This is a genomic window from Candidatus Acidiferrales bacterium, assembly GCA_035934015.1.
Classification (GTDB): Bacteria; Acidobacteriota; Terriglobia; order Acidiferrales; family UBA7541; genus DAHUXN01.
In genome coordinates this window covers 57,672-115,342 of record DASYYH010000008.1, presented here as the reverse complement: position 1 = coordinate 115,342, position 57,671 = coordinate 57,672, and the positions used below count along the sequence as shown (strand labels likewise).

Sequence of the window (57,671 nt, the reverse complement as noted above, 5' to 3'; positions counted from 1 at the left end):
CAACCTGCGCGAGCATTTCGCGGAGGGGAGCCTGCGCTGGATGAATTTCCAGCGCGCGCCTGGATGCAAATTGCGGCACGACGCTTGCAGCAAGGCGCGGGAAAGCTGCTGGGAGATATCGATCCGCGCGGCTACCGGCCGTTGCGCGAAGCAATCGCCAGCTATGCGGGAACGGCGCGCGGCGTGCGATGCACGGCGGAGCAAATCGTCATTATATCGGGAACGCAACAGGCATTGAGCCTGACGGCACAGGTGACGCTCGATGAGGGCGACGCTGTGCTGGTGGAAGACCCGTGCTATTTCGGCGCGAGATTTTTGCTCCGGGCCGCCGGAACGAAAATTATTCCCGTGCCCGTTGACGCGCACGGGATTTGCATTGAGGAAGGACAGCGCGACTACGAACAGGCGAAGCTAGCCTATGTGACACCGGCGCATCAGTTTCCTCTAGGCTCAACGATGTCGCTCGAACGACGGCTTGCGCTGCTCAACTGGGCACGACGGACGAGAGGATTGATTTTCGAAGACGATTACGACAGCGAATATCGTTATTCGGGACGGCCGATCCCGGCGCTGCAAGGATTGGACCAAACAGGCTCGGTGGTGTTCGCGGGCAGCTTCAGCAAAGTGCTCTTTCCCGGGCTGCGGCTGGGCTATTTGATCGTGCCAGAGACGCTGATTGAAAAATTCGCCGCCGCGAAATTCATTGCGGACTTTTCTTCCGCGACGATCGAGCAGGCGACGCTTTGCGACTTCATGACGGAGGGTCATTTCGCACGACACATCCGATCCATGCGCGAGCTTTATGCGGAACGGCTCGCGGTGCTGCAAGAAGCGGCACAGCAAAAACTGGCGGGAGTGCTGCGCATCCAGGAGATCGAAGCGGGCATGACGACGGTGGGATGGCTCGAATCGGAGATATCAGCAAAAAGTGCGGCGGCAGCGGCAGCAGCGTTAGGCATTGAAGTCATGACCATAGGACAATTCGCGATCAAGCATCGAGTGGGCGAAGGACTGTTGCTGGGATTTGCGGCGGTCGACGCAAGAGAGTTGCGGCGGGGAGTCGAGCGGCTGGCAGTGGCTCTCGAAAGCGCGCGGAGAAACCGAACGCACAGCGCGCCAGCACAGAACTGAAGCGACAGAGGCTGACGCTCGCCGGCCTGAGAGCGCGTGGCCAGGCGAGCGCCGAACGATGATTCACTGCTCGAGTTTGTGGCTCGGAGTGGCTTGCTCCTTGCGCTGGAGCTCGAGGACGTCGGGTCCAGTTTCCGACGAGCCGAGGAGCCAGCGGCAGAAATAATTCGCGCGCATCCAGAAAACATATTCGGCTACGGGCATGTAGCTGTGACGCATGCCGGGCAGGACAAACATGTCGAAACGCTTATTGGCTTTGATGAGCGCGTTGGCAAGACGCATGGTGTTGGCCATGTGGACGTTGTTGTCCATGTCGCCGGTGGTGAGCATGAGATGGCCCTTGAGATTTCTGGCGAGTTCGGAATTTTTGTCGATGTGATAGAGGAACTTCACGGTGCCGTCTTTTTCGTCGGTTTCCTTGATGCCGTGATATTTCTCGCTCCAGAATTTGTTGTAGACGTTGTTTTCGTGATTGCCTGATTCCGACCAGCCGACCTTGAAGAAATCGGGATACTGAAGCATGGCCGCGGCAGTCATGAAGCCGCCGCCGGAATGGCCCCAGATGCCGACGCGGTCGATGTCGATATACGGATGAATGGCGGCAAGCTCTTCGGCAGCGGCCTTTTTATCGGCAAGGCCGTAATCGCGGAGGTTGCCGTAGCCGTACGTGTCGTACCACTTGTCGCGCTGCGGGCTGCCGCCGCGATTGCCGACTTCGATGACGATGAATCCGAGCTGCGCGAGCGCGACATCCTGATTTTTGGGCGAAAAGGATTTCGTGACGCTTTCGGTCTGCGGACCGGGATAGACGTATTCGATGATGGGATATTTACGCGACGGATCGAAATCGAAAGGCTTGTACATCACGCCATAGAGATCGGTGATGCCGTCGGCGGCCTTGACGTGGAATGTTTCGGGATATTTGAAGCCGGCCTGAAGCAGGCGACTGACGTCGGTGGTTTCGAGATCGAGGAGTTTCAAACCCTGATCGTCATCAAGGACGGAGATGGGAGCGGTATCGACGCGCGAATACGTGTCGATGAAATATTTGCCGGAATCCGAGGCACTGAAGGCGTTGTTGAAATTGCCGGGGTCGAGAAGCTTCAGGCCGGAGCCATCGAGATTAATTCTGTAGAGATGGACGTAATAGGGATCTTCGCCGGACTCGTGGCCGGTGGCGGTGAAGTACATTTCGCGCGTTTTGGAATCGATGTCGAGGATCTGGTCGGCCATATATTCGCCGGAGTCGATTTGGTTTTTCAGGTGGCCCTCGGAGTCGTAAAGATAATAGTGCGCCCAGCCGTCGCGTTCGGACCACCAGATGAGCTCCTGGCCATTATTGATGAGGCGCAAGGGGCGATCGTCCATGTAGGCATTGGAGCGTTCTTGAATGAGAACTTTCGACGCGCCCGTGGAGGTGTCCGCGACGCAGACGTCGATGCGATGGAGATCGCGGCTGCTGCGGACGAAATAGAGCTTGTCGGAAGTGTCGGAGACCCATGGGCCGACCATCGGCGCGCCGAAACCGCCGAAATTGCGCTGCTCGCCTTCGGTCTGCTGCAATTCGTGTTCGCGATCGCGCGCGAGGATGCGATCGGTGGAAATGGAGACGGTCTGATCCTTAAAGCCGGCGGTTTGAATCACGAGATACTGCCTGGTGGCCACGTCGAAAACTTGCATTTTGTATTGCGGGACGTTGACGTCGCCGGCCATGGCGTAGGGATATGTTTCGAGCGTGGGACGCGGATTGGCGAGCGTGTGGATGACCCAGAGGTCGGCAACTTTTCTATTGTCGGAGCGAACGACGGCGAATTTTTTGGAGTCCTTGGACCAAGAAATTGAAATGGGAACGGTGCGCGGGCCAACAGGATTTGCATCGCCCTTCTGATATTTCTTGAGCGCTTCTTTTTCCTCGTCGACGAGGAGGCGGGCGTAGCTGAAGCGGTCGACACCGTCAGTGGCGAGCTGCGTTTCGACGATGGATTTATCGCCGGGATTTTTCTGGGCTTTTTTGTAATTGTCGGCGTCCATCATATAGAGATTGAAACCGCGGGCGAAAACGATGGTTTTGCCATCGGGAGAAACGGAGGCCCACATGGGCTTCTTGAGCGGCGCTTCCATGCCGTCAAGGCGAGTGACTTTGCCGGTGGCGAGATCAAGTTCGAAATAAATGGTGCGCGTGGCGGGCGGCTTGGCTTCTTGGCCTTCCTGGCCTTCGCCATTCTGCTGATTTTGCTGGCCCATTTGCTGATGCTCTTTGTCTTCTTGAATTGTTTCTTCTTCGTTGGTTTGGGCTTTCCTGGTTTCGTTGGGAATGACGGCGTCCTTCGAGACCTCGACTTCGAATTGAAGAGCCGTGTCGCTCTTGACGAGCTTCAAATTCTTGATGGGCAAGTGTTGCGCGTCGTAGGCGTAGGCGGTGAGCGTGGACAACTGCGCGGCGAGCTTGGCGTTGTTGAAGAGAGGAGTCTTGGTGCGCTTGAGCGGATCAACGACCCAGTAGCTCGTGCCCTCGGGAGTTTCATAGCTGTACCAGAAGCGATCGGAAAGTTCGAACCAATGCGGCGTAACGCTCATATCAAAAACGAGCTTCTCGACCGCGGAAGGAACGAAGCGCTCGGCGAGAGTAAAATTGGGACGGGCGGGATACGAAGAGTCGCTGCGCGATCCTCGCGCGCCAGCATCGTCTTGCATCGACTGCGAAGGGTCATTTTGGGCAAGAACGCCCACAGTAAGAACGCTCGCGAGAAAAAGAAAAGTAATCAGACTGATCCAGAAAACAGATTTTTCCGCAGACGAATGTGCACACTTCATTTGGAATTCTCCTCCCCAGTTGGAGATCGCCCGGCGTGCAATACGATGCGGCCGGAAGCGCGAATCATAAACGAAAAAGAGCGATTTGCCAGCATTTCCCTGTGGAAATGACGGAAGGTCCGGGGAGTCAGGCTAGATGGCGGCGAGCTGGCGCGAGCGATGGGCGATGGCGGAGGTCACGTCTTCGATCATGCGAAGCGTATTTTCGCGAAGACCGCGGACAAATTCGTCGCGCGAGATACCGGCGTGGCGATAGGAGTACGTGATTCCCCGCGCGGAATTGACGATGGCGCCGAGGCCATCGGAATTGAAGCAAACAGCGGCTTCATTGCCGCGAGCGCCCTGCGCACCATAGCCGGTGACGAGGAAGAGCGCGTGAGGCATCAGAGCACGCAGGTTTCTGGCGGCTTCGGTGAACGTGGCGCCGACAACAGCACCGACAGAACTATAAGATGATTCGCCGATGAGATCGCCGCCGACACTCACGATGGCCGAGGCGACGGACTCATAGAGCGGGCGTCCGGTGGAGCGAAGGATTTGATCCTGAAATTCGCGCGAGCCATGATTGGAGGTTTTCAAGACGACGAAGATGCCTTTGGAATGCCTGGCGCAGGCCTGCACGAAAGGAAGCAGAGTATCGCGGCCGAGATATGGTGTTACGGTCATGGCGTCGGCGTCGAAGGTGGTTTGCCGCTCGCCGAGGACGTTCACGCCACCAAGATAAGCGGAGGCGTAAGCTTCGGCAGTGGAGGAGATATCGTTGCGCTTGGCGTCGGCGATGACGAGAAAGCCGCGAGCTTTCGCGGCGCGAACCGTGCCTTCGAACGCTTCGATGCCGGCGGAGCCGTATTGCTCAAAGAAAGCGAGTTGGGGCTTCACGGCGGGGACGAGGCCGGAGACGACGTCGAGGACGAGTTCGTGGAAATCGGAGATGATCGAACAGACAACTTCTCTCGTGGGACGGCCGCGGCCGGACTTGACGAATGCAGGCATTAGATCGATGCGCGGATCGAGGCCGACGACGCAGGGATTGCCGACTTCACACACACGCGCGATGAGCCGATCGGAGAATGGTTTCATAGGGCGAGTTCGGCGGCGGATTCTATCACGAGGCCAAGGAAGCGTGAACTGCGACCTGAAGGCTGAGCGGTAAGGAGCGGCGGGGCGGGCAACAACGCGTTACCTGCGCCGGCGACCCGGGGGCGAAGTGGATTTATTTCGTGAGGGCCTCGACTTGACCACTGCTGAAGACAATGAGAATTTTTTTGAAGATGGCGGGCGTGCGCAGATGGGAATAGATGTAGCGGCAGGCCTCCAAGCATGAAATTGTGCGGGGGCTGAGCACAACGAGCCAGCGATCGTCCGTCCGCGGCGTCGCGCGGCTGATGGCCGGCGAGACCGAGCAATTCCTGAGACAGATTCAAAAGCAAAAGCGGATCGGAATCGGGATTGTGGACGAAACCGATCATTTTTGGCGATGACGCGGACGGCCCGCGCAGAATCCGGATGTGGATGCGATTTTTGTGGATCGTGTCTTTGACGTCGCGGCACGGCGATTTGCGCTGGAGAAGAGCATGGATTTTGGCTTCGAGCGCGGCGGCGGTTTTGGACGCCAAACGGATAGGAGCGGTGACAGTCAGCAAGACTGTTGTGCCGTCTGGCGCGGTTTTGGCAATCGTTGCTTGCAGGCAGTCCATGAGCCTGATGACAACTTTGTCGAAGCGCAAATGAGGCCTGGCGACGTTCGTTTGGCGAGCGCCGCACGGTTTGAGAGTCGCGATGTCGAGGGTGACGCGTTTCCCCTCAACGATGATGCGGGCGTGCGCGGGATCGCGGCTCTTTTCGAGCGTCGCGGAAAAACGCCTGGCGACGGCTGCGATGGCGAATTGTTCCTGCTTGTTTAAGCCGCTCATGGGCGTTGTTCGTGAGTCTGGCGCGTTCGGTTGCGATTGATCACGGCAGTCGAGAATAACGGCGACGCTCGCGCCACTACGTCGATTTCGCCTGAACTTTGGGGCCGCTGGCGACGGCGTCTCGGGTCATTTGGCCATCGATGAGGCGCCAGATGCCGAGCGGATTGTTATTCTTCAATTCGTCAGGCAGCGCAGCATCGGGAAAATTCTGGTAGCAGACCAAGCGCGCGAAACGATGAATGGCCTGCGTGCCAACGGAAGTTGTGCGGCCGTCGGACGTGGCGGGATACGGGCCGCCGTGGACGGTGGCGTGGCCGACTTCGAGGCCGGTGGGATAGCCATTAAAAATCAGGCGGCCGACTTTGGATTCGAGAAGAGCGACAAGATCAGCGTATTCGCGCAAATCCTCTTCGGTGCCGTGAATCGTGGCGGTGAGATGGCCTTCGAGATTGCGGGCGATTTCGAAGAGTTGTTCGCGCGAAGAATGGCGAACAAGAAGAGTTGAAGGGCCAAAAATTTCGTCCTGCAGGCTGGAGTCGCCGAGAAAGTTCGATGCTTCGATTTCAAAAAGCGAAGTACCGACGCGGAAGCCGGCGGCATTTTCCGCAGGCGAATTCTGCGCGAGAAAACTGATGCCTTGCTTGCCGCCGCGGGCGCGAACGCCTTCGAAATAAGCGGAATGGATGCGCTCGGTGAGAAGCATGAAATCGGCGGGCGCCTTCATTAATTCGCCAAAGCTGGAGACGAATTCGCGCACAGGCGCGGAATTTTCGAGGTCGCTGGCGGGAATAATGACGCCGGGTTTGGTGCAAAACTGGCCGGCGCCGACGGTGACGGAAGTGTGCAGACCTTTGGCGATTTCGGCGCCGCGTTCCTTCATCGCGCCGGGGAGAATGAAAAACGGATTCACGCTGCTCATCTCGGCGTAAACAGGAATCGGCACCGGGCGCGCGGCGGCGGCGTTCATCAAGGCGCGGCCGCCCGGGCGCGAACCAGTGAAGCCGACGGCCCTGATTTCGGGATGATTGACGAGAGCGATGCCGACTTCGATGCCGGCGTCGAAGACGATGGAAAAAACTCCTTCGGGCAAGCCGCAGTCACGAACGGCATCGCGGACCGCCTGGCCGACCATTTCGGCAGTGCCCGGATGAGCGTTGTGGCCCTTAACGACGACGGGATTGCCTGCAGCGAGCGCGGAGGCCGTGTCGCCGCCAGCGACGGAATAGGCGAGAGGAAAATTCGAAGCACAGAAAACGGCTACAGGGCCGAGCGGGCGTTCGAGCGAACGCATGTCGGGCTTGGGAATCGGAGCGCGGTTGGGATCGGGGCGGTCAATGCGCGCGGAAACCCAAGAGCCTTCTTCGACGAGCTGCGCGAAGATGCGAAGCTGAAAACAGGTGCGGCCGATTTCCGTCTTGATGCGCGCCGGAGGCAGGGCAGTCTCCACGACGGCGCGATTGACGAGATCGTCGCCGAGAGCTTCGATTTTTTCGGCGATTTCGCGAAGGAATGCCGCTTTGGCTTTGCCTGTGGCGCGACTATAAACGGGGAATGCGCGCGCAGCAGCGGCAGCAGCTAGATTCACATCGGCATCGGAGGCAGAATAATACGCAGGCTCAAGCGTTTCTCCGGTGGCAGGATTGACGGCGCGAAAAAGTTTTCCGCGAGGCTCAGCGAGTTGCGAGCCGATGATTGATCTTCCTGTCAGTGTCATGGGGCCTCCCTTTTTGCTCTTTTAAGCGCGCGATGAAAATTACGAGCGAGCCGCTTCGTGAGCAGCGCGCGAATGCGGACGCGTTTCCATTGCACGACGGATGATGGCCTTTGCTTCGGCGAGCTCTTCGCCGGTAAGTTCCAAACGCGGAGCGCGGACGCGCGCATTGCCCATGCCGACTTCTTGCTGTGCGAGCTTGATGAGCTGCACAAATTTCGGAACGGTGTCCATGCGCAAGAGCGGCAGGAACCACTTATAGATGCCGAAAGCTTTGTCGAAGTCGCCGGCGGCGGCAAAGTTGAACAGATCCACGGACTCCTGCGGAAAGGCGTTGACGAGACCAGCGATCCATCCGACGGCGCCGACGCGGATGCCTTCCACGATGGCGTCGTCCACGCCGACGAGAATCGCGAGGCGATCGCCGAGCAGAGCGCGAATGGCGGTGACGCGGCGGACGTCAGTGCTGGATTCCTTTACGGATGCAAGATTGGCGTGTTCGCGAGCGAGTTCGGCAATCTGCTCGGGGAAAAAATCCGTGCCGTAGGAGACAGGATTGTTATAGAGCATGCAAGGAAGGTTCGTAGCGCGAAGGACAGCGGCGACGTGGGACTTCATCTCGCGCCAATCGCCACGATACACGTAAGGAGGAAGAATCATCAGACCGGAGCAGCCCTTGTCAGCGGCGGCTTTGGCGAGATCCACCGCTTCGGCGGTGCGCAGCGAAGCAATCGCGGCAGCGACAGGAACTTGCGAGCCGACGGCGCGAACGCAAGTCTCGATGACGGCGAGTTTTTCCGCGTACTCGAGCGTCGAGCCTTCGCCGAGCGAGCCGAGAGGGACGATGCCCGTGCAAGCGCTTTCGACCAGCCAGCGGCAATGCCTGGCCATAAAGCTGTGATCGATTTTGTAGTTCTGGTCGAAGCACGTGGTGATCGCGGGAATTACGCCTGTCCAATTCATCGAAGCTCCTCTTGAAGTGAAGATTGTGATTCGATTGAGATATTTTTCGCAAGGCTGGCGACGGAAACGGGATAAATCGGCGGACGGACGGATTCCGGCTTCCAGCCAAGCAGGAATTCGACCGCCGGACCGCAGATTCGCCCCTGGCACGGGCCCATGCCGCAGCGCGTCTGCAGTTTGGCGGCGCGCCAGGAAGAATGTTTCCGCAAGCGCGCGAGCGTAACATCCTCGCAACGGCAGATGAAAGTTGCGGCGACGGGGAGGGAGCGTAACTCGCCGCGCAAAGAAAAGGCGCGCTGAAGCGCGGCGGCGAAGCCGCGCGCACGATGACGCTCGGCAAAAAGCTTGCGAGCGGCTTCACGATTGCCCGCGGCGGCGTGGCCGGCGATCCGACCTTCAACGAGCGAAAGCTCAAGGCCGCCGATGCCGGTCGGTTCGCCGGCGCAATAGACTTCGGAGACCGTGGTCTGCTGAAAGTCATCGACGCGGACGAAGCCGACGCGAAGTTCGCAGCCGAGAAGCGAGGGAAGCTCGACATTGGGCACGAGGAAAAAACCGCAGGCGAGATAGTCGCACGCTTCACTCCACGTTTTATTTCCGCGGCGCAGAGTAACGCTTTCGACGCGGCCATTGCCTTCGGCGGCGACGGGCCAGCAGCCGGCTTTATAAGGAATGCCGGAGAGCTGGCGCTTCAATTGAAACGATTGCGCGAGTTTTTCTTTTTGAAACGCGAGCGCGAAACCGAAACGAATCAGGCGCGGCCAGGAAGATTGCTCGGCGATCAGGCGCACATCGCCGCCATGCTCGCGAAGATACGCGGCGACAGCGAGAAGAAGCGGGCCGCTGCCGGCGACGATGATTTTCTTGCCTGCGACGGAGAAACCGGATTTGACAAGCGCTTGCAGGCCGCCTGCGCCGATGACGTTGGGAAGCGTCCAACCTGGAAACGGGAGGAAGTGTTCGCGCGCGCCAGTGCAGAGAATCAATCTCGCGTAAGAGAGTTCGCAAACTCCACTGGGAGATGCGGCGAGGAGTACGCCGGGCGCGGGGTGGTCATAAATTTCCGTGCTGGAGAGAAACTCCGCGCGCGAGGCGGCGAGTTTTTCATACCAGGAAACGGCTTCGGGAACAGCAGAGTCCTGCGAGGCGGCGCGCCAGATTTGACCGCCGGGATGCGAATTATTGTCGACGATGCCGACGCGAAGACCGCTTTCGGCAGCGCAGCATGCGGCGGCAATGCCCGCGGGACCAGCGCCGACGATTAGGATGTCGAATCTGCGGCTCGCGCTAGTCATCGGTGCGAATGTCCATTCCTGGCGCGCAAAGAATGAGGCATGTGCGGCTGTGATGCTGACCATTGATCGTGGCGCGGCATTCGAAACAAACGCCCATGGCGCAGAGAGGGCCGCGCGGCTCGCCCGTGACGGAGCGGCGAACGAATGGAACGGAAGATGAGGCGCGGCTCATGAGAATCGCGGCGAGAGCGGTGGTGTTTGGCGGCACGTGAACGGCCGTTCCGTTGACGGTGATGGAGATAGCGTCAGGCATGGACATTCTCGCGAGCGCGCGACGGGAGATACGGCGCGACGGGGATTTGGGATGGCCGGTCGAGCAACTGATCGACAAGAAGCGCGGCGGTGCCGAGCGACGTGGTGATGCCAAGACCCTCGTGGCCAGTGGCCAAGAACAAATTATCGGCGCCGCCTTCGCGCGCGGAGTAAGGGCCAATCAAAGGCAGTTTATCGGGCGTGGCGGCGCGAAAACCGGTCCAACTGCGAATGGCGGAGAGCCTGGCTATGCCAGGAAGAAAATCTTCTGCGCGCGCGAGCATGCGGGCAAGCATGGCGGAATTGATTTCCTTACCTTCGACGCCGAATTGGCGCGAGGAACCGATGAGCATCTGGCCCGTGAGACGCGGTTGAACATTGAAAGCCACGGATTCCGCGGTGAAGGAATGGGCGCTTTTCAGATAGCCAAGCTCGACCAACTGATGCTTCACGTAGCCGGGATAACGATCGGTGATGAGCAAGTGGCCTTTGCGCTTTTTGACTTCGATTCCCGGCGTGAGCGAAGACGACCAACTGCCGGCGGCGTTGACAACCCAGCGAGCGGAGAGCGCTGAGCCATTGTTGAGACAGACGGCGTCCGCGGTGATCTCCGTAACCACGGCGGGAAGGTACAACTGCGCGCCGCGCGACTGGGCTTGCTCGACGAGGAAACGCGCGGCGCAAGGCGCATAAATTACGGCGTCGCTGGGAACGAGAAGGCCACCGGGAAGACCCTCACGCAAATTCGGCTCGGCTTCGCGCAGGGATTTTGCATCGAGAATCTCGGCATGCACGCCGCGCGATTCGTAGAAGTTTTTTTTCTGTTTCGCAGCGGCCATTTCTTCTTCGTCTGCAGCGACCCAAATCGTGCCGCAGGATTCGAATTCGACATCGGCCGGAAGCTCGGGTGCGAGTTTTTGCCAGAGAAGCTGGGAATAATGCGTGAGAGCGAATTGTGCTTCGGAGTCGTCCATCACGACGAGATGGCCCATGCCGGCGGCCGTGGCCCCGCCGCCGACGGTTTCCGCTTCGACGATGGCGACGCGCAACCCTTCGCGGGCGCAGGCCAAGGCGCATGCAGCGCCGACAATGCCCGCGCCGATGACTACGACATCGCAGGAAGCACGGCTCATTTTGTGATGCCGAAGCAAAAGGGATCGCGGCGGTCGAGAATCAATTCGCTTTCCGCGTTTACGTAGGCGCGTCCCTTGATTGTCGGGTGAAGCTCGCCATTGCGAATCGAAATGCTGCCTTCAAACATGCTGCCGACGATACTCTCCTGCCGCCAGACTTGGCCTTCCTTTAATTTGCCTTCGGCGTAGAGGCAGGCCATCTTCGCGCTGGTTCCGGTTCCGCAGGGCGAACGGTCGTAACTTTTCCCCGGGCACAAGACGAAATTTTTGCTATTGGCGCGGGCAAGGCGGGAAGGAGCGTAAAGTTCGATGTGGTCGATGACTTCGCCGTGCGCGCCGGTGATGTGATGGTCTTCGAGCGCCTTGCGAATGGCCCATGTGAATTCGGTGAGACGGTCGATATTGGAGAATTCGAGTTCGAGGCCGGGATGGCCATCCTGCTGCTCGACGAGAAAAAACCAGTTTCCGCCCCAGGCGATGTCGCCGACGACGCGCCCGTGACCGGGAACGTCTACGGCAACATCGGCGGCATGGCGATAGCTTGGGACGTTGTCGACGGAGACTTCGCCGGACTCGTGAAAATGCGTCATGACAATGCCAACCGGAGTCTCGACGCGATGCTCGCCGGGCTTGAGGCGATCCAAATAGGCGAGGGTGACGATGAGGCCGATGGTGCCGTGGCCGCACATGCCGAGATAGCCGACATTGTTGAAGAAGATCACGCCTGCGGCGCAGGATTTGTCCACGGGCTCGCAGAGAAGCGCGCCGACGATGGCGTCTGAGCCACGCGGCTCGTTGACGACGGCGGAACGAAACCAATCGAACTCGCGGCGAAAACGCTCCACGCGCGAGGCCAAAGAGCCAGTGCCGAGCGGCGGGCCTCCGGCGATAACCAAGCGCGTGGGTTCGCCTTCAGTATGGGAATCAACGACACGGACACGATCCATTTGTGACGGCATAGACTTGTGGCCGGAAAAAACCGGCGCCAAAGGAAACGAGAAAGAGCGAATATAGGCTTTCGGATATATTATGCAACGCCTTTATGCGCTGCGTCACGCGCAACCACAGGCGGGCGAGAGAAAAAATTCGCCTTTGTGTAACTCAATTGTAGTATTGAGGATAACGCTGGGGTCGAGGAGTTTTCTTTGCAAATTTCGCGGCTGATCATGGCGGTGGACGCCCATGCGTGCGGCGAACCAGGGCGCGTCATTACCGGCGGGGTGCTCGACGTGCCCGGCAAGACGATGTTCGAGAAAAAAAACTATCTGGAAAAGCATGGAGATGACTTGCGCAAACTGATGCTGCGCGAGCCGCGCGGGTATCCGGCATCGAACTGCAATTTGATTCTTCCGCCAGCGGACCCTCGTGCGGATGCAGGATTCGTGATCATGGAGCAGGTCGAATACCCGCCGATGTCGGGCACGAACACGATTTGCGTTGTGACGGTGCTGCTCGAGACGGGAATGATTCCGATCCACGACCGCATCATGCGCCTGAAGCTGGACACGCCAGCGGGACTTGTGGAAGTGGAGGCCGAAACGGACAATGGCAAAGTGACGAGGGTAACGTTTCAAAATGTGCCGGCGTTTGCGGTGCATCTCGACAAACCGATTGAAGTACGCAAACTCGGAACCGTGAAAGTGGATGTGGCCTACGGGGGGATGTTTTATGTGATCGCGGATGCGGAGTCGCTGGGCCTGCGCTTGACGCCGGATGAAGCTCATGACATTGCGCGTGCGGGAGAAATGATCAAAGCGGCGGCGACGGAGCAGCTTCCCGTTGCACATCCTGAAAATCCAGAGATTTCAGGGATTACGATTGCGCAGCTTTCCGCGCCGTCGAAAATGCCGGGCGTTCACCGACAGAATGCCGTGATTGTCTCCACGGGGAAGGTGGACTGGGACAAGCCAGCATCATGGACCGGCGCGCTGGACCGCTCGCCATGCGGCACAGGAACGTGCGCGAAGATGGCGGCGCTGCATGCAAAAGGACAGCTACCGCTGCAACAGGATTTTGTTCATGAGGGGATTCTGGGAACGACGTTTACGGGACGGCTGGTGGGCGAAACGCGCGTGGGCCCCTACCGCGCAGTGATTCCCGCGATCAGCGGACGCGCGTGGATCACGGGATTCGCGCAATACGTTGTGGAGCCGAGCGACCCATTTCCCGCGGGATTTACGGTTGGAGACATTTGGGGAAATATGAGATAAGTTGCGGCGACTCTTTCCGAAAGCGGGGATCCGACCAAGACGGCTACGCAAGTTCGCGGAGCGCGATAAACAAGAAATAGTATGGTATGGTCTCCCGCTGAGACGGATTTCAATCGGGGCCGATGCCGCCCCTTTCAGGGATGAAGAACAACATGTATTCGAAACTGGAAATCGAAATGAGAGAAGACAATTCTCGCGAGCCGCGGGAGCAAGGAATACCCAGACTGTCGCTTGCGTCGGCAGTGGCCGAAAAACTGCGGGAGATGATTATCCGGGGGCAGATTGAAGAAGGCGAACAACTTCGCCAGGACGTGATTGCCACGGATCTGAACGTGAGCCGAATCCCGGTGCGCGAAGCCATGCGGCAGCTCGATGCGGAAGGATTGATTCGCATTGTTCCGCACCACGGGGCGGTGGTGGCGGCGCTTTCGGCGGATGAAATCGGCGAATTGTTTGACATGCGCGTGCTGCTGGAATGCGACGTGCTGCGCTGTTCGATTCCGAACCTAAGGGAATCTGACTTCCAGAAGGCGGAAGCGATCCTGAAGCGGTATGAAAATGCGCTGGAGATGAATGAAGAAGTGACCAACTGGGGCCAACTGAACTGGCAATTCCATTCGACGCTTTATTCGCGCGCCGGGCGGCCACGGTTCATGGCAATGATTCAGCAGATCAATAACAACTCCGACCGTTACATGCGGTTGCAATTGTACCTGACGCGCGAATTCAGCCGGGCCAACGAGCAGCATCGCACACTTCTGGAACTGTGCCGCAATCGCGATACGGAAGCCGCCTGCGCTCTGCTGGAACTCCACATCCGCAACGCGGGCCGTTGGCTGAAGGAATTCATCAGGAAGCGAAACTCGTAATTCTTCTCCGGCGGCCGCCGGACGAGGATGATCCGCCCGCGTTTCCTGAAGAGAGGATACGATGCCGGAAAAGTCCCGATGGCGGCGCGGTTTCTGGAGCCTGATTGCGACGCAATTCCAGGGAGCGTTCAACGAAAACGGGCTGAAGTATTTCGTCATTTATCTGGTCCTCGGAATGAACCTGAGCAAAACCAACGAGGACCGGAAAGTCCTGCTTGTCGGCGCGCTCTTTTCCCTTCCTTTTATTATCTTTTCGATGAGCGGCGGATACCTGGCCGACCGATTCAGCAAAAGAAGCGTCACCATCTGGATCAAATATTTTGAAATTACGCTGATGCTGCTGGCGACGGCGGCGTTTGCCTGGCACAGCCTGAACCTGGCGCTTTTGTGCGTGTTTCTGGCGAGCACGCAGGGCGCTCTTTTCGGGCCTTCGAAGTACGGACTCCTGCCGGAACTGCTGCCGGAAAAATTGCTCTCGTGGGGGAATGGCGTACTGGAGCTGGGAACGTTTCTCGCGATCATCGCGGGAAGCGTGGCAGGCGCGTTCATGGCCGATTTTTTCCGCACGCGGCAAGAAATCCCGGGGCTGATCTTTTTCGGTTGTTCGATGCTGGGACTGGCGACGAGTTACACGATCACGCGCGTACCGGCGGCGGATGTCGAGAAGAAATTCCGGGCGAATTTTCTGGGCGATTTATGGTCGCAAGGGAGATTGATCCGCCGGGACCGCGTACTGTGGCTTGCCGTGCTGGGAAATACGTACTTCTGGTTTTTCGGCGCGCTGCTGCAATTCGACATCGTGTTTTATGGGAAGTACGTGCTGCGAACGAGCGATTTTCACGATGGAATTCTGCAAGCAGGAGCGGCAGTGGGAATCGGACTGGGATGCCTGGCTGCAGGATATTTTTCCGACGGGAAAATCGAATATGGACTCGTGCCGCTGGGGGCGATGGGGATGACCGGGTTTGCCTTTGCGCTGGCAGCGCGGGGGCTTCCGTTTGCGACGGTGCTCGTGCTGCTGGCTGCGGTGGGATTCGCTGGAGGATTTTTCGTCGTGCCGGTGAATGCGCTGATTCAGCACCGGCCGGACGAAGCAAACAAAGGCGGAGTGATTGCGACGGCAAATCTTCTGTCGTTTGTCGGCATATTTGCGGCGTCGGGAGTTTATTACGTCCTAACAAGTTTCTTGCATCTGGGACCGGCGGCGATTTTCTTCTGGGCAGCGATAGCAACGCTTTTCGCCGGCGCATACCTTCTCTATCTGCTCCCCGATTCTCTGCTGCGACTCTTGCTGTGGCTGGCGACGCACACGATTTACCGCATCGAGGTTCGCGGACGAGAGAATGTTCCGGAAAAAGGCGGGGCGCTGCTGGTTCCAAACCACGCTTCGTTCGTGGATGCGGCGCTGCTGATCGCGTCGACAGACCGATTCGTGCGGTTTCTGATGTTCAAGGATATTTACGAGCATCCGCTAATCCGGCCGTTCGCGAAGATTCTCCGCGTGATTCCGATTTCGCCGCAACAGCGCCCGCGGGAAATGATTCATTCGCTGCGCGAAGCGACCGAGTCTCTGCACAACGGAGACGTAGTCTGCATTTTTCCCGAAGGGCAAATGACGCGGATCGGGCAGATGCTGCCCTTTCGCCGGGGAATGGAACGAATCATGAAAGGCGTGGAGGCGCCAATCATCCCGGTGCATATCGACGGCATCTGGGGATCCGTTTTCAGTTTCTCAAGAGGGCATTTCTTCTGGAAGTTCCCGCGGCGGATTCCGTATCCGGTGAGCGTCACGTTCGGCAAGCCTTTGCCACCGACGGCGACTTCGCAGGAAGCGCGACAGGCGGTGCAGGACGTGGGCGTCGAGGCGTTTGAACACCGCAAGCGCTACATGAAAACGCTGCACCGTTCGATTCTGCAAACGGCAAGGCGTTATCCAAGGCGGCTGGCGATGGCCGACGGACGAACGCCGAAGGTGCGTTCCATCAGCGCAGTGGCAAAGGCAATTTTCCTGGCACGACGACTGCGAAGCGAATGGCGCGGGCAGGAAATGACGGGCATCCTGCTGCCGCCTTCGGTGGGCGGGGCGCTGGCGAATCTGGGGGCAATGCTGGCGGGGAAAATCCCTGTGAACTTGAATTACACAGCGTCGAATGAATCGCTGGAATCATGCGCGAGGCAATGCCAACTGGAAACGGTGATTACGTCGCGGGAATTTCTGGAACGCGTGCACGTCAAACCGCCGGCGCGGGCGATTTTCATCGAAGAAGCAGCGGCGAATCCCAGCTTCGGCGAGAAGCTGATCGCAGCGATTGCGGCGCTGTTTTTTCCCGCGCGCATTGTGGAGAAGATTGCAGGAGCCGTGCGGGCACCGCAGCTCGATGATACAGCGACGATCATTTTTTCGAGCGGTTCGACGGGAGAACCGAAAGGCGTTGTGCTGATGCACTACAACATTGGGGCCAACGTCGAGCAACTGATGCAGGTCTTCTTGCTGTACAAAGACGAGCGCATCCTGGGGATACTTCCGTTCTTCCATTCATTTGGATTTACAGGAACGCTCTGCTTGCCGCTGATTGCGGGCGTGGGAGTGGTGTTCCATCCGAATCCGCTCGATTCGCGAACGATTGGCGGGCTCGTGAGCGGATACAAGATCACGATGCTACTGGCCACGCCAACATTTTTGCAGACGTACACGCGACGCTGCGCGCCGGAAGATTTCGGCAGCCTGCGATTCGTCATGGCTGGCGCGGAAAAAATGCCGGAGCGCATTGCGCAGGCGTTTGAAGATCATTTCGGAATCCGGCCGCTGGAAGGTTACGGCTGCACGGAATGCTCGCCGGTGGTGGCGGTGAATACGCGGGATTTTCGCGCGGCGAATTTCCGTCAAGTGGGCGCGAAGCGAGGCAGCATCGGGCATCCGCTGCCGGGGATGAGCGCGAAGATTCTCGATCCGGAAACAAAAGAGCCGCGCGGTAGCGATCAATCGGGCTTGCTTTTTGTGCGCGGGCCGAACGTGATGAATGGTTATTTGAATCAACCGGAGAAAACGGCGGAAGTGCTGCAGGGGGGCTGGTACAACACCGGCGACATTGCGACGATCGATGAAGATGGGTTCATTCGGATTACGGACCGGCTGAACCGCTTCAGCAAGATTGGCGGCGAAATGGTGCCGCATATTAAAATCGAAGAAAAATTGCAGGAGTTGTCAGGGAGCGCGGAGCAGGTGTTTGCGGTGACATCGATTCCCGATGAGAAGAAGGGTGAGCGGCTGTTTGTGCTGCACACGCTGCCGGAAGAAGCGTTGCTTGAATGCCTGCAACACCTGGCGCAGTGCGAATTGCCGGCGCTCTGGAGGCCGCGAGCGGATCAGTTCGCACGCATCGAGAATTTGCCGTACCTGGGCACAGGGAAGCTGGATCTGCGGCGGCTTCGAGAGATTGCACTCAAGTTATCCAGCGATGCGTGAGGCGTTCGCCAATGAATGGTGCCCGGAAGAGGACTCGAACCTCCACTCCCTTGCGAGAACCAGCTCCTGAAGCTGGCGCGTCTGCCAATTCCGCCATCCGGGCCAAACGTGGGGCAAATTGCAGCGAAATGATTTTGCCGCCGGATGGGCCGTTTGTCAACGAGGCACCTCAAATCACAACTTGTTTACCAACGCATTAATAGAAGGGGGCGAACGGCATTTTGCAGCAGCCACGGGCGAGCGCGGTGCTATAATCCCGGCTTAGAAGGGTCCTTCGGGGTTGGTTTTGGGGCAGTCCTCCGGCCCCGGGGCATGGAGGCAACGATGGACACGCAAAACGTGGTCCTATTTGCCGTTCTCAGTGCCTGTGGAGTTGCTCTCGTCGCCTGGTTCTGCCTGATCATCTACCGCGGGACGCTGGAAACACGCGAAGGTGATCAAATCTTTCTGGATAAAGCGGAAGAGGGACTGGCACGGGAGCAGCGAGAAATTGTCGCGCGCATTGAAAGAATCAATCCCGTCATCCGCAATGTGATGATCGTCTGGATCGTACTGGCGCTGACGAGCGCTGGTCTATGGATCTGGCAGGGATTAAAAAGCTTCTAATTTTCGTACTGAACTGATCCGTTCCTGCGTCGAATGCCCCGTTCAGGGGTAGATTTGAGAAGTGTGATTGTGGACAATCAGCCAGTGATTGCCGGCTTTTACAAAGACGAGAGTTGTTTGTCCCCGCGTGGTTGAAGCGCGGCCATCCACATTGGCATCGAACTCCCACTGATAGCACACCCAGGCGGTGTCGTTGTAATGGAAGAAATTGGTGTTGCGGCGAATGAGCTGCCCGCCGGAGATTCGACTGACTTCCTGCTTGTAGACGGCGACGTAGTTGTCCCAGCCCACGATCGGCGGAGCATAAGCTCCAGAGACCCAGGTCGCGTCGTCGGCATAATATTTGTGCATTTCCTCAATGTTGCCCAACTGCCAGGCGGCCAGCATTTTGCCAATGTCCTGATCGAGTTCCCGGGCAACCACAGCGGCGGGAGATTCCGGAATCATGCTCTCTGGAGTTTTTTGCTTCTGCTGCGATTGAGCGGAAGGTATCAGCGCAAAAAAAGCGACCATTGCGATTACCAATACGGATTTGCTTTTCATGATTCCCCCTTGGCTGCGGCCGCAAGAAGACAAAAATCGGCCGCCGATGCAAAGTGCAAGCAGAGCATAGCACAAGCGTTTTTTGCGATTGAGCAGAGGGAGAGTGGTGTGTTGACGAAGTGGAAACACGCAGCGGCGGGCGATGCGCGGACCAGCCGCGCCGTACGCGCCGGTTACGATTTCGTTTTTCTATTTTATTGCGACGGGGCTCCCGCTTTCGAGGCGCTCAGCAAGTTGACGAACAAGCGATAGGCTCCCGGGACGCCAGCCGGAAGCTGGCGGAAGAACGCCAGGCCGGTGTAGATGTAAATCCCTTTGCCGTCGTGCGCATAAACAAGGCTGCCGAGGGCATCTTGCTCGCCGGGGTCATGCATGGCGAAGACAGCCTTGTATCGCGGATCCCACTGACCCCAGAAATAAAGGCCGCGCTCCTGAATCCAGTCCTTGAAATCATCCTCGGTGATGCGGTTCGGGAAATTCAGCAGAGGACAGGAAGGATCGAGGAAACGAACCGCAGCAGTTTCGTCGGTGACACGCTCAGCAGAGGTGTATTGGCCGGGACGGCCGTCCATCGGCTTGCCCTCCGTGGCCGAAAAGGGCGCGGGGAGGAGCTTATTCCAGGCAAAGTCGCGCTCGTATTGAACGACGAGCGTGCCGCCGTGCTGGACGTAATCGAGCAGACGGCTGTTTGCGCTCATCAGATCGGGGCGAAGTTCATAGGCGCGAATGCCGACGACGATGGCGTCATACTGGCTGAGGTCGCCAAAAGCGAGAGCTGCTTCGTCGAGCATATCGACGTCAATGCCGAGCTGCTGCAGCGACTGCGGGACGGGATCGATACCCGCGGCGATGTAACCGACGCGAAGGCGCTGCGGAATCGCGAGATCGAGTACGTGCGCGGTGGCGACGACCGGTTCGCTGACGTGGCGCGAAGGAAGCGAAGGCAACGCCTCGTAAGAAGTGGCGAAAGTTTGGCCACCCAGGCGCGCATAGGGTTTCAAGACGTATGCTGACTCGGAGATGCCGGCCGGAGGTGTTATGGAAAAGCGCACCAGACGGTCGCCGGGCTTGGCGAAGTCGAGAGGTGCGACGGAACTGACGGTCCAGCCATCGGGAGCGAGAACGCCGGGGGCGACTTGCGCAGCGGCTGCTCCGTGATAGCTGACGCGCATGAGCAACTGGAACGTCTTCGCGGAACGATTCACAGGCAGGATGATCTGCTGCGGGTCGACAGTCAGTGTGACAGCCGGAACAAGTTCGAGCGGCATGGTTTCGACGGTTGTTGAAGTGTAGTCGCGGGAGATGACCGGCTTTTCGACGGAGAATGTGTAGCCGCCGGCCGTGCCGGTGATATGCGCTTCGACGAGCGGAGGAGGCCAAGGCAAAATTGCGTCCTGCGGCGATACGGGAGGCGTGGCCCCGGATGGAATGCTGACTTGAAAAGACATCTCCGAAATGAAGGTTTGCTGGTCGTTCTGGGAAGCGGCAGGAGTGACTCTCCAACCCTGAGGAGTCTCCAGCGAGGGAGCGGAAATATCCGCGCCAACATCGCTGCGAGATCTCCAAGTAACGCGCACGGAAAAATTGCCGCCGGCGATGAGAGCATTTTGATCTGCCTCAGCATTCACGTTGAGAGCCACAGCTTCGGCTAGAGCGTTATCGATCTTCTGGCGCTGCTGCCTTAATTCCCAAAGAACATCGGCGTCCGCGGTCGCGGAGTTGCGGGCTTGCTCGATAGCCTTGTCCATTTCTTTTCCGGCGGCAGCGAGATATTTCACGGCGGAGGGCCAGTCCAGGCGGAGGGCTGCTTGCCGCGCGGCGACGAGCGCGCCATCGGCAGCACCCAGGGGAACTTCCATCTGACTCGCGTTCTTGGAAATGGAGAAGAGCGACTGCGTGAAGTCGTCGATGCTGATATCTCCGCCCTGGGGATCAACCAGCGAAACCGGACGGCTGAAAAAAGGCGAGTCGAGAATGCGCGTGATGCCCTGCGAGCGATGGTTGGCAAAGCCGACCATGGCGAGATTGGAGTAGCTCTGGCCCCAGAGCGGAGAGATTTTGCCGATAGGAAGCTTAACAACCCTTTGCTGATCTTCCTGACCGTTGCGCGCATATTGCAGGACGTGAGCGACGGTCCAAGGACGGAGGCCTTCCTTCAATTGATCCGGATATTGCGTGGGATCGGCGGCGGCTGCGGCCGCTTGCGAAGTGATGATGCCGGTGGCCTGGTGCTGGCCGTGGCCGGAGTGGACGCCACCCCATTGATTGATGATTATGCCAGGACGAAACGTGCGAATGATGCGGACAAGATCCTCCTTGCCGATACCGTTCCAAATGCGCAGGGTTTCGTCGGCGCTCTTAGAGAATCCGAAGTCGGGAACGCGGGTAAAGAAGAGCTCCGCGCCGTAAGCCTGCGTGGCGCGATAGAGCTCATCGGTGCGAAGGATCTTGAGCGCGGGGCCGAGTTCAGGGCCGATGGCGTTCTGGCCGCCTTCACCGCGCGTCGTGGAGCAGAGAGCCACATCGTCGCCGAGTCCTTTGGAGAGATACGTCAGGACGGCGGCGTGCTCATCATCGGGATGGGCGGTGACGTAAAGAACGCGCGTGGTGATGCGCGCATGGTCGATGGCATCCACCACCTGAGCGACGGATTGCGCTCTCGCCACCGGAGACAAGAAAAGGATGGCGGCTACCGCAGCCGCGAGATTTGTGTACCCCCGAATTTTCATTCTGTTGCCTCCGCAAAAGGCCATCGGTTGGAATGCTTCGACCGAATTAGAAAGACGATGACACCGGCAAGAATGGCGAACAAACCAAAGAGCATTCGCCGGCCCGTAGCCGCAAAAAGCGCGAGCCATAAGATTATAGCGATTCCGGCGGGAATGGGGAAAAGCCACATTTTGAAGGGCAGACGCTCGCCGGACCAGCGCCAGCGCAACAAAATCACTCCAACGGCCTGGCCGACAAACTGAACCAGAATACGCATGGCGGCAATCGCAGTGATAACCGTCTCAAGCTTGAATGACAGGCTGAAAATGAAGGCCACGGCGCAGAGCGTGAGCAGCGAAACGTGGGGAAAATGCTTTGTGGGATGGACGCGCCCGAAAACGGAGAAAAAGTTGCCATCGAGCGCTGCGGCATAAGGAATGCGCGAATAGCCGAGCGTTGCGGAAAAAAGCGAGGCGAAAGCGATCCACAGAATGAGTATGGTGGCGAATTGCGCCGCGTGCGGGCCGTAGATGCGCTGGAAAAACAGACTGACTATGAATTCCGAATGCTGCGCTTCCTGCCACGACACGACACCGAGAATGCAGGTCTGCATAGCGAGATACAGAATGCCAATGGCAATGATGGAAAGAAAAATCGTGCGCGGAATGTTTCGCTCAGGCTGGCGAATTTCGCCCCCGAGAAAGCAGACGTTGTAGTAGCCCCAATAGGTATAGATCGTTTGGATTGTGGCGCTGCCGAGCGCGGCGAAAAAGAGCCAATTGAGGCTCCAGGCGTGCGCGGGATAGCGGAAGGCGAGCGCGGGATGAAAGTGCGTTAGGCCCGCGGCGATCAGCCAAAGGATCGTTCCAAACACGCCGATCCACAGAAGCATGGAGATCTTACCGATGCTCGTGATGCGGCGATACAGCAAAATCGCGAGAGCAATCACGACTGCACCCGCGACGGCTTTCTGGCTGTAGTAGCCGAGCGGCACAAGGTAGGCGAGATATTCAGCGAAGCCAATCGCGCCGGAAGCGATGACGAGCGGCGCCTGAAAAATCGTCTGCCAAATCACGAGGAAGGAAAGCAGGCGGCCCCACTTCGCGGGACCGTAAGCCTCGCGCAAGTACACGTAACTGCCGCCAGCCTCGGGCATGGCGGCACCGAGTTCGGCCCAAACGCAGCCGTCGATAAGAGCGAGAACACCGCCGACGGCCCAGGCGAGCAGGCACTGTGGGCCAGCCATGTCTTTAATCACCAGGGGAATGACGATGAATGGGCCAATGCCCACCATGTCGATCATGTTGAGGGCCGTGGCTTCTTTCAGGCCGAGGCCACGCTCAAGTTTGATGGGCTGGCGCATGTTCATAAGGATGAGATGACGCCGGGCGCCAAAGGATAGCAAAGAACCGGAATGCGCCGGTGATAAAGTTTGCGAGAACTGCGCTACACTTTTGCGCCTATGGTGAAACTCGGAGTCATTGTTACGGCGGCGACGCTGGCGATTCTGGTGCTGGAATTCTTGCGGTGCCGCAAAAAGCGTTATCCGCTCTCCGGCTGGTTTGCAATTGCCGCGCTCGCGGGAGCGGAATGGCTCATGTTTCGCGGTATCGAGCCGGTGGCGACATATTTCACGCCGATTGCGTGGTCGGCGTACCTGCTGATCGTTGACTCCGCAGTGTGGGCAATCACCGGGCGTTCTCGGCTACGCAATGCACCACGAGACTTTTTCCAGATGGCCCTTTTGTCGATTCCGCTGTGGCTGATTTTCGAGGCATACAACCTGCGGCTTGAGAACTGGAACTATACGGGAGTGCCCCGGGAGATGGTCTGGGGATTGCTAGGATATTGCTGGTCCTTTGCCACGATTACGCCGGGAATACTAGAGACGGCGGAGCTTATCGAATCTTTCGGCTGGTTCAAGCGGCGCGAGGAAGTGGCGATTTCGCCGAGACTCTGCCGCAACATGATGGGCATCGGCGTGATTTGCCTTGTGCTGCCGCTGATTCTGTGGCGGCACATTGCGGCATACCTTTTCGCGCTGGTGTGGGTGGGATTTTATTTGGCACTCGATCCGCTGAATTACAGGCTGGGGTTGCCGTCGCTGCTCGGTGACATTTCGTGGGGACGGCGGGCGCGATTTTATTCGCTGCTGGCCGCGGGATGGGTGTGCGGCTGGCTCTGGGAATTCTGGAACTACTGGGCGGCGGCGAAATGGCATTACATTTTTCCGATCCTGCAGCGCTACAAGATTTTCGAGATGCCGGCGCCGGGCTATCTGGGATTTCTTCCATTTGCGCTCGAATGTTTCGTGATGTACGTTACAGCCGCATGGCTTGTTCGGTGGATTCCCCGGTCGCGCGACCCGCGCATTATGGAGTGAGGATCGCGACGCTCTTTTGCCTTGCCCTCCTTTTAACTATTACGCCGACATTTGCTGGAGCAAGGACACATTTGCTTTTGGGCGGTAAAATATCCAGGCAAATTGCAGTTCCCACGGACGCGCAAGAAGCCATCGAAACGATCGATAGCGGCGATTTCCCCGGTGGTATTACGCAGGCGCGGCAAATTGAACAAACAAACCCTGACGATCCGCTCGGTTATTTAATCGAAGGAGAAGCGCGCTGGTGGGAGATGTATTGCCAAAACCTGGACGTGAAATATGGAATGGTTGAAGCATGGGGCCGCGCGAAGCAACGAGGAGACGCTGAATATCTGGCGCTTGCGGACAAGGCAGTGCAGCTCGCCGAATCAAAAATCCAAGAAAATGACACCGCGGAAATGCACATTTACGCCGGCCTCGGCTGGGCGCTGAAGGCGAGGCTCTATGGCTTACGTTTCGAGAGACGAAATACGGCGCATGCTGGCGTCGCGGCGCGGACGGAATTCTTACGCGCGCAAAAACTTGACCCATCACTCGCCGACGAGGATACGGGGCTTGGCCTCTATAACTACTATATTGATACGCTTTCGAGCTTTGTGAAGATTTTGAGGTTTTTCATGGGAATTCCGGGGGGAAGCAAAAAGGAAGGAATTGCGCAACTCACGAATGCGATGGAGCACGCGGAGCTGACGCCCGTGGATGCTCGATTTTATCTAGCGAAAAACCTGCGCACGTATGATTTCCAATATGAGCGGGCGCTGGAAATCTTGCAGCCACTCGTCGAAAAATATCCAAACAATCCGATTTTCCTGCTCTTGCGCGGCAATTTCTATACGGAATTAGGGCGCAATGAGCTGGCCGCCGCGGATTTTCGTGCGGCGGAAAATTTGGAGATTTCGGACGCCGAGTGTGCGGCGCGCGTGAAGCAAATTGCGGAGAAATTCCTGGGCACGCCGCAGTAGGGAAGAAGCTAGGTTCGCGCGGCGGCTTCTTGTTCGAAGGCGTGATAGGACGAGCGAACGAGCGGGCCGGCTTCGACATGCTTGAAACCCATCTGTCCGCCGAGCCGCTTGTATTCGGCGAATTCGTCAGGATGCACGAAGCGCACGACCGGCAAATGCTCGCGCGTGGGCTGGAGATACTGGCCGAGCGTGAGAATATCGACGCGCTGCCGGGCGATTTCCTCCATGGCGCTGAGAACTTCCTCGCGCTTTTCACCAAGGCCGAGCATCATGCCCGTTTTCGTAGGCATCGCGGGAGCCATCTCCTTGGCGCGACGCAGCAATTCGAGCGAACGTTCGTAGACTGAGCCTTTGCGCACGCGACGATAGAGGCGCGGCACCGTCTCCACATTGTGGTCGAGGACTTCCGGCCCGGCTTCGATGACCGTGGCGAGCGCCTTCCAATTGCCGCGAAAATCGGGGATGAGCACTTCGACTTTGCAGCCGTGCACGCGCTCATGGATCGCTTGCACGGTGCGCGCGAAAATGCCGGCGCCGCCGTCGCGCTGATCGTCGCGATCTACGGAAGTGACCACAGCGTAGCGCAGGCCCATTTTTTCAACGGCTTCCGCGACACGAGCGGGCTCTTCCGGGTCCGGCGCACCGATGGGTTTTCCCGAAGGCACAGCGCAAAAGCCGCAGGAGCGCGTGCAGATGTTTCCGAGAATCATGAACGTCGCGGTGCGATGCTCCCAGCATTCGCCCATATTCGGGCAGCGCGCACTTTCGCAAACCGTGTGCAGGTCGTTGGTGCGCATGATGCGCTTCAAATCCTGATAGTTCGGGCCGCCAAAGAATTTCACGCGCAGCCACGACGGACGAGGATGGGCGTCCGGCGGAGGCGTTGGCGAATTGGAGAGAATTGTGAACGGAGCAGCCACTTAAAGACTCCAGCGAAATTTCATTTTACCTGCGGTCGCAGCGCGAAACAACCGCAGCGGTTGAAAAGCTGAAAATGGGATCTTGCTGGGAAGTCAGTGCGATTTGAGCATTCAGGAGCCCCGATAAGGGCAGGCTGGGATGCGCCTAAGTGTCCAATTCGAGTGACAGCTCGGCCCCGTCCAGTGTTGCATTAATACAACAATCTCGCTTTCAACGTTGCGGCTCTCTCTTTAATCTGTTGAATAAAAGGTGCTTAACTGCTCGGCGTCCGGCCATTCGAATGCTTCTATAGTTGTGGTTCGTTATGCCAAATCAACTGACGATTCTCCGGCCAGTGGAAGCGCAAGGCGTGGGTCTGCACACGGCCGTGCGCTCGCATATCCGGCTTGTTCCCGCGCCAGCGGATACCGGGATCGTCTTCCGGCGCGTAGATTTGGATAATTTCGAAATCGAGGCGCATGCGCGGAACGTAGCGCGCGTGAGCTACGCGACGAGCTTGATGAAGAATGGCGTGCTGCTCTCCACGACGGAGCATTTGCTGGCGGCGCTTTACTCCTGTGGAATTGACAATGTTTACGTGGAAATTGATGCGCTGGAGTTGCCGATTCTGGATGGCTCGGCGCAACCGTTTCTGGAGATGCTGGAGAAGGCAGGCGTACGCCAATTGCGCCGGCAGCGGCGATACCTGAAAGTCGTGAAGCCGCTGGAAATTTCAGAGGGCGACCGGCAGATCGGGATTTATCCGGCCGATGAATTTCGCGTGCGATGTTTTATCGATTTTCCGCATCCGCTGATTCGCCATCAAGAAACCGAGATCGCCGTGGGACGGGAGACGTTCACCGAACAACTTGGCGCCGCGCGGACTTTCACGTTCACGGCAGAGATCGATAAATTGCGCGCGATGGGTTTGATTCGGGGTGGGTCGCTCGAAAATGCGATCGTGCTTACGGAAGACGGGCTGCTCGAAGGCGCCTTGCGCTTCCCCGACGAATTCAGCCGGCATAAGGCGCTCGATCTAATCGGGGATCTTGCGCTCGTCGGGCGACCGCTGCGGGCGCTGGTTGTCGCGCATAAAGCGGGACACGCGCTGCATACGCGGCTGGTCACACAGCTTCTGGCTGATCCCTCGCTGTGGGTGGAAACGACGGAAATCGAACAGAACGAAGTTGCGGCGCACGCCGTTTCGAGCATCCTGCCTGTCCACGCCGATTAGCCGCAAAAAAACTCCGAATATTTTGAGCTACTGAAGGGGGGGGGCTGTTTTCGTCTGCCGGAGCACCTTCCTGATAGCGGATGATGCCGCTTTGATCGACGAAAAAATGTCGCACTCCTGTTGTGCCAGGTGCGACGGGATCGGCGTAGGCATGAAACGCATCGAGCGTGCCATCGTTGCGAGTGCTGGTCGCTTTATAAGTGAAGACGTAGCCGGACTTGGATCCGAGCGCGAGATTCACATCGATCAAACCGGCGTGCTCGGCGCTGGACGCTGCGCCATCATTTGCTGGGCCCAAAGCAGCGAGGCTTGGCGGGAAACCATGCCCATAGGTTTGATTGTAGTTCACGGATTCCAGATAGATCACTCGCAGAGAGCCAACAGCCGACGCTTCGTTCGCAGCCATCTTCGCGCGCAACAGGTTGGGAATCGCAATCGCGGCGATGATAAGGATGATGGGAATAAACACGACACTGACGTAGCCGAGAATCAAACCGGCCAAGGCCATTCCCTCTCCCTGAAGCCTGCCAGCGCTCCTGCGAATCTCGGCGTGAGCGACGTGTCCCAAAATGATGGCCGGTATGCCGGTCAAGATGCTGAAAAAGAAGCTGCAAATGCCGAGAATCATGCTGGCGAGGGCTTTGCCGCTTGTTGGTGCGCTGGCCAGAGGAGGAGGAAAAACATTCGCCGCTGATGTGGAAGCCACTGCCGAGGCGTCGGCGCCACAGACGCTGCAAAAGCGACTTGAATCCTCCAGGCTTGATCCACACTTTGGGCAGAGTTTCATGGCGGCCTCCAGGATTTCCCAGTCGCAGACACCTTTCTGATAGACCTTTCCGCGCTGGAAAACAAGTGATTCGTGCGCAATTGCCAAATGGAAGCAGGAAAGGGACAATAAATAAGCCATGACGGCAAACGACTTGAATTTCGTGATCCTGGCGGCGGGCAAAGGCACGCGGCTGAAGTCCGAACTGGCGAAAGTGCTGCATCGCGCCGGGGGACGGACGCTGGTCGAGCACGTGGTGCGCGCGTGCAAACCGATCTCGGAGAACGTGCTGGTTGTCGTCGGGCACCAAGGCGAAGCTGTGCGCGCCGCGGTCACACATCTGGGCGCGACGACCGTTTTGCAGCGACCGCAAAATGGAACGGGGCACGCGATGCTGATTGCGCGGCAGGCGCTGACGCCAAAAGCTGCCTTCGCCGTGGCGCTTCCGGGCGATGCACCTTTGATTCGTACCGCGACGCTGCAAGCTCTGATCGATGCACACCGAGGCGGCCGCGCAGCGGTGACGATTCTCACAGCGCAACTCGACGACCCGAGCGGCTATGGCCGCGTGGTGCGAAATCCCGATGGCAGCGTTGTTGCCATCGTGGAAGACAAAGCGGCCAGCGAGAGCGAGCGGGAAATTCGCGAGATCAATTCGAGCATCTATTGCTTCACGCTCGAAAAGCTATGGCCGTGCCTCGCGGAATTGCGGCCGGAAAACGCACACCGCGAGCTGTATCTCACCGACACCATTGCGATGCTGAAAGAAAAAGGCGAGCGCGTGTTGGCGATGGAGGCGGCGGATTCGAAAGAAGTCCTCGGCTGCAACACGCGCGCCGAGCTGGCGGAAATCGACCGGGCGTTTCGCGCGCGCAAAACTGCGGAACTGATGGATGCGGGCGTGACGATTTATTTGCCGGAGACGGCGCTGATTGACGTGGAAGTCGAGGTGGGCAGGGACACGGTGATCGAGCCGGGCGTGCAGTTGCTGGGCAAGACGCGGATTGCCTCGGGCGTGACGATACAGACGGGGAGCGTCATCTTGGATTCCGATGTGGACGAAAACGCAATGATTCGCCAGCACTCGATCATCGAGCAGAGCCGAATCGGCGCGCGCACGATCGTGGGGCCATTCGCACATCTTCGCGAACGGGCGGAATTGCAGGAGGGCGCGCGCGTGGGGAACTTCGTAGAAGTGAAGAAGAGCGTGCTGGGCGAAGGCGTCAAGGCGATGCATTTGAGCTATCTGGGGGATGCGAGCATCGGACGAGAGACGAACGTGGGAGCGGGAACGATCACCTGCAATTACGATGGTGCGAAGAAGAACCCGACGCGCATCGGCGAACGTGTTTTTGTCGGCAGCAACTCGGCGCTTGTGGCGCCCATCACGATCGGCGACGGCGCGTACATTGCCGCTGGATCTACGGTGACGGAGAACGTGCCCGCCGACGCGCTGGCGATCGCCCGGGGACGGCAGGTCAACAAACCCGGATGGGCTGCGGAACGCCGGAAGAAAATGGCAGATTCCAACTCGAATCCGACGGCGACTTCTGCCTCTTCTCGAAAAAGTGCGAAGCGATCGAAGAAAGCGGCACGCAAGAGGAAGTAAATTCGAGCAATGGGCCAGTTTGAATTTTGCCTTCCTGCGTCACGATTCAGAAAATTCAAACGGACTCGCTATTTAAATTCTCTCCTGTGAGCCCACGCGGCTCGTCAATTAGCTCAGATTTCGAGTCTGAGCAGTACCCGCCCGATGTGTTAGAATCGGTGTGGGAGAATCCAAACGATGAAATTCGGCGTCGTAGTGTTTCCGGGCTCGAATTGCGACGAGGACGCGTGTCACGCCGCTGGCGCTGTGCTCGGGCAACACGTTGAATATCTCTGGCACGCCTCCGAGGATATCTCCGGCTGTGATGCGATCATTCTCCCGGGGGGCTTTGCGTACGGCGATTATCTTCGCACCGGGGCGATTGCGCGTTTTTCTCCGATGATGCGCGCAGTGGAGCGGTTTGCGCGCGGCGGCGGGCTCGTGGCCGGATTCTGCAATGGATTTCAAGTTCTGCTCGAGGCCGGCATGCTTCCTGGAGCGATGCTACGCAATCGCGATCTGCGCTACATCTGCCGGCATGTTTACATCCGAGTTGAAAACACGGATTCGCCCTTCACCTGCGCCGCGCGGAAAGGGCAAGTGCTGAAGATTCCGATTGCGCACGGCGAAGGAAATTACTTCTGCGATGCGGAAACGCTCAAGGAACTGGAACGCAACGGACGAATTCTTTTCCGCTATACGACCGAGGACGGGCGACTGGACGATACGGCAAATCCGAACGGCTCGCTCGATGCCATCGCAGGAATCTGCAACCGCGAGCGCAACGTGATGGGCATGATGCCGCACCCCGAGCGCGCAGTGGAGGCGGCGCTGGGGTCGGCGGATGGGCTTGTTATTTTCCGCTCCATGGTCGAAGCGATGACTAACAGGCTTGCGCATTCCGCCAAGAGCGGAGCCGAGGTCAAGGACTCGGTGCCGGCCTAGCGTCGTGCATTCCTCAGGAGGACATTTATGAGACGCCAGAACTCTTTGTGCTCGATTCTTGTCCCGGTCGCGCTCTTGGCGATTTCACCAGCGACGCGAGCGCAGTCCGCCGCATCTCCCGACTGGCAGGCGCTGCAGCGCGAGGCTGTCGAAAAACTTTCCGATTATATCCGCGTGAACACGACGAACCCGCCAGGGAATGAAGTCCGCGCCACAGATTGGTTTGCGAAAATTTTCAAAGCGGAGGGAATACCCTACGAAATCGCGGAATCGGCGCCAGGGCGCGGAAACATCGTTGCGCGACTGAAAGGAAGCGGCACGGAGTCAGCGCTTATCCTCGTCAACCACATGGATGTCGTGCCGGTGAGCCGGTCACACTGGACCGTGGATCCGTTTGCGGGAATTGTACGCGATGGGTATCTGTGGGGCCGTGGGTCGATTGATATGAAGTCGCTGGGCATCGTCGAGCTGCTGACATTTCTTGAATTGAAGCGGCTGAATGTGCCGCTGCGCCGCGACGTGATTTTCCTTGGCACCGCGGACGAAGAAGCAGGCGGCGTGTATGGCGCGGGGTGGGTGGTGAAGAATCGTCCGGAATGGATCAAAGGCGCCGGCTTCATGCTTACCGAAGGCGCAGGCTCGCTGGCCGATGATTCGGGAAAGGCGATTTACTTTGGCGTTGGACCGACGGAAAAGACGCCAGCGTGGCTGCGGCTGATCGCCACGGGACGTTCGGGGCATGCGTCCATCCCGATTCCCGATTCGGCGCCGAACCATCTGATTGCTGCGCTCGACAAGCTCCGGCAGTACAGACCGCCCCTTGAATTGACGCCGCCGGTAGAGGCCATGCTGCGGAGCCATGCGCCTTACGAGCAGGAACCGTGGCGCACGCGACTCGCGGACCCGAAGAAATTCCTGGCTGAGCCTGACGCATATGATTTGCTCGAAAAGCGGCCCGATATCCTGGCGCGGCTCACGAACACGATTTCGATCACGAGCCTGCAGGGTTCGAACAAGACGAACATCATTCCGTCGGAGGCACGCGCGGAACTGGATTGCCGTCTTTTGCCGGGATGGACGATTGACCGCTGGGTTACGCAGATTCGCAGCATCATCAACGATCCGACAATTCGGATCGAAGTGATTTTGAATTTCCCGCCGGCGACATCGTCGACGGACACGCCGTTTTTTGCCTCGATTGAAAAAGCGGTGCACGAACTCGATCCGGGTGCGGGCGTGGTGCAGACTGTGGATGCGGGTTTTACGGACTCGCATTATTTTCGTGACAAAGGAATCGTGAGCTACGGCTTCGAGCCTTTCGCGCTGATGGATGCCGATGATGAGCGCGTTCATGGCGACAACGAACGCATTCCGGTGAAAAGCTATACGGACGGCGTACATCTTCTCTGGAATATTGTTTACGACTTCGCGAGTGCAAAATAGGACTGCGGGATGATCGAGACGGAAACGAAAATTACGGCAGAAGTGGCTGCTGAGCATGGCCTGACGGCGGAAGAGTTTGCGCGCGTACAGAAAATCCTGGGGCGCGATCCCTCGTTCACGGAACTGGGCATCTTCAGCGTGATGTGGAGCGAGCATTGCTCGTACAAATCGAGCAAAGTTCATTTGAAGCGGCTGCCGACGACAGGCTCGCGCGTTGTGCAGGGGCCGGGCGAAAACGCGGGAGTCGTGGATATCGGCGACGGGCTTTGCGCCGTTTTCAAAATCGAATCGCACAATCATCCGAGCTTCGTTGAACCGTTTCAAGGAGCGGCGACAGGCGTGGGCGGGATTCTGCGCGATATTTTTACGATGGGCGCGCGGCCGATCGCGGTGCTCGATTCGCTGCGATTTGGACCGCTGACCGCGGCCGGGAGCGTGTCCGCAGCGGAAGCGGCGAGGAACCGGCGGATTTTCGATGGCGTGGTGAGCGGCATCGGATCCTACGGGAACTGTTTTGGCGTGCCGACGGTGGGCGGCGAAGTGGAATTCGAACCGTGTTACTCGAGCAATCCGCTGGTGAATGCACTGGCGCTGGGGATTGCGCACCGCGACGAGCTTTTCTTCGCGCGGGCGCGCGGCGCGGGCAATCCGGTGATTTATGTCGGCGCGAAAACGGGACGCGATGGAATTCATGGCGCTTCGCTGCTGGCGTCGGCAGAATTCAGCGAGGAATCGCGGCAGAAGCGGCCCAATGTGCAGGTGGGCGATCCTTTCTTGGAAAAATTACTGCTGGAAGCATGCCTCGAAGTGATGCGCACGGGAGCGGTGGTGGCCATTCAGGACATGGGCGCGGCAGGATTGACGAGCTCATCCTGCGAGATGGCTTCGCGCGGAGGGATGGGGATCGAAATTGAGCTTTCGTGCGTGCCGCAGCGCGAGTCGGGCATGACTCCTTATGAAATCATGCTCAGCGAATCGCAGGAGCGCATGCTGCTGGTGGCGCAGCGCGGGCGCGAAGCCGAAGTGTTCGAAGTTTTCAACAAGTGGGGACTCGATGCGGTGGAAATCGGGCGCGTGACGGATGATGGCAAATTGCGCGTGCTGGAAAACGGACGCGTTGCGGCGGAAATTCCCGCGCATGCGCTCGCAGAGGAAGGACCGGTTTATCGCCGGCCGATGGCTCCGTTTCAGGTACCGGAATCGTCCGCACCGTTAGTTGAATTCGCCGCCGCGGGCACGGACCTAAACGAAAATTTTCGCAAGCTGCTGACCTCCCCCGCGATCGCCTCGAAGCGCTGGATTATCGACCAGTACGATCACATGGTGCGCACGAACACGCGCGTCTTTCCTGGCGCAGGAGATGCAGCGGTACTTCGCTTGAAAGGATCAAAGCGCGGACTGGCGCTCGCGACCGACGGAAACGGACGCTGGTGCCAGCTTTCGCCGCGGACCGGCGCAATGCACGCGGTGGCCGAGGCGGCGCGGAATGTCGCCTGCTCCGGCGCGCGGCCCGCGGCCGCGACGAATTGCCTGAATTTTGGGAATCCCGAAAAACCGGAAATTATGAGCCAGTTCAGCGAAGCGATTGACGGAATCGCGGAGGCTTGCCGCGCGCTCGACGTGCCAATCACAGGCGGGAACGTCAGCTTCTACAACGAGACGCTGGGCCGGGGAATTTATCCGACGCCGGTGCTGGGCGTGCTGGGGATACTGGAAGACGCGGATTGCGCGCTGGGGATCGGTTTCCAAAGCGAGGGAGATGCGATTCTCTTGCTGCAAGGCGGGACGGCGAAGCGCGGAGAGGGCGAATCGCGGCGGGAGTTTTCGTCTTCTGAATATGCCAAGGCGATTTATGGGGTCGTGGCGGGCGCGCCGCCGCAGATTGATCTCACCGCAGAAAAAAGACTGATTGATTGTCTGGTCGCGCTTGCGGTGGAGCACGCCATCGAGTCGGCGCACGACGTGAGCGACGGAGGACTGGCCGTGACGCTTGCGGAGTGTTGCTTTGCGGGCCGCGATAATCTGTCGGCCGACGTGGCGATCCAAGACGGCGATGCGGCAGAGTTTGCGCTCTTTGAAGAGTCGGGCGCGCGGGCTGTTGTCTCCGTGAGAGCAGAGTTGCTTGCCCGCGTCATGGACATTGCGGCACAATACAAGGTGGAAGCACAGCCCATCGGCAAAGTCACACGCGGCGAGTTCCGCATCCGAGTGAATGGCCAGCCGCAAATCCGGGGGGCGATGGACTCACTTCGGCAAGTCTGGACCGGCGCTCTCGAGCGCGCGCTTCACGGAAATTGAGTCTGAACAAAAAATGAACTCCCTTATCCAAATCGGCCGAAGTCTCAGCGACGATCACTTCCATGACGAGTGCGGGATTTTTGCGATTTTCGGCGAGGAAGAGGCGGCGAAACTGACGTATCTGGGACTCTATGCGCTGCAGCATCGCGGACAGGAGTCCGCGGGCATCGCAGCGACCGATGGCGTGCAATTTCACGTCGAGCGAGGGATGGGGCTGGTGCAGGATGTTTTCGCGCCGGAGGTGCTAGCGCGCCTGCCGGGAACAGCGGCGATCGGGCACACGCGCTATTCGACAGCCGGCGACACGACACTGACGAATGCGCAGCCACTGTCGAGCGAGTGCAACAAAGGGAAGCTGGCGCTGGCGCACAATGGCAATTTGACGAATGCGCTCGAACTGCGGCGTACGCTCGAGCATAAGGGTTCGATTTTTCAGACTACGAGCGATACCGAAGTCATCCTGCATCTGATCGCGCGGAGCAAAGCGGGAAATTTGCCGGGTGCGATTGCCGATGCATTTGGGCAGGTGGAGGGGGCGTATTCGCTTTTGATTCTGACGCGCGATGAGGTTTTCGCGGTGCGCGATCCGCGAGGGTTCCGGCCGCTGGCGCTCGGGCGCCGGGGTGATTGCTGGACCGTGGCATCGGAAACGTGCGCGTTCGATTTGATCGGCGCGGAATATGTGCGCGATGTCGAGCCGGGTGAACTGCTGCGAATTTCGCGGAGCGGAATCGAATCCATCCGCTTCGCGCCGGAAAAATTACACCAACATTGCATTTTCGAGCATGTCTATTTTGCGCGGCCCGACAGCCTGGTTTTTGGCCGGCCTGTGAATCCGACACGCGAGCGACTGGGACGATTGCTGGCGCGCGAGCATCCGGCGATTGCGGACATGGTCGTGCCCGTTCCGGATTCTGGCGTGCCTGCGGCGATTGGCTACGCCGCGGAGTCCGGGATTCCTTTTCGCATGGGATTGATCCGCAATCATTACATCGGGCGAACGTTCATCGAGCCGGAACAAGAGATTCGTGATTTTGGCGTGCGGCTGAAGCTGAATCCTGTGCGCAGGCTGCTCGAAGGTCAGCGCGTGGTGCTGATTGACGATTCGATCGTGCGCGGAACGACGAGCCGGAAGATTGTGCGCATGATGCGCGAGGCCGGCGTGGCCGAAGTTCACATGCGGATCAGCTGCCCGCCCACGGTCTCACCTTGCCATTACGGTATTGACACTCCGACACGCGACGAGCTGATCGGCTCGCACAATTCCGTCGAGCAGATCCGCGAATTCATCGGCGCGGATTCGCTCGGCTATCTTTCACTCGAGAGCCTGCGCGCCGCCGTGGAAGATACCGACGGGAAATTTTGTACTTCCTGTTACACGGGCGTTTATCCGACCGAGGGAGTGCAACTGGAAGTGGAGGCGCACCGTGGCTGCTGAAAAACGCGCATCCGAAAACACGGAAACGCAGAGACCACAGCGAACGACGATGCAGAAAGTGCTGCGCGAGGTTCTTTCGTGGGTGTGGCTGCTTCTGGCGCTGTTTGTCGTCGAAGGCGCGGTGGCGCAGAGCCGGTTGATTCCAAGCGGCTCGATGGAAAACACGATATTGGTAGGCGACCACATCGTGGTCAGCCCGTTCGGATACTCGCTTTGCGTTCCATATACGGAATTGCACGTACCACTGTGGCGCAACCCCAAGCGGCAGCAAATTATCATCCTTCAATCTCCGGTGAACGGCACGGAGGACTTGATCAAGCGCGTCATCGGCATTCCTGGAGATCGGATTCAGATCGAGCATGGGCTTGTTTATGTGAACGGGAAGAAATTGAAAGAGCCGTACGTCTTGCGCGATCCATCCGACAGCGACGGCGCTCTAGAGAATTTCCCGCCAACAGGAGATCCGTTATTTCAAAACGGCCTGACGCCACAATGGGCCGCCACGATGCACAAATATGTGGTGAATGGCCAGATCGTGGTGCCTTCGGGGGATTATTTCGTGATGGGCGACAATCGCGGGGATTCCTACGACAGCCGATTCTGGGGATTCGTGCCGCGAAGAAATATTATCGCCGAACCGCTGTTTATTTTTATGTCCATCAACGCTTCCGAAGATGCCTGGCAGCCGGGCCATGTGGGAGAGCGTATCGACGCGTATCTGAATATTTTTCTGCATCCGAGCGAAGTTCGCTGGGGACGCTTGTTCCACACGCTGTAGAAAGTTCGGAGGTGTGATTGGGAGCGGATAAATCCAAACGCAGGAAGACCAAACCGCAAACAAGTCCTTCTTCGCAGACAACCCACGACAAAATCCGTCGTGAGATCATTTCCTGGGTCTGGGTGATTCTTGCGTTTCTATTCATCGAAGCATTCGTGATTCAAGCGCGCGTGATTCCGAGCGCGTCGATGGAAAATACGATTTTGATCGGCGATCATCTTATCGTCAGCCTTCTTGGATACGATGCGGGAATTCCGTTTACGGAGCATCACATCGCACTATGGCGCAAGCCGAAGCGACAGCAGATCATCGTCTTTGAAGCGCCTCCGCAAGCCGCTGCCGGAGAGGATTTCATCAAGCGAGTCATCGGGCTGCCGGGCGATACGGTGGAAGTGCGGCGGGGGGCAGTCTACGTGAACGGGCAGAAACTGAACGAGCCATATCTGAATCCGCGGCCAAACCCGGACGCGCCTGCGGAGAACATGGGGCCGTTCCACGTGCCGGCGAACGAATATTTCGTGATGGGCGATAATCGCGATGATTCCAATGACAGCCGATTCTGGGGCTACGTGCCGCGCGCGAATATCATTGGGACGCCACTCTTCATTTACATGTCCATCAGAGCCCCAGAAGAAGTCTGGGAACCGGGGCACATCGGCGAACGGCTGGGAACCTATTTGCGCATCCTCATTCATCCCGGAGAGATGCGCTGGAAGCGATTGTTCCATACATTTTGAGGCCATCCTCTGCAGAGAGCAGGGCGAAATCCATGCGCTACGCCGACGCCGGAGTTGACATTTCCCGCGCCGAAGAGGCCAAACAACGCATCCGGCATCTGGCTGGCCGGACATTCAATCGCGCGGTTCTTGCGCCCATTGGCGGCTTCGGAGCGCTTTACCACCTGGATCCGAAGCGCTGGCGAAATCCGGTGCTTGTGGCCAGCGCGGATGGCGTGGGGACAAAACTCAAAATCGCGGCGGCAGCCGGAGTGCATTCCACTGTTGGGGCGGACATCGTCAATCACTGCGTGAACGACATCCTGACGCAGGGCGCTCAGCCTCTCTTTTTCCTGGATTATCTGGCGATGGCGCGTGTCGAGCCGAGCGTCGTCGAGCAAATCCTCGATGGGATGAGCCGGGCGGCACGGCAGGCCGGCTGCGCACTGATCGGCGGAGAAACCGCGGAGATGCCGGGAATGTATGCACCCGGCGAATACGATCTCGCCGGCTTCATCGTCGGCGTGGTCGAACGCGGGCACGAGGCTGATTCGCGGCGCGTGAAGCCGGGCGACGTGCTCATAGCGCTGCCCTCGAGCGGGCTGCATACCAACGGCTATTCGCTCGCGCGCAAGCTTGTCTTCGAAGAGGCGCGTCTGAAACCCGATGCTTACGTGGCCGCCATCAGCAACAAAATCGGAGCGGAGCTTTTGAAGCCGCACCGCTGCTACTGGCCGATGCTGAAAAATGTCGTCGGCCGTGGGTGGCTTTCCGGCATGGCGCACATCACCGGCGGGGGAATTCCGGGCAATCTGCCGCGCGTGCTGCCGCGAAATGTTCACGCCGTCATCGAACTCGGCTCCTGGCCGGTGCTGCCGATTTTTCGCTACCTGGCGCAACTGGGAAAGATCGAGACGGACGAGCTATTGCGCACGTTCAATCTGGGCATCGGCATGATTCTTGTCGTGCCGCCGAAAAATCTCAGGAAGATTGAGGCGGAACTGAAGCGGCGGCGCGAGCGATTCTATTGCATCGGCCATGTTGAATCCTCGCCGGCCGGGAAATCGCAAGTCAGCTTTACGGGCACGCTGCCGGTCAGCTGATCTTTGCTGCATGGCGAGAAACGAGCTTGTTTGCAGAGTCGTTTTGCCCCCTGAAAAAATTGTGCTAACGTCACTCGATTATGAGGAAGCGCATTGGCGTGCTGCTCTCCGGCCGCGGATCCAATTTTGAGGCGCTCGCGGAAAGCGTTTCGAGCGGCCACATCCCAAACGCAGAAATCGCTGTGGTCATCAGCCATCGGGACGGCGCGCCGGGCATAGAACGGGCGCGGGCGCGAGGCATTGACGCCAGAGTGATTCCTTCGAAGGGGCTCGAGCGCGACGCTTACGACCGTCAGGTCGTCGCCGTGATGCGCGAAAAAAAAGTGGATTTGGTTTGCCTCGCGGGGTACATGCGCTTACTGTCGCCATATTTTGTAAACGAATATCACGGCCGCATCGTGAATATTCATCCGTCGCTCTTGCCCGCGTTTCCGGGGCTCGAGGCGCAGCGGCAGGCGCTTGAACACGGCGTGAAATTCACGGGCTGCACAGTGCATTTCGTTGATGAAACTCTCGACGCCGGGCCGATACTTTTGCAGGCCGCCGTTCCCGTGCGCGACGATGATACGGCCGAAACGCTTTCCGAGCGTATTCTCGCCGAGGAACATCGGATTTATTCCGAAGCTGTGCGCATCGTGTTGGAAGGACGCTATCGAATCGAGGGCCGCCGCGTGATTATTCTGAATGCGGCGGACGCAGCGAAAAGGCATGTCTGAACGAAGTCACAAATCGGTTGACGAACAGCTCGCCTACCTGCGAAAAGGCGCGGCGGAAATTGTTCCTGAAGCCGGGCTGCGTGAAAAGCTAGAGCAATCGACGAAGACGGGAAAGCCGCTGCGCGTTTACCTTGGCGTCGATCCCACCGCGCCCGATATTCATCTCGGCCACACCGTAGTGCTGCGCAAGCTCAAACATTTTCAAGACATGGGGCACACGGCCATTTTTCTGATCGGCGATTTTTCTGCGATGATCGGAGACCCGACGGGGCAATCGGAAACGCGCCCGCCGCTTTCGCGCGAGCAAGTTGATGCGCACGCCAAAACGTATCTTGCGCAGGTTTACAAGATTCTCGGCCGGGAAAAGACAGAGGTTCGCTACAACAGCGAATGGCTTTCGAAAATGTCAAGTTACGACGTAGTGCGGCTGTGCGGCCATTACCGGCTGGCGCGCATGCTCGAGCGCGAGGATTTTCGGTCACGCCTCGAAAACAATCAGCCCATTTCCGTCCACGAGCTGCTCTATCCGCTGCTGACGGCTTACGACGCCGTGGCGCTCAAATCCGACGTCGAACTGGGCGCCACGGAGCAGAAATTCAACATCCTCGTGCACCGCGACATCCAGCGCGAATATGGTTTGGCGCCGCAGATCGTGCTGACCATGCCGATTCTTGTGGGCCTCGATGGCGTGAAAAAAATGTCAAAGAGCCTGAACAATTACGTCGGTATCACGGAATCGCCGCAGGAGATGTTTGGCAAGTTGATGTCCATTTCCGATGAACTGATGTGGTCTTACTACGAGTTGCTGACGGACCTGGAGGAACGCGTGATTGTGCGGCTGAAGGAAGAAGTTCGTACCGGCGTGCTGCATCCCATGGACGCGAAAATGCAGCTCGCGCAGATGATCATCGCCAATTTTCACGGCGAAGAAGCGGCGCGCGGCGCAAAAGAGGAATTTCAGCGCGTTTTCCGAGAGCGGCAAGCGCCTGAAGAAGTGCCTGTGAAAAAAATGGCTCGCAGCGGGCCAACCCGAGTGTCGGTACTTATCTTCACATCCGATCTCGCGCCGTCGCGCGCTGAAGCTGAACGGCTCATCAAACAAGGCGGCGTGGAGATCGACGGGCAGCGCGTCGACGACGTAAGGAAAGAAGTGGATTTCTCAAAGCCCTGCACGTTTCTCCTGCGAGCCGGAAAAAAGAAATTCCTGCGCGTCATCGTCGAGTAGCTCACAAGCTCCAGGACGCCGCCAAGACAATATTCCGGAGAACGCGCCCTTATCCCCTCGTGAACCCTGGCGGAATTGATTTCTTGCGCGCCAGACGAAGTCTATTGGTGTGCGGCGGCATTGAAGATGTCTCGGTCCGCGAGGCGCCCATCGAGCGTGCCAGGGATCATGGGAGCATTGGCGTCCAAATCGACGCCGCGATCGCGATTGCCTGCGATGGTGATGTTGTTCGAGGTCAAGGTGCGGCCCATCGCTTGATTGAATTGGGCGAGGGCGATTTCATAGTTCGCCTTGACGTTCGATTCATTCAACTTTGCGGCGTTCAGCAACGTAGCATACTGAACGACCAGAAAAGTGTCGGCAGTGCCCAAATTGAACTTATCCATGGTGTAATCGTAGGCCTGTTGCGCGAGATGCGTCGCTTTCACTGCTGCATCAACTTCGGAAGCGTACAGCTTCACTGCGGTAAGAGCTTCATTGACACTGGCGAAAATCGTGCTTTTCTGGCGCTGATCGGCGACCTGATCCTGGCGTTGCACCAAGTGCTGCTCGGCGTTCGTAGCTTGAGCTGAGCGGTTGCGCAGCGGAAGATTGAGGCTCAGGCTGCCGGCATAAGTCGGAGAAAGGTTGTGAAAAATCTGGGAGTAAGCAGAGCTAATCCCTCCTGGAATCGCGGGACCGATGACGCCATTGGGAGTTCCCAGAAAAGTCGGAAGGCCGCCGGAAAGCACGGGATTTCCATTCTGGTCGACGATCGGCTCCGAGGTGATGGGTGAAAATGTTCCGTTGGGAGTGAATGCGCCGGCTGCATTGCCGCTCAAGCCCAGGCTGATGTATTCGCCAGAGAGAGTGAGAGTCGGCAGCAGTGAATTCTTCGTAGCGCGGACATTGTATTCGTCGTTCTGCAAAGTGAGCTTGTCGACCTTCAACTCCGGCCGGTCGGCTGAAGCCTCTTTTTCCGCATCATCCAAAGAGATGTCGGGAGCCTGGGGCGTATCTTCGGGCACCGATGTGGGAACAAGCTCGAGTCCTTTGAGACGAGGATCCGAGGGATCCTTGGTGATGAGCTGGAGAAGGATCTCCTCCTGCACATGTTCATTGACCTGCGCGCCGAGCAGAGCCTGGTTGCTCGCAGCAATCGCCGATTGTGCCGTGACGACATCGCTGGGCGACATGCTGCCAATATTGAGCAGATGCATGTCATCTTCATAAAGCTTTTGATAAGCCGCGACAGCTTGTTGGTCGACATTCACGCTCTGCCTGTTAAGAACGAGGATCCAATACTGTGTCTCGATTTGCGTGATGGAATTGATGATCTGCTCCTCGAATTGGAGCTCGCCAATTTTATTAGTGTTCTTGGATTCGAGAATAAAGCGAATGTGAGGAAGAAAACCGAATCCGTTCAGCAAGGGCTGCGAAACCTCAACCCCAATGCTCGATGTGAGGGCAGGATTGAAAAAATTTGCCGAAGGCGAGCTCGAGGTTCTGTCGTTGTTGAGCTGGATGTTGAACGTGGTCCCGCTGTGCAGCTCTTGAGTGTAACTCAGGTTAAATTGCGTATCGTGCGTAGCCTGCGTGATCGCTCCACCACTGGTGCCCACTCCGCTGGAAAGTGGATTGTTCACGGACTGCGAGTTGTCGCTGATGCTGGTGTTCTCTGTGATTACAGGATCGAAGCTGCCACCCGTGCCCGAGCCGATCACGACGGAACCGAGCGGCGTACCGCCACCTTCCGCGTTAAGCACGTTGGTTTGGTCGATCCAGGGGGTGTATTCGGAGACGGCGATATCCAAGTTGTTTTGCATGGCCAGAGATATGGCGTCCTGGAGGCTGATTTCGAGCTTGCCGTCATGGATCAGATCGTAGATGGTGGGAGCGTTTGTCAGGACGGGCGGGGCCACGGTTATGCTTGTGTAGGGGGCAAAGATATTCGGGAACGAACGCTTGGCCCTGGAATAGTCACGCACGCCAAAGAGACTTGTATACGCCGTGGACGTATACTGAGGCGTGGTTGCGCTCGCCGGAGAAGCGCTTTGTTGCGGCGCGGCTGTCTGGGCAAACGCCGGAACGCCAGTTGCCAGCGTAGCAGTGAGATAGAGGGCAAGAACGATTCGAATCAGCCTTCCGGTCATGGTCATTTCCCCTTTTTTCCAATGGTTTGAAGCATGACTGTATGTATCTCAGAACGATCAATCAGGCAGCCGAGACAGACAATACTTCATCTGGATGGGTGCAAGACGGCAGCCAATCGTATGTGATTGTAATTAAAGGCTTAAGCGGCAATGAACGGCCGGCAAATGTCCGTTAACGGACACAAATAATCCAAGAGCGAACACGTGTTGCGGCTCGGCATGTTTACTCTTGGCCCGGCTACAGGAAATCACATAGCGGGGCCCCTTTTTCAGGCAGAACGTCTTTGCGCTTTCAGGCGTGCTCAACCAAGCACTTGAGGCGCGCGAGCTCGGCGCGGTCGCGCCGCGCGACGGCATGGCGTGTCAGAAGCCAATCGAGGAATTTGAGGATGCGCCCGGGCATTTCGTAACTATCGCGCATGAGGACGCAGGAGCCCGCCGCGGTGGCATCAATTTCCCAGCGCTGCATACCGCGAACGCCATAAGCATCCTGGAACTGCCATTCGAGGACGCGGCCACGCTCGAATTCCGTGACTACCGCGGTATGCGTGACTTCGCGCTTGCCGAGCCGACCTATTAGACGAACCTTGAGGCCACTGCAGAACTCGATTGCACCGCCTTGCACTTCGAATTGCAAATCCATCTCGCGGCCGTACCAGGCGCCCATACGATGCGGGACGAAAAACGCACCGACAATTCTCGCCGGCGCCAAAATTTCTTGCGTGAAAGTCAAATCCGCCATGGGAGGCGATATCTTACCGGACGTGGAGGCGAGAACCAATCTCGGAACACGGCTCGATTGATTGCCGCGAGCGGCGCGCCCGCAAATGCGAACCGCGGTACATGCATTTTGTTCCGCGCTGAGGTACAAAAGAAGGGAGGGAGCCTCGCTTTCTGATGACTGCCAAGAAGAATCGTCCGCCCGGGCCGCGCGGCAAGCCGCTGCTCGGCGTCATGCTAGAACTGCGCAGGCACGGCTTGAATCTCTTCGTTCGCGCCGCGCGCGATTACGGCGACATTGTTTATTTGCCATTGGCCTTCGGGCAAGAGCGCATCCTGCTTAATCATCCTGCTTTCATCGAGCAAGTGCTCGTCGTGCAGCATCAGAAATTCCACAAGAGCGCGATGGCGCAGGCGGCGACGCGGCGGCTGCTCGGAAACGGATTGCTCAACAGCGAGGACGATTTCTGGCGGCGGCAACGGCGGCTCGCTCAGCCGGCATTTCAAAAAACGCGAGTCAACGAGTATGTGCCTACGATGATTGAGCACGCCCGCGCGCACGCGGCGCAATGGCGCGATGGAGAGGTTCGCGATATCGCCGACGAGATGTCGCGGTTGACGTGCGGCATTGCCGTAAAAACGCTTTTCGGGCTGGACATCGGACCGGAAGCCGATCGCGTGGGAGAAAATCTGACGAGCTTGATGCGGCATCAAATCCATCGCGTGCGTTCGCCAATCCGAATTCCGGCGACCTGGCCTACCCCCGCAAACCGGCGCGCCGATGCAGCATTTGCATATCTCGATTCGCTCGTGTATGGAATCATCGAAGAGCGACGCGCACGGGGCGGCGGGGGCAACGATCTTCTCTCGCATTTGATTGCCGCGATGGACGAAGACGGCACACAGATGACTCCGCAACAGTTGCGCGACGAAACCATGACGCTGTTTCTGGCCGGCCATGAAACCACGGCGCTGACGCTGAGCTGGACGTGGTATCTGCTCGCGCAAAATCCTGCTGCGGAAGCGCGCTTGCAGGAAGAACTTGATCGCGTGCTTGGGGGTCGTTCGCCACGGCCGGAAGATTTGGAATCGCTTCCGTATCTCGCCGCAGTCATCCATGAATCGCTGCGGCTTTATCCGCCCGCTTACATCATGGCGAGACTATCGATCGAATCGTTTCAACTGGGAGATTATTCATTTCCCGCGGGCGCAACCATAATTATGTCGCAATGGGTGACGCATCGCGATGCGCGGTATTTTCCGGAGCCGCTTGTTTTTCGGCCGGAGCGATGGCTCGATGGGTTGATTACGCGGCTGCCGGCGCACGCCTATTTTCCCTTCGGGGGTGGGCCGCGGCGATGTATCGGCCAGGGATTTGCGATGCTGGAAGCAGCGCTGGTGACGGCGGAGCTGGCACAAAAATTCAGTTTCGAATTGGAAGCGGGACAAACGATCGTGCCGGAGCCATTGATCACCTTGCGGCCACGCGGTGGAATTCGAATGCAAATCTATCGCCGGGCTGCAGTTCCCCGGGCGCAGGCATCCGTTGCGTCTTAATTCACTTCACAAATTCCGGCTGCTTGCCCTGCGTCCACGGGTCATAGGTCAGCGCGAAATTCACGCGTTCTGTGAGCGGCGGATGATTGAAGATCCAAAACTCGATGAATGGATTCGGGTCGGGATCAGCCAAGTCTACTTCACCGAGAATTTCAAACGCCTGGGCAGCCACCTGGTTGGAGTTCGGGATCAGTCCGTGCGTGACTTCGAGCCCATACTGATCGGCCTGATGCTCAATGTGACGGCTGAAGGTGTTAGTGATCGGAGAGGCCACAAATCCAAGGATCGCGAACCACAAGAGCAATACGGGCAAGGACGCCCAGTCGTCCGGGCCACGGATGCCCCAAGCGCCGCCCCAGCGCGAGAGCAACCAAAGCATCCCGCGAAATCCGAGGTAGAGCAGAACCAAAAGGACAAGCGCGCCAAAAACCAAACCTTTGTATACGTGGCCTAAGACGTAGTGGCCCATTTCATGGCCGAAGACGAACATGGTTTCAGGAATGGTCATTTTCTGGATCGTCGTATCTCAGACGACGACACGCTTCGAAGCGCCGATGCCGGTGACATAGGCGTCGACGGCGTTGGTCTTCTCGCTGGCCTTCATCAGAAACATGCGATCCGGCGGGATATCCATATTCGCGCGATGAACCACCTGCTCAAGCGCGGTGACAAGCTGTGGGTCGGTATTCTGGAGCGGCTCGAACTTGTTGAAGAGAGGATCAATCACCAGCGGGGCCAGGAAAACCAGGAAAACGAGAATCGGCAAAGTGATGACCCAGAAATAAAGCCACCAGCGGCGCGGGCTGTGCCGGATGATGGCGTAGAGAATCCACACGAGAACGATGCCGAGGATGCAACTGATGATTTGGCTTTTAATCCAGTCCCAGGCCCAAGAGTTCCAACCTTGCACGGAAATCCCATAACTGCGTCCGAGCCAGTGGCCGAATATGTCCGGAGGCAATCCGAGCACTGCAATCGTCAACAGAAGCAAAGGAGCGAAAATTAACGCTTGCACAAAGCGATTGTTCACGCGCCCAGCCCAATCGCGATATTTCGGCGCGAGCTGCCAGACGAGCACTAGCAACAACACAATCACGCCCCAGACGAAGCTGACGAAATAAAGAACGTATTGCGCGCGAGAGTACTTCACGGCCTTTTCGTAGAGGTCCGGCGGGAGCGTGTAGGATTTCACTTGAACCGAGGCCTCGCTGGCTGGCTTCTGCGCGGAGACAGGAGGCTGAGTCTGAGGCGCGGGCGCAGCGGCGGAGATGACTGCGGCAGGTTTCGCAAATACGCCCGGAGCAGCGAGCAAGAAAGTAAAGGGAATCAAGGCCAGGGCATTTCGAATCCGGAAGCGAATCATCTTCCCTCCTTGGAGGAGCAAAGCGCGCGAGACAGCCGCATCGTCAGCGGAGTCCGGTGGCGGCATTATGCTTCGAGTTGCGATTGCGTACAAGCGAGTTCCCTGCGGAGCGAGGCCAGAGAAATGGCGGTCGCACGGTGTCGTCGGCAACCATCGAGAGAATAACAACATCTCTCTGAGCCGAGGCAGGAGTAATGCAAGGGGCCATGGCGGCGGCAAGAAAATCGCGGACGATTCCAACAAAAGCCAGGGCATAAAAACTTCGAACCGAGAGAAAAAGATGAAGCATACAAAGAGCAAGATCCTGGGATTGGCTTGCCTTTTCGTTTTATTAGCCGCACCTTCGTGGGCAGCCGGTTCGTGCAGTCTGCCGCAGCTTGCCAACCAGCGCGAGAACGCGGCAACCATTCAACATCTGGAACATGCGTGGTCGATGGCCTTCCTCACAGGAGATACGCAACTTGAGGGCTGTTTGCTGAGTCCGGACTACAGGGAAATTCGCCGCAACGGAGAGTTGAAGTATCTTCGCGACGAACTGGAAATGGCGGCGAAGAATCGCGGCAAAAACCTGAAAATTCCGCGAATCCCTGAAGTCACGGTCATGATCCACGAGAACGTGGCGGTTGCCTACGCGCTATCCAGTTTTACCGCTCCTGACGGCAAGCTGAGGGCAACGAGATCCGCGGATTTTTTCATCTGGAAAGACGGCGAATGGCACGCATTCTTCTCGCAGCAAACTCCCGTGGCCCCGTGAACAAGAACCGGGCCTGATGCGGCGCTTGGAGCAAAAGCAAGAATGGGCGATGGGACAGTTACCTCTTTGGAAGCCTCAGAGGACGCTGGCGCGGTTTTGGCGCGCATTGGGGATTACGATGTACGAGAGGTAATTCGAGGCGCCGCCATGGGATTGGGATATGGAAAAAGTGTTGCGCGGATCGTGGTTTTTGGGCTTTTGAGCTGTCCAGTGGTGATGGCAGGGCAGCAACCGAGCCAATCGGGACAGACATCGCAATCAACCCAATCGGTGCAGTCCACAGCCGATGCTGCACACAAAGACGCCGACCAGAAGAAACAGGCAGCGAAGCCCAAGCCTGCCGTGTGGACAAATGACAATCTGCCTACAAATCCGAACGGAGTGAGCGTGGTGGGGCAGCCTGCCCCTCCGCCGGCACACGCGGACGACAATGGAACGACCTCCAGCGGACCGGGCGCGGCCAAGACCGGTCCGGAAGATGCCAAGCAGATGGCCGCGGATTTGGCGAAGGCCAGGGCGGATCTGGAAGAGGCGAAAAAACAGCTCGGCGTGATGCAGATTGACCTGACAATCCTGCAGCGCCAGCACAAGCTCGATTCCGACACATACTACGGGCAAACGAATTTCGCGGCGGACACACAAGGCAAGGCCAACCTCGACTCCGAAAAAGCGGCAATCGGAAGCAAGACAAATGACATTCACTCGCAGGAACAAAAAGTCTCCGCGCTACAGGATGTGGTTCAGACGCTGACGAAGAAGCAGAACGCTGCGAATTCGGATACAAATCCAAAATCCTAGAGCCATTTCAAGTTCAGTCTGCGGCCCACATTCCGTTGCGGCAAGGTTTGTTCACGCACGTACTCGTCCTCATTTTGGGCAGTCCAAAGGAATACTCTCGCGCTGGACATGGCGCAGTTTTCTGTGAAAGAATTCCCGGCACTAGGCGGTTTTGCCAAGCCGCGGAGACGGCGCCGCGAATGCTGGCGCGCTCGAACAGCTCCCCGGCAAGAGCAAGACACCCAGGAATTCACGGGAAGAGGAGCAGGACAGTTGGCACGAGAACAGGGTGTGGTGAAGTGGTTTAACGCGGCCAAGGGGTACGGATTCATCCAACGGCAGTCGGGCGAAGATGTTTTTGTCCACTTCTCAGCTATCCAAATGGACGGATACAAATCGCTGAACGAGGGCCAGCTCGTGGAATTTGAGGTGAAACAAGGGCCCAAGGGGTTCCAGGCCGAAAGCGTAACAAAGGTCTAGGCGCGCGCAGCTTTGCCTTCGGCGCTTGTATGGCGATGGCGCTCGAAGAAGAAGGTCGGAACGTTCCCGCGCATGACAACCCGCAGTGCCAGTGTGTTCTGTGCTACGATAAAGACTGCGAATTCTAGCAGGAGATGACGAGTGGCGAAGCATATTTCACGTCAGGAATTGAAGACGGATCAGGTTCAAGAGGCGCTGTCACACAGCGCCGAAGCGGTATTGTCGCACAAGACGGCGCTGATCTACGGGGCGCTGATTGTTATCGTCGTTGGCGGAGCGATTTTCGGCTGGAGATTCTATACGCAACGGCAGACCGTGAAAGCGGCGGCGGGATTCAGCGACGCGATGCAGGTTTTCCAAGCGCCGGTCATTGGCGCAGGCCAGGCGCCGGAACCGAACCAGATCAGCTATTCGGATTCCGCGAAAAAATATCAAGACGCGCTGAAGAAATTCCAAGATGTTGCCAGCCATTACGGAAATACACGACCCGGACAACTGGCGCACTATTACGCGGCGCTGTGTTTCGAACGCCTGAATCAGGACGCACAGGCAATCAGTCAGCTCTCCTCAGTGCAGAACAGCCCGGACCAAGACTTCGCGGCCATGGCGCGGTTTGAACTGGCGCAGATATATGATCGCGACGGCAAAGGCGACCAGGCAGTACAGTTATACAATGAGCTTATGAAAAACCCTTCGGTACTCGTGCCTGAGCCTGAAGTGATGCTGGCGCTGGCGCAGCATTACCGGCAGACGAATCCGGCGCAGGCCGCGAAGCTGTATAACCAGATCAAAGCGCAATACCCCGATTCAGGCGCCGCGGATCAGGCTGATCAGCAATTGGCGCTCATTCCCGCAGGCAAGTCCTAACGTCAACCGAGCCCGACTCACGAAATCAGTGCCAACAGGCGCCGAGCCTGCGACTTCTGCGTTTTCAGCGACGACTCGGCGAGATCAAAAAATCATTGCGTCGCCGGCAGGTAAATCTCCGATGGCGCCAGTAGCTTGACGTGCGCAATCTCGGTGCGCACTTTGAGTTGATGATCATCGCCTTTTTTCGTCGGCGCGGGGCGGAAGGTCAGAAGGTATTGCTGGCTCAGCATTGCATTGAGGTCGCGGAAAAAAGACTGAAATGAGACGGCCGTGCCGCTGCCCTGAAAAAACGAATAGCCGCCCGTGTCGGTGGTCAACTGGTTCAGCGAGCCCTGGCCATTCAGATTCAGGACTTCGCTGCGCGCCTCCAGCCCCGCCGCTCTTACGAAAATACTGAAGATCGTGACATTGGCATTCTGGGCCGCTTGAGTGGCATGGTCGAGCGCAGGATTCTGCCACGGCGCAGTGTCGTGAAATCCATAGGTCGGGTCAATTCCGTCGCTAAGTAAGAGAACTTCGCGGCGCGGCGCATTGCCTGGCCAATGCTTGATGAGGTCGGCGAGAGCCTCGTAGATGCTGGTCATACCGGCGGCAGCGCCCATGGTGATATGCAGTGAATTGATGACCTCTTCTCTGTTGGCTGTGAATGGAGTGCGCAGATCAGCCGCGCCATTCATGGCATAGGCGACGGCGACGGTGGAATTTGAGGGCAAGGCACGAATAAAGGATGCGATTTCGTTGAAATGCGAGCCGAGCCTTGTGCTCGTGTCCTGGTCAATGAGGATAATGAGTTGGAGCTTCGAATCGGGAGTGTTGGTTGGAACCCAATCCACGATCTGTGCCTTCTTGCCGTTTTCGCGGAATAAAACATCTTGCTTCCCCAGCGCGGGGGCAGCTTCGCCGGATTTCGTGGACATCGCCGTAACAGTTATTTGCGCGAGGCCTGGGGCAGCTGGCTGAGAATCCTGAGCAAAGAGCGGAGCAGCGAATAGCAGTCCGGACAGAAAAACCAACACGAAATTGAGGATGCGCGGTTGTTTCTTCATGTTCAGTTCACCTCGATCGATGTATATCGCAACGTATATTCTTCCAGGAATTTAGATGAGAATTCCCCAAGTTTAGATAGCTGTAGACGCACTTGCCGCCACAACGGGCGGCACTCGCGCTCGAATCGGAAAACCAGCGCAGGCAAGGCAGGCTCACCTTGCACACTGGGCCGCGAATGTATAATCTGCGGAGCTTATGTCAGGCGAGAGCCCCAAACCGGCACGGAATTTTGGCCTCGAACGTGAGATAGAAATTTATCAACGGGGTGCGGCGGCGAAGCGGCTTTCCATACCAATTTCGCTGTCTCTGCTGGAAAAGAAGGCCAAAGAAATTATGGACCCGCGCGCGTATGACTACGTTGCCGGAGGAGCAGGCGGCGAAAATACGATGCGCGCGAATCTGGAGGCTTTCTACCGCTGGCGCATCGTCCCGCGAATGTTGCGCAATGTTTCGGTTCGCGATATGAGCGTCGAACTTCTGGGAGCGAAACTTCCCGCACCTGTCCTCCTCGGCCCCGTCGGCGTGCAAGGCATCATTCACAGCGAGGCGGAAGTCGCCTCGGGGCGTGCTGCAGCGTCGCTTGGCCTGCCTTTTGTGCTAAGCACAGTTTCCTCGCGTCCCCTGGAAGAAGTGGCGCAGGCGATGGGTGCGTCGCCGCGGTGGTTTCAGCTCTACTGGGGCAAGAATTCGGAATTGACGGCGAGCATGCTGCAGCGCGCCGAACGAGCTGGGTATTCGGCGCTGATCGTGACGCTGGACACGTCGATGCTTGGTTGGCGGGAGCGCGACCTGGAGCGCGGCTACTTGCCATTCATGCTGTGCGAAGGGCTCGCGAATTATTTCACAGACCCTGTGTTTCGAGCGGCGTTGCGCGAGCCTCCAGAAAAAAATCCTCCGGAAGCCGTGCGGCTGTGGCTGAGCATCTTCACGAATACGGCGGTAACGTGGAGCGACGTTGCCTTTCTGCGAGGGCAGACGAAACTCCCGATCCTGCTCAAAGGCATCCTGCACCCGGATGACGCCTTGCGCGCGATCGATTGCGGCGCGAGCGGCGTGATTGTTTCAAATCACGGCGGCCGGCAGGTTGATGGTGCGATTGGCGCGCTCGATGCGCTTCCTGGTGTGGTTGAAGCAGTTCGCGGCAAAATTCCCGTGCTATTCGACAGTGGCATTCGCCGCGGTGCGGACATAATGAAAGCGATTGCTCTCGGCGCGCGCGCGGCGCTGGTCGCGAGACTATACATCTGGGGGCTTGGCGTGGCGGGCGAAGCTGGTGTACGCGATGCCGTGCTCAATCTGCTCGCGGATTTTGATCTGTCGATGGCGCTGAGCGGATTCGTATCTCCGCGTGAGCTTTCGCCGGCTGCGCTAGTGCGCGGAGATGACGAAAGCTGCAGAACTCTCCGCGGATAAAAACAACCGAATCCCTCGAAATGATGCGATAGCGATCCGCGTTGTAAAGAGCCGCTTTTTCAGAAGTCACTCAAGACAGCGAGAGGATTTCAATCGAACTCGCGCTTTGGCGAGGCCTGATCCGCGCCGACACGGCCGATAGTAATTTCGGCGCGAGAATAGTTTTCAGCGCGAACCGGTGCACCCGCCAATCGGCGCAGCATGGCGATTTGCCCGACGTGCGTTAGCGAATCGGCGATAGGACCCTGGAACAGCCTTTCGACAGGCGCATTCGGCGATGAATCAGAGGCGAGACAATCATCGAATTTCTTGAGCGCTGCAAAAAATCGTTCGGAGCCTTGCGCCCAAGGCATCGGCGCAGAATTGTGCCATTCCTCTTTTCCCGTGGCCATGGAAACACCCCAATCGATGAGGTCGCAGAGATGCGCCAGAATTTGGCCAGGAGTGCGCGTCGTTTCAGAAACACGAAATTCGGCGAAGTTTTCAGGTGCGCCGCGAAGCGCTTTTCCGGCTCGATACGCCAGAGTAGCCAAGGTAAGCCGCAAGAGTTGACGCTTTGCGTCCATATTTCACGGCGCACTTCTTGAGGGCGCCTGCCGGAATCCTATCACGAGCTTGACGGACAGAACGAAGGCGACTGCAACTCCTAAGGCCGAGGGGCCAGCGTCCGGCGGGTCCCCCACCCTGTACTTCCGGGCAAGTATTAGCAATTTCGCAACTTACGCGCCGCTGTATTGAAAGGCCCCAACCCGTATGCTAGATTCGCAAATTAGCTGAATTTTAGGATGACGACGCCAAAAATCACCGACGCGAACCGGCCAAAGATCAATAAAGTAGAGGTCTACTGGCATACGGTTACATACCGCACAGTACTTCTCTACGTTCTCGCATTCTTCATTCTGTTTGCCGCCGCAGGCTACCTGGTCTTCCCCGATTCTTTTGCCGGACTCGTGCGGCACATCACCAAGGTGTTGGAGCCGAAAGACACAAGCGCGAGCGCGACGAATATGCGCGGCGCGCGATTTGTGAACCTCGACGGAAAAGTTGAAGTGAAGCGAGTGAATTCCGTGCAGTGGACAACTGCGGACTACTCACTGACGCTTGAGAAAGGCGACTTGATCCAAACGGGACCAGACGGCGTGGCGCGCATTGCGTTCGCAGACGGTACGACGTATACCGTGCAAGCTGATACGCTCGTGACCGTTGAGGAGATTTTCGTGCCGCAGAATAGCGCATCGAGCGTTGGTATGCATATCAGCTCCGGTGCGGTGGACCTGACGACAGGAACCTGGCAGATTCCAGGGTCGAAAGCGGAAGTTTCATTTCAGGATGCTGTTGCATCGCTGCATGAGAACAGCCGCGCTGACGTGAGAACGGACCCCGGCACAAAGCAAAACCAGATTACTGTGGCGGCCGGCGCGGCGGAAGTGCAGCATGATGGCCAGCAGGTGCAGGTGACGCAATGGCAGCGCGCATCATTCACGGGAAGCGGACCCATCACCAAGACGGACGTTCTGGCGCCGCCGAATCTGGTCCAGCCTGTGAATCTACAGCCAATTATTGTGGCTGATCCGAAAACCACGCCGATTCGATTTGAATGGCAGGCCGTGGATTCAGCGCACGAATACGAACTGGAAATCGGCGACACATCGATGTTTAATCGTGTGCTCGCGGATAAGCGGACAACGGACACGGCCGTGGAAGTCACCGGATTGCCCGCCGGAGAATATTTTTGGACCGTGAAGGCCATTGACGCCAAAGGAACGGAAAGCGAGCCGGCGGGAGCTTCCAAGTTTACTCTGGTGGAGCAGGACAAAGAGCAGAGTATGCTGCTGGAAGTGGACGATATCGAATTCCACGGCAAGGTTGTCGAAGTGATTGGGCGCACGGAGCCTGGGTCCGCACTGATTATCGATGGCGAGCCGGTGGCGGATATCGAGCCCGATGGAACATTCCGGCACTTCACGCAGCCGATGACGTCGGGGCCGCATGTCATTGTGATTACGGGACAAGATCGCAGAGGCGGCACAGGGATTGTCCGCAAGGCGATCGTCGTTCCATAGCATTGGCATCGAAAAGGTAAAGCGCATCGCGAGCAGCAGCGGTTCGTGGGCGGGGGAAGCAGGGCACGAGGGGGTTCATGAAAAACGGATATTCGATGAGATCGGTGTTTAGTCTTTTTTCGTCCGACCTCGCAATCGACTTGGGAACGGCGAACACACTCGTGTTTGCCAAAGGCAAAGGCATCGTGGTGAACGAGCCTTCGATTGTTGCGATCAACAAGAACAACGCGGAAGTCGTTGCCGTGGGCAAGGAAGCCAAGGAAATGCTCGGCCGTACACCCGGCAACGTGGTCGCAATCAAGCCGATGAAGGACGGCGTTATCGCCGACTTCAAAGTCACGGAAAAGATGCTCACGTATTTCATTCAGAAGGCGCATAACCGCCGTGTGCTGGTGCATCCGCGCATCGTCATCGGCGTGCCGAGCGAGATCACACCGGTGGAAAAACGCGCCGTGCAGGATTCGGCGTACCGGGCGCGAGCGAGCGAAGTCTACCTGGTCGAACAGGCCATGGCCGCGGCGATCGGCGCGGGACTGCCAATCGAAGAGCCCTCCGGCAATATGGTGGTGGACATCGGCGGCGGAACAACGGACATTGCGGTGATTTCGATGAGCGGAATCGTGTATTCGCGGTCGGTGCGCGTGGCCGGCAATGAAATGGACGAAGCCGTGATGCACTACCTGAAGCGAAAATACAATTTGCTCGTTGGCGAACGAACAGCGGAGCAAATCAAGATTGAAATCGGCTCGGCGTATCCCCTGGAAAAGCCGCTGACCTTGGAAGTGAAAGGCCGGAACCTGATCGAAGGCGTGCCGCGCACGGTGACCATTGATGACAGCGAAATCCGCGAAGCGCTATCCGAGTGCATCGCGACAATCTTGAATGCGATTCGCGTGGCGCTGGAACGTACGCCTCCTGAGCTTTCCGCGGATATTAGCGACCGCGGTATCGTGCTTACCGGCGGCGGCGCGCTGATCAAGAATCTGGACAAGCGCATTCGAGAAGAAACGGGGTTGCCCGTTTCCATTGCCGATGACCCGCTTGCGTCCGTCGTGCTGGGCACCGGCAAAATGCTCAGCGATTTCCGGCTGCTGCGCCTGGTATCGATCGATTAGCGAGCGGCAGGCAAGAGAACGTAAGCTAGTTTTGGGGATGGCGCTGAGTTCACGAAGGAACGCAGCGCCACCCGCGGAATTGAGATTTCGCGACTTTTAAGTTTCGAGGTTCCAGCCCTAAGCCTCTAAAAAATTATGGATGTCCCTGCCCGCCACCGGCCGCTGGTTCTCCTTGTCGCTGTAACTCTGGCGCAGGTGCTGTTGCTTGCTTTTCAGGTCAAGCAGACGCGAGGCGAACGCCACGTGCTGCTGATTCGCGTTTGGTCCATCGAGCTGCTGACGCCCTTGCAGCGCGCGGGCACTTATGGCATTTCGAAAATCGCGGGCGTCTGGTACGGTTACATCGACCTGCGCCACGCGCACACGGAAAACCAGCAACTCACTCAGGAAGTCGAACAGCTTCGCCTGAAGAATCAGGAGCTCGAAGGCCGTTCCGCCGAGGCGGAGCGTCTCTCGCGCTTGCTCGGCTTCCGGCAAGCGAATGCCAGCATAGCGATGGTCGCGGCTGAGGTGATTGGAGCCGGCGCGGATTCCACCAGCGAGACGATATTCATCAATCGGGGAGCGCGGGAAGGAATCCGCAAGAACATGGCAGTCATCACACCCGATGGAGCAGTGGGCAAAATTTTCGAGGCGCTTTCCTCCACTTCGCAAGTGCTGCTCATCAGCGACAAAGAGAGCGGCGTTGGCGCACTGCTGGCCAACACACGAACGCATGGAGTGGTCAAAGGAACCGGCGATCCATTGCTTTGGATGGACTACGTCACCAGTGACGAAAAAGTGCCGGACGGAGAAAAGGTCCTGACTTCCGGAGAAGACCGCATCTTTCCCAAAGATATTCCGGTTGGCACCGTCGTTTCGACGAAATCCGGATTGCCATTTCAAACCATTGAAGTGCAGCCGGCGGCGCATCTCGACAGACTGGAAGAAGTTTTGGTGCTGCTGACGCAACAACCGCTGACGACGCGGCCGAGTGAGGCGGCTGGGGCTCCCGTAACAGGTTCCGGTGCGAATGCCCTGACCCCACCTATCATTTCGAAGAGCTCCACTCCCGTTGCACCGAGCGATGCTGCTCCGGCGCATAATTCGAAAGAAACGAAGTCCGCGGCTCCCGTGAAAAAACCGACGGGAACGAACCCGCCGCAGGAGCAGCAGTGAGCGCGCGCATGATGCGAGAGAACCGATGACGGTCCGAATCGACTCCGAAACACAACACATCGAAGTTCACAAATTCTACGGCGGCACTGTGATCATCGTGTGTTTTCTGGCACTGGTCACGGAAGCGTTTCTGAATAAATTCACGCCGCGTTTTCAAGTGCTGGAATTGCCGCTGCTGGCGGTTGTCTATTTCGGATTGAGCCGCAGGAATTCGGTTTCGGGACTGTTTTTGGGCGTGATCGTGGGCCTTCTGCAAGACGGCTTGAGCCTCGCGCCGATCGGCCTCTACGGGATTGCCAAAGGATGCATCGGCTATCTGGCATCGTCGGTCGGGGCACGACTCGATACGGAACATCCCCTCAGCCGGCTCATCCTCATGTTCCTTTTTTTTCACGTCCACCAGATCATTTATGCCTTCACATGCCATCTTCTGCTCGACCGTCCGGTGCCATTCTTCAGCGTCCACCTGCTGATCGCGTCGACCGTCAATGCGGTGATCGCAGTGTTTTTGTTTGCAGGCTTAGATCGCCTGCGAAAATAGCCGTTCCTTCGATTGCGTTCTCGCTTCCCTTAGCCTAACATTCGCGCCCGAACATGACGGGTACGGGATCCTTCGCCGATCGCGCGAACCAACGAAATGCTGTGATCTCTTGCTTCCTCGGTTGGACGCTGGATGCGTTCGATTTTTTCGTGCTGACGTTTATCGTTGTGCCGATCGGCAAAGAATTTCACCGCAGCGTCCTTGACATCACTTTCGCTGTCGCCGCCAGTCTTTTTACGCGTCCGATTGGCGCCTTCATTTTTGGACTCCTTGCGGATCGTTTTGGGCGCCGCCTGCCTTTGATCATTGATATCCTGTTTTACTCAGTCATCGAGGTTCTTTCCGGATTCGCGCCCAGCTACTCGGTCTTCATTGTTCTGCGACTGCTCTACGGAATCGGCATGGGAGGCGAATGGGGCGTGGGAGCTTCGCTGGCATTGGAATCCGTCCCTGCGGAATGGCGTGGAGTCATTTCAGGTTTGCTGCAGGAAGGCTATGCGCTTGGCAACTTGCTTGCGGCCGTGGCGTACTGGCTGATCTTTCCTCATTTTGGCTGGCGAGCGATGTTTTTTGTCGGCGCGCTGCCCGCTCTGCTGACGGTTTTCATCTTGCTGAAAGTGAAAGAGAGCGCCGCCTGGACAGAAACGGCGGCACGCAGCGATTGGCAGTCCTACAGGAAGGCTATTTTCAAAAATTGGAAGCGTTTCGTCTATCTCGTGGCGCTCATGGCATTGGTGAATTTCATTTCCCACGGAACACAAGACTTGTACCCGACGTTCCTTCAGTCCCAGCGTGGCTATTCTACGGGCACCACAGCATTGGTCGCAGCGATGTCGATGGTTGGCGCAATAACCGGAGGGATTCTCGTGGGCCTTTATTCCGATCGCCGTGGACGCCGTCGCGCTATGATCCTGGCCCTCGTTTCGGGAGTTGTATTGATTCCTGCGTGGATCGCTGCGCCGAACTTTGCTGTGATTCTAGTCGGCGCGTTCTTCATGCAATTCATGGTGCAAGGCGCGTGGGGCGTGATCCCCGCGCACATCAATGAGCTTTCGCCAGACAGGCTGCGGGGTTTTTTCCCGGGGTTTGCTTATCAGTTGGGAGTGCTGATCGCGTCTTTCAGTCCAACCATCGAAGCGTACTTGGCAAAGCGGATCAACTATGGACATGCCATGGGAATTTTCGCAGCGATTGTACTTGTCGCCGGGGCGATTACCGTCGCTCTTGGTCCCGAGGCGCACGGAATCAAATTTGGACGCGAAGTGAATTAGACACCGGTCGCATGGCATTCTTGCGATAGCTTTTTTTTCTCTAAAGAAGCGTCATTTCGCGGGTTCGGTTTAAGGGACAGTAGTAAAATCGGCGATAGACTCGCCTGGGGGAGGATTCATGAGTGTAACGTCACAGCCAGCCCCGTCTTCATCGACGATTGATGCGATCCGCGAGAAGGCCCGGCGGCTTGCGATTCTGTCGATGATGTCCACAACTGCCGCGGGCTCCGGCCATCCAACGTCCTGCCTGTCCGCAGCTGAGCTCACAGCGGGCGTTTTTTTCTACGCCATGAAATTCGA

51 protein-coding genes and 1 tRNA gene (2 of these 52 cut by a window edge) are annotated in these 57,671 nt (G+C 57.9%); 31 read left to right on the top strand and 21 right to left on the bottom strand.

Annotated elements, in window-relative coordinates:
• Positions 1-1,131 carry the 3' portion of a PLP-dependent aminotransferase family protein gene (locus VGR81_04755; protein ID HEV2288244.1) on the top strand. 381 nt of this gene lie to the left of the window's left edge, so only the last 1,131 of its 1,512 coding nucleotides appear in the window; the start codon falls outside the window, past its left edge; it ends in the stop codon at positions 1,129-1,131.
• 63 nt (positions 1,132-1,194) lie between these two features.
• Here VGR81_04755 and VGR81_04750 read toward each other — a convergent pair whose 3' ends face one another.
• The 9 genes from VGR81_04750 to VGR81_04710 form a co-directional block, all read right to left on the bottom strand.
• Positions 1,195-3,945 (bottom strand): DPP IV N-terminal domain-containing protein, encoded by a 2,751-nt coding sequence (locus VGR81_04750; GenBank protein ID HEV2288243.1) that lies wholly within the window; start codon positions 3,943-3,945, stop codon positions 1,195-1,197.
• Positions 3,946-4,077: 132 nt separating this feature from the next.
• Positions 4,078-5,025: an orotidine-5'-phosphate decarboxylase gene (gene pyrF / locus VGR81_04745; GenBank protein HEV2288242.1), complete on the bottom strand. Its 948-nt coding sequence runs from the start codon at positions 5,023-5,025 to the stop codon at positions 4,078-4,080.
• On the bottom strand, positions 5,022-5,858 hold the full coding sequence (locus tag VGR81_04740) for a hypothetical protein (protein ID HEV2288241.1): 837 nt from the start codon (positions 5,856-5,858) through the stop codon (positions 5,022-5,024). The genes pyrF and VGR81_04740 overlap by 4 nt, the downstream gene beginning before the upstream one ends.
• Positions 5,859-5,934: 76 nt before the next feature.
• Positions 5,935-7,572: an aldehyde dehydrogenase (NADP(+)) gene (locus tag VGR81_04735; GenBank protein HEV2288240.1), complete on the bottom strand. Its 1,638-nt coding sequence runs from the start codon at positions 7,570-7,572 to the stop codon at positions 5,935-5,937.
• Between the two features lie 39 nt (positions 7,573-7,611).
• Positions 7,612-8,532 carry a dihydrodipicolinate synthase family protein gene (locus VGR81_04730; protein ID HEV2288239.1) on the bottom strand — a complete coding sequence of 307 codons (921 nt, stop codon included), beginning with the start codon at positions 8,530-8,532 and terminating at the stop codon, positions 7,612-7,614.
• Positions 8,529-9,827 carry an FAD/NAD(P)-binding oxidoreductase gene (locus tag VGR81_04725; protein HEV2288238.1) on the bottom strand — a complete coding sequence of 433 codons (1,299 nt, stop codon included), beginning with the start codon at positions 9,825-9,827 and terminating at the stop codon, positions 8,529-8,531. Before VGR81_04725 ends, VGR81_04730 begins: the two co-directional genes overlap by 4 nt.
• Entirely contained in the window at positions 9,820-10,080 is a 261-nt protein-coding gene (locus VGR81_04720; GenBank protein ID HEV2288237.1) for a (2Fe-2S)-binding protein, read from the bottom strand. The genes VGR81_04725 and VGR81_04720 overlap by 8 nt, the downstream gene beginning before the upstream one ends.
• Positions 10,073-11,212: an FAD-dependent oxidoreductase gene (locus VGR81_04715; protein HEV2288236.1), complete on the bottom strand. Its 1,140-nt coding sequence runs from the start codon at positions 11,210-11,212 to the stop codon at positions 10,073-10,075. Before VGR81_04715 ends, VGR81_04720 begins: the two co-directional genes overlap by 8 nt.
• Entirely contained in the window at positions 11,209-12,159 is a 951-nt protein-coding gene (locus VGR81_04710; protein ID HEV2288235.1) for a proline racemase family protein, read from the bottom strand. The genes VGR81_04715 and VGR81_04710 overlap by 4 nt, the downstream gene beginning before the upstream one ends.
• Positions 12,160-12,357: 198 nt before the next feature.
• Here VGR81_04710 and VGR81_04705 point away from each other — a divergent pair, with 198 nt between their 5' ends.
• The 3 genes from VGR81_04705 to VGR81_04695 all read left to right on the top strand — a co-directional run bounded on the left by VGR81_04705 (position 12,358) and on the right by VGR81_04695 (position 17,757).
• The gene (locus VGR81_04705; protein HEV2288234.1) at positions 12,358-13,422 is read left to right on the top strand and encodes a proline racemase family protein; all 1,065 of its coding nucleotides are present in this window, start codon (positions 12,358-12,360) and stop codon (positions 13,420-13,422) included.
• A 152-nt stretch (positions 13,423-13,574) separates the two neighbouring features.
• Complete coding sequence (locus VGR81_04700; GenBank protein ID HEV2288233.1) at positions 13,575-14,291, top strand: GntR family transcriptional regulator; 717 nt, start codon at positions 13,575-13,577, stop codon at positions 14,289-14,291.
• Positions 14,292-14,352: 61 nt separating this feature from the next.
• Entirely contained in the window at positions 14,353-17,757 is a 3,405-nt protein-coding gene (locus VGR81_04695) for an acyl-[ACP]--phospholipid O-acyltransferase (GenBank protein HEV2288232.1), read from the top strand.
• 16 nt (positions 17,758-17,773) lie between these two features.
• On the opposite strand, the gene VGR81_04690 is transcribed toward VGR81_04695, so the two are convergent.
• Positions 17,774-17,860 (bottom strand) — tRNA-Leu (locus tag VGR81_04690).
• 221 nt (positions 17,861-18,081) lie between these two features.
• Here VGR81_04690 and VGR81_04685 point away from each other — a divergent pair.
• Positions 18,082-18,363 (top strand): hypothetical protein, encoded by a 282-nt coding sequence (locus VGR81_04685; protein ID HEV2288231.1) that lies wholly within the window; start codon positions 18,082-18,084, stop codon positions 18,361-18,363.
• 42 nt (positions 18,364-18,405) lie between these two features.
• Here VGR81_04685 and VGR81_04680 read toward each other — a convergent pair whose 3' ends face one another.
• From VGR81_04680 to VGR81_04670, 3 genes are all read right to left on the bottom strand, one after another.
• Positions 18,406-18,906 (bottom strand): nuclear transport factor 2 family protein, encoded by a 501-nt coding sequence (locus tag VGR81_04680; protein ID HEV2288230.1) that lies wholly within the window; start codon positions 18,904-18,906, stop codon positions 18,406-18,408.
• Between the two features lie 194 nt (positions 18,907-19,100).
• Positions 19,101-21,635 carry a PIG-L family deacetylase gene (locus VGR81_04675; protein HEV2288229.1) on the bottom strand — a complete coding sequence of 845 codons (2,535 nt, stop codon included), beginning with the start codon at positions 21,633-21,635 and terminating at the stop codon, positions 19,101-19,103.
• The gene (locus VGR81_04670; GenBank protein HEV2288228.1) at positions 21,632-22,984 is read right to left on the bottom strand and encodes an amino acid permease; all 1,353 of its coding nucleotides are present in this window, start codon (positions 22,982-22,984) and stop codon (positions 21,632-21,634) included. Before VGR81_04670 ends, VGR81_04675 begins: the two co-directional genes overlap by 4 nt.
• Before the next feature lie 63 nt (positions 22,985-23,047).
• On the opposite strand from VGR81_04670, the gene VGR81_04665 reads away from it, so the two are divergent.
• Together VGR81_04665 and VGR81_04660 are read left to right on the top strand one after the other, a co-directional pair.
• Positions 23,048-23,998 carry a hypothetical protein gene (locus VGR81_04665; GenBank protein HEV2288227.1) on the top strand — a complete coding sequence of 317 codons (951 nt, stop codon included), beginning with the start codon at positions 23,048-23,050 and terminating at the stop codon, positions 23,996-23,998.
• A 77-nt stretch (positions 23,999-24,075) separates the two neighbouring features.
• The gene (locus VGR81_04660) at positions 24,076-24,960 is read left to right on the top strand and encodes a hypothetical protein (protein ID HEV2288226.1); all 885 of its coding nucleotides are present in this window, start codon (positions 24,076-24,078) and stop codon (positions 24,958-24,960) included.
• Positions 24,961-24,968: 8 nt separating this feature from the next.
• Here VGR81_04660 and lipA read toward each other — a convergent pair whose 3' ends face one another.
• Entirely contained in the window at positions 24,969-25,880 is a 912-nt protein-coding gene (lipA, locus tag VGR81_04655) for a lipoyl synthase (protein ID HEV2288225.1), read from the bottom strand.
• Positions 25,881-26,185: 305 nt separating this feature from the next.
• Here lipA and lpxC point away from each other — a divergent pair, with 305 nt between their 5' ends.
• The gene (gene lpxC / locus VGR81_04650) at positions 26,186-27,094 is read left to right on the top strand and encodes a UDP-3-O-acyl-N-acetylglucosamine deacetylase (GenBank protein HEV2288224.1); all 909 of its coding nucleotides are present in this window, start codon (positions 26,186-26,188) and stop codon (positions 27,092-27,094) included.
• Here lpxC and VGR81_04645 read toward each other — a convergent pair.
• Positions 26,985-27,602, bottom strand: coding sequence for a hypothetical protein (locus tag VGR81_04645; protein HEV2288223.1), 618 nt, complete (start codon positions 27,600-27,602; stop codon positions 26,985-26,987). The genes lpxC and VGR81_04645 overlap by 110 nt on opposite strands.
• A 61-nt stretch (positions 27,603-27,663) precedes the next feature.
• On the opposite strand from VGR81_04645, the gene VGR81_04640 reads away from it, so the two are divergent.
• From VGR81_04640 to tyrS, 11 genes are all read left to right on the top strand, one after another.
• The gene (locus VGR81_04640) at positions 27,664-27,921 is read left to right on the top strand and encodes a hypothetical protein (GenBank protein ID HEV2288222.1); all 258 of its coding nucleotides are present in this window, start codon (positions 27,664-27,666) and stop codon (positions 27,919-27,921) included.
• A 78-nt stretch (positions 27,922-27,999) separates the two neighbouring features.
• On the top strand, positions 28,000-29,469 hold the full coding sequence (glmU, locus tag VGR81_04635) for a bifunctional UDP-N-acetylglucosamine diphosphorylase/glucosamine-1-phosphate N-acetyltransferase GlmU (protein HEV2288221.1): 1,470 nt from the start codon (positions 28,000-28,002) through the stop codon (positions 29,467-29,469).
• Between the two features lie 177 nt (positions 29,470-29,646).
• The gene (gene purQ / locus VGR81_04630; GenBank protein ID HEV2288220.1) at positions 29,647-30,393 is read left to right on the top strand and encodes a phosphoribosylformylglycinamidine synthase subunit PurQ; all 747 of its coding nucleotides are present in this window, start codon (positions 29,647-29,649) and stop codon (positions 30,391-30,393) included.
• Between the two features lie 27 nt (positions 30,394-30,420).
• Positions 30,421-31,836 carry a M20/M25/M40 family metallo-hydrolase gene (locus VGR81_04625; GenBank protein ID HEV2288219.1) on the top strand — a complete coding sequence of 472 codons (1,416 nt, stop codon included), beginning with the start codon at positions 30,421-30,423 and terminating at the stop codon, positions 31,834-31,836.
• 9 nt (positions 31,837-31,845) lie between these two features.
• Entirely contained in the window at positions 31,846-34,134 is a 2,289-nt protein-coding gene (gene purL / locus VGR81_04620) for a phosphoribosylformylglycinamidine synthase subunit PurL (GenBank protein HEV2288218.1), read from the top strand.
• A gap of 13 nt (positions 34,135-34,147) precedes the next feature.
• Positions 34,148-35,572 (top strand): amidophosphoribosyltransferase, encoded by a 1,425-nt coding sequence (purF, locus tag VGR81_04615; GenBank protein ID HEV2288217.1) that lies wholly within the window; start codon positions 34,148-34,150, stop codon positions 35,570-35,572.
• On the top strand, positions 35,562-36,350 hold the full coding sequence (gene lepB, locus VGR81_04610; protein ID HEV2288216.1) for a signal peptidase I: 789 nt from the start codon (positions 35,562-35,564) through the stop codon (positions 36,348-36,350). Before purF ends, lepB (VGR81_04610) begins: the two co-directional genes overlap by 11 nt.
• 17 nt (positions 36,351-36,367) lie before the next feature.
• A complete protein-coding gene (gene lepB / locus VGR81_04605) occupies positions 36,368-37,087 on the top strand; it encodes a signal peptidase I (GenBank protein ID HEV2288215.1) in 720 nt (239 codons plus the stop codon).
• Positions 37,088-37,119: 32 nt separating this feature from the next.
• Positions 37,120-38,169 (top strand): phosphoribosylformylglycinamidine cyclo-ligase, encoded by a 1,050-nt coding sequence (gene purM / locus VGR81_04600; protein HEV2288214.1) that lies wholly within the window; start codon positions 37,120-37,122, stop codon positions 38,167-38,169.
• Between the two features lie 80 nt (positions 38,170-38,249).
• Positions 38,250-38,885, top strand: a complete 636-nt coding sequence (gene purN / locus VGR81_04595; protein ID HEV2288213.1) for a phosphoribosylglycinamide formyltransferase — start codon at positions 38,250-38,252, stop codon at positions 38,883-38,885.
• Positions 38,878-40,110, top strand: coding sequence for a tyrosine--tRNA ligase (tyrS, locus tag VGR81_04590; protein HEV2288212.1), 1,233 nt, complete (start codon positions 38,878-38,880; stop codon positions 40,108-40,110). Before purN ends, tyrS begins: the two co-directional genes overlap by 8 nt.
• Positions 40,111-40,211: 101 nt before the next feature.
• Here the strand turns inward: tyrS and VGR81_04585 are convergent, their stop codons facing one another.
• Positions 40,212-42,242 carry a TolC family protein gene (locus tag VGR81_04585; GenBank protein HEV2288211.1) on the bottom strand — a complete coding sequence of 677 codons (2,031 nt, stop codon included), beginning with the start codon at positions 42,240-42,242 and terminating at the stop codon, positions 40,212-40,214.
• Between the two features lie 292 nt (positions 42,243-42,534).
• Positions 42,535-42,984, bottom strand: coding sequence for an SRPBCC family protein (locus tag VGR81_04580; GenBank protein ID HEV2288210.1), 450 nt, complete (start codon positions 42,982-42,984; stop codon positions 42,535-42,537).
• A gap of 155 nt (positions 42,985-43,139) precedes the next feature.
• Here VGR81_04580 and VGR81_04575 point away from each other — a divergent pair, with 155 nt between their 5' ends.
• Positions 43,140-44,519, top strand: coding sequence for a cytochrome P450 (locus VGR81_04575; protein HEV2288209.1), 1,380 nt, complete (start codon positions 43,140-43,142; stop codon positions 44,517-44,519).
• A 1-nt stretch (position 44,520) separates the two neighbouring features.
• On the opposite strand, the gene VGR81_04570 is transcribed toward VGR81_04575, so the two are convergent.
• Together VGR81_04570 and VGR81_04565 are read right to left on the bottom strand one after the other, a co-directional pair.
• Positions 44,521-45,036: a M48 family metalloprotease gene (locus VGR81_04570; protein HEV2288208.1), complete on the bottom strand. Its 516-nt coding sequence runs from the start codon at positions 45,034-45,036 to the stop codon at positions 44,521-44,523.
• Positions 45,037-45,045: 9 nt separating this feature from the next.
• Complete coding sequence (locus tag VGR81_04565; GenBank protein ID HEV2288207.1) at positions 45,046-45,882, bottom strand: hypothetical protein; 837 nt, start codon at positions 45,880-45,882, stop codon at positions 45,046-45,048.
• 280 nt (positions 45,883-46,162) lie between these two features.
• On the opposite strand from VGR81_04565, the gene VGR81_04560 reads away from it, so the two are divergent.
• The 4 genes from VGR81_04560 to VGR81_04545 all read left to right on the top strand — a co-directional run bounded on the left by VGR81_04560 (position 46,163) and on the right by VGR81_04545 (position 48,760).
• The gene (locus tag VGR81_04560; protein HEV2288206.1) at positions 46,163-46,636 is read left to right on the top strand and encodes a nuclear transport factor 2 family protein; all 474 of its coding nucleotides are present in this window, start codon (positions 46,163-46,165) and stop codon (positions 46,634-46,636) included.
• A 42-nt stretch (positions 46,637-46,678) separates the two neighbouring features.
• On the top strand, positions 46,679-47,434 hold the full coding sequence (locus VGR81_04555; protein HEV2288205.1) for a hypothetical protein: 756 nt from the start codon (positions 46,679-46,681) through the stop codon (positions 47,432-47,434).
• 252 nt (positions 47,435-47,686) lie between these two features.
• Entirely contained in the window at positions 47,687-47,893 is a 207-nt protein-coding gene (locus VGR81_04550) for a cold shock domain-containing protein (protein HEV2288204.1), read from the top strand.
• A 141-nt stretch (positions 47,894-48,034) separates the two neighbouring features.
• On the top strand, positions 48,035-48,760 hold the full coding sequence (locus VGR81_04545; GenBank protein ID HEV2288203.1) for a tetratricopeptide repeat protein: 726 nt from the start codon (positions 48,035-48,037) through the stop codon (positions 48,758-48,760).
• A gap of 92 nt (positions 48,761-48,852) precedes the next feature.
• Here VGR81_04545 and VGR81_04540 read toward each other — a convergent pair whose 3' ends face one another.
• A complete protein-coding gene (locus tag VGR81_04540) occupies positions 48,853-49,809 on the bottom strand; it encodes a hypothetical protein (GenBank protein HEV2288202.1) in 957 nt (318 codons plus the stop codon).
• A gap of 196 nt (positions 49,810-50,005) precedes the next feature.
• Between VGR81_04540 and VGR81_04535 the strand changes: the two genes are divergently transcribed.
• Complete coding sequence (locus VGR81_04535; GenBank protein HEV2288201.1) at positions 50,006-51,223, top strand: lactate 2-monooxygenase; 1,218 nt, start codon at positions 50,006-50,008, stop codon at positions 51,221-51,223.
• An 89-nt stretch (positions 51,224-51,312) separates the two neighbouring features.
• Here VGR81_04535 and VGR81_04530 read toward each other — a convergent pair whose 3' ends face one another.
• The gene (locus tag VGR81_04530) at positions 51,313-51,789 is read right to left on the bottom strand and encodes a hypothetical protein (protein HEV2288200.1); all 477 of its coding nucleotides are present in this window, start codon (positions 51,787-51,789) and stop codon (positions 51,313-51,315) included.
• A 219-nt stretch (positions 51,790-52,008) separates the two neighbouring features.
• On the opposite strand from VGR81_04530, the gene VGR81_04525 reads away from it, so the two are divergent.
• From VGR81_04525 to VGR81_04500, 6 genes are all read left to right on the top strand, one after another.
• On the top strand, positions 52,009-53,286 hold the full coding sequence (locus VGR81_04525) for a hypothetical protein (GenBank protein HEV2288199.1): 1,278 nt from the start codon (positions 52,009-52,011) through the stop codon (positions 53,284-53,286).
• 95 nt (positions 53,287-53,381) lie between these two features.
• The gene (locus tag VGR81_04520) at positions 53,382-54,401 is read left to right on the top strand and encodes a rod shape-determining protein (protein HEV2288198.1); all 1,020 of its coding nucleotides are present in this window, start codon (positions 53,382-53,384) and stop codon (positions 54,399-54,401) included.
• A gap of 135 nt (positions 54,402-54,536) precedes the next feature.
• Positions 54,537-55,559 carry a rod shape-determining protein MreC gene (gene mreC, locus VGR81_04515; protein HEV2288197.1) on the top strand — a complete coding sequence of 341 codons (1,023 nt, stop codon included), beginning with the start codon at positions 54,537-54,539 and terminating at the stop codon, positions 55,557-55,559.
• Positions 55,560-55,584: 25 nt separating this feature from the next.
• Positions 55,585-56,100: a rod shape-determining protein MreD gene (gene mreD, locus VGR81_04510; GenBank protein ID HEV2288196.1), complete on the top strand. Its 516-nt coding sequence runs from the start codon at positions 55,585-55,587 to the stop codon at positions 56,098-56,100.
• Positions 56,101-56,201: 101 nt separating this feature from the next.
• Positions 56,202-57,371: an MFS transporter gene (locus VGR81_04505; protein ID HEV2288195.1), complete on the top strand. Its 1,170-nt coding sequence runs from the start codon at positions 56,202-56,204 to the stop codon at positions 57,369-57,371.
• Between the two features lie 118 nt (positions 57,372-57,489).
• Positions 57,490-57,671, top strand: the 5' portion of a protein-coding gene (locus VGR81_04500; protein ID HEV2288194.1) for a transketolase. 1,690 nt of this gene lie beyond the right edge of the window; only the first 182 of its 1,872 coding nucleotides appear in the window; its start codon is at positions 57,490-57,492; its stop codon lies beyond the right edge, outside the window.

Coding starts and splice junctions, on each gene's coding strand:
- VGR81_04740 (HEV2288241.1), bottom strand. CDS start 5,858: ATGAGCGGCTTAAACAAGCAGGAACAATTCGCCATCGCAGCCGTCGCC.
- VGR81_04730 (HEV2288239.1), bottom strand. CDS start 8,532: ATGAATTGGACAGGCGTAATTCCCGCGATCACCACGTGCTTCGACCAG.
- VGR81_04625 (HEV2288219.1), top strand. CDS start 30,421: ATGAGACGCCAGAACTCTTTGTGCTCGATTCTTGTCCCGGTCGCGCTC.
- VGR81_04585 (HEV2288211.1), bottom strand. CDS start 42,242: ATGACCGGAAGGCTGATTCGAATCGTTCTTGCCCTCTATCTCACTGCT.
- lpxC (HEV2288224.1), top strand. CDS start 26,186: ATGCCAAATCAACTGACGATTCTCCGGCCAGTGGAAGCGCAAGGCGTG.
- VGR81_04680 (HEV2288230.1), bottom strand. CDS start 18,906: ATGAAAAGCAAATCCGTATTGGTAATCGCAATGGTCGCTTTTTTTGCG.
- VGR81_04675 (HEV2288229.1), bottom strand. CDS start 21,635: ATGAAAATTCGGGGGTACACAAATCTCGCGGCTGCGGTAGCCGCCATC.
- VGR81_04530 (HEV2288200.1), bottom strand. CDS start 51,789: ATGGACGCAAAGCGTCAACTCTTGCGGCTTACCTTGGCTACTCTGGCG.
- VGR81_04685 (HEV2288231.1), top strand. CDS start 18,082: ATGGACACGCAAAACGTGGTCCTATTTGCCGTTCTCAGTGCCTGTGGA.
- VGR81_04535 (HEV2288201.1), top strand. CDS start 50,006: ATGTCAGGCGAGAGCCCCAAACCGGCACGGAATTTTGGCCTCGAACGT.
- VGR81_04520 (HEV2288198.1), top strand. CDS start 53,382: ATGAGATCGGTGTTTAGTCTTTTTTCGTCCGACCTCGCAATCGACTTG.
- glmU (HEV2288221.1), top strand. CDS start 28,000: ATGACGGCAAACGACTTGAATTTCGTGATCCTGGCGGCGGGCAAAGGC.
- mreD (HEV2288196.1), top strand. CDS start 55,585: ATGACGGTCCGAATCGACTCCGAAACACAACACATCGAAGTTCACAAA.
- VGR81_04560 (HEV2288206.1), top strand. CDS start 46,163: ATGAAGCATACAAAGAGCAAGATCCTGGGATTGGCTTGCCTTTTCGTT.
- purF (HEV2288217.1), top strand. CDS start 34,148: ATGAACTCCCTTATCCAAATCGGCCGAAGTCTCAGCGACGATCACTTC.
- VGR81_04645 (HEV2288223.1), bottom strand. CDS start 27,602: ATGGCCTTGGCCGGTTTGATTCTCGGCTACGTCAGTGTCGTGTTTATT.
- pyrF (HEV2288242.1), bottom strand. CDS start 5,025: ATGAAACCATTCTCCGATCGGCTCATCGCGCGTGTGTGTGAAGTCGGC.
- VGR81_04640 (HEV2288222.1), top strand. CDS start 27,664: ATGATGGCCGGTATGCCGGTCAAGATGCTGAAAAAGAAGCTGCAAATG.
- mreC (HEV2288197.1), top strand. CDS start 54,537: ATGGATGTCCCTGCCCGCCACCGGCCGCTGGTTCTCCTTGTCGCTGTA.
- VGR81_04670 (HEV2288228.1), bottom strand. CDS start 22,984: ATGAACATGCGCCAGCCCATCAAACTTGAGCGTGGCCTCGGCCTGAAA.
- VGR81_04725 (HEV2288238.1), bottom strand. CDS start 9,827: ATGACTAGCGCGAGCCGCAGATTCGACATCCTAATCGTCGGCGCTGGT.
- VGR81_04735 (HEV2288240.1), bottom strand. CDS start 7,572: ATGACACTGACAGGAAGATCAATCATCGGCTCGCAACTCGCTGAGCCT.
- VGR81_04555 (HEV2288205.1), top strand. CDS start 46,679: ATGGGCGATGGGACAGTTACCTCTTTGGAAGCCTCAGAGGACGCTGGC.
- tyrS (HEV2288212.1), top strand. CDS start 38,878: ATGTCTGAACGAAGTCACAAATCGGTTGACGAACAGCTCGCCTACCTG.
- VGR81_04720 (HEV2288237.1), bottom strand. CDS start 10,080: ATGCCTGACGCTATCTCCATCACCGTCAACGGAACGGCCGTTCACGTG.
- VGR81_04695 (HEV2288232.1), top strand. CDS start 14,353: ATGCCGGAAAAGTCCCGATGGCGGCGCGGTTTCTGGAGCCTGATTGCG.
- VGR81_04565 (HEV2288207.1), bottom strand. CDS start 45,882: ATGATTCGCTTCCGGATTCGAAATGCCCTGGCCTTGATTCCCTTTACT.
- VGR81_04575 (HEV2288209.1), top strand. CDS start 43,140: ATGACTGCCAAGAAGAATCGTCCGCCCGGGCCGCGCGGCAAGCCGCTG.
- purN (HEV2288213.1), top strand. CDS start 38,250: ATGAGGAAGCGCATTGGCGTGCTGCTCTCCGGCCGCGGATCCAATTTT.
- purL (HEV2288218.1), top strand. CDS start 31,846: ATGATCGAGACGGAAACGAAAATTACGGCAGAAGTGGCTGCTGAGCAT.
- VGR81_04700 (HEV2288233.1), top strand. CDS start 13,575: ATGTATTCGAAACTGGAAATCGAAATGAGAGAAGACAATTCTCGCGAG.
- VGR81_04750 (HEV2288243.1), bottom strand. CDS start 3,945: ATGAAGTGTGCACATTCGTCTGCGGAAAAATCTGTTTTCTGGATCAGT.
- VGR81_04525 (HEV2288199.1), top strand. CDS start 52,009: ATGACGACGCCAAAAATCACCGACGCGAACCGGCCAAAGATCAATAAA.
- VGR81_04540 (HEV2288202.1), bottom strand. CDS start 49,809: ATGAAGAAACAACCGCGCATCCTCAATTTCGTGTTGGTTTTTCTGTCC.
- VGR81_04580 (HEV2288210.1), bottom strand. CDS start 42,984: ATGGCGGATTTGACTTTCACGCAAGAAATTTTGGCGCCGGCGAGAATT.
- purM (HEV2288214.1), top strand. CDS start 37,120: ATGCGCTACGCCGACGCCGGAGTTGACATTTCCCGCGCCGAAGAGGCC.
- purQ (HEV2288220.1), top strand. CDS start 29,647: ATGAAATTCGGCGTCGTAGTGTTTCCGGGCTCGAATTGCGACGAGGAC.
- VGR81_04710 (HEV2288235.1), bottom strand. CDS start 12,159: ATGGATCGTGTCCGTGTCGTTGATTCCCATACTGAAGGCGAACCCACG.
- VGR81_04715 (HEV2288236.1), bottom strand. CDS start 11,212: ATGAGCCGTGCTTCCTGCGATGTCGTAGTCATCGGCGCGGGCATTGTC.